Genomic DNA, 56,547 nt, shown 5'->3' on the forward strand with positions numbered 1-56,547 from the left:
CACTCGTATTTGTCTGCTTAGAACGGCAAGAACTCAAGAAGGTGAAAAGAATGAAAATGACACGTTCGACGGATTATGCGATTCGCGTCCTGTTGTATGCGACGTTGAATCCGAACCGGCTTGTTCAAATCCAGGAAGTGGCGGATCATTATGCCATCTCAAAAAATCATTTGATGAAGATTGTCCATGCGTTAAGCAAGTTTGGTTTAATCACGTCTTATCAAGGGCGCAACGCCGGGTTTAAACTGGCCAAGGCACCAAATGAAATTACATTGGGGCAAGTCGTAGCTCTGTTTGAAGAAGTTTCCTATCTAAAAGAAGTATTGCCAACCAATGAAAAAGAGACGCTTAAGAACACACGTCAGGCCTTTGATGAAGCATTCCTTTTGTTTGCGAACGCCTTACAAGCCTACACACTGGAAGACTTGACGAAAGTAAAAGTATGATGCAACAGGAAAGTACGGTTTTCCTTTTTCCTACGGGTGAGAGGAAAACCGTGTTTCGTTGCTTGCAATTCGGCTTGGAAAGTCTCGTTATGTTAAAATAAAAAAGTTAAGTGATGTGAAATGACCACGATTAAAACATACTTATTTTACACATGTTTAAGTGTCAACCACGTCCTAAAAATGAAGGTCTTCGGTGCGTTTGTCGTATCGAAGTGAGAAGAGAGGTTTCTTTATGTCTGAGATAAGTATTGATCGTATCATTCGATTTATTCAGGAATTAGTCAGTCCACCGTATTTTCTGACGACGCGATGGGGACATGGACAGGATATACATCTTGAAGTCCGGTATTTGGATATTTCGGATTGTCTTAAATCATCTCTTCTTCATGAAACGATTCACCTTTTGCACATGCATACGAGTAAAGAAGTAAGAGAACGTTTAAATGAAGAATTACTGGCAGTCGCGGCATATACAAAAATACATTCGGAACTGCTGTTTGCGCTCTGTTTTATCAACGAGACACCGGTACGGATAAAATTGCTTCAAAATGAAGCTGTCGCTTGCCAAGCCGTCATCAGGACAGAAGGCGATTTAATGAACTTGCTTCGCATGGTGGATTCCCGCTGGATGAAATACAATTAAACAGGCGGAAAACATGTATAAAAGTTATATGGATGAATACTTAGAAAAATAAGAAGTGAAAATGCAAGTGTGTTCGATTCATCTGATGTAGGATAGAAGAATAAGGAATCGATCCAATTGTCAGAGGGGGCACAGGAATATGAAACCAATCATCTTATTTGATGGAGAGTGTAATTTATGTGATACCAGTGTACAGTTCATCTTGAAGCGTGATCATGGCTACTATCAGTTTGCCTCGCTTCAAGGCATCAAAGGACAGGAACTTATTCAAAAACATCGTTTGCCTTCCGACCTGAACAGTGTGGTCGTCATTGAAGAGGGAATACCTTACGTTAAATCAGATGCAGCACTTCAGATTACGAAGCATTTGAATGGGGCGTGGCCGCTCGCATCCATCTTCCGTGTTTTACCGCGTGCGGCAAGAGATCTTGCATATGATTTCATTGCAAAACACCGTCACAAATGGTTCGGGCAGAAACAACAATGCCTGTTGCCTTCAAAAGAAACCCGGGCACGGTTCCACGAGTAAGGCCGGGTTCGATTGTCAATAAAAAAACCAGACGATTTTCGAGAATTAGCTTCCCGGAATCGTCTGTTTTTTTAGAGTCGAATCTCAACGAGCTTCCATGAACAGCCAGTGACAACTTGGTAAAGGATCCGCCAAGAAACTGAGTCCTAAATCATGAGTTTGGTGAACCGGTATAAAGGTATTTGACTCCGTTTGCAGGTAAATCTCGTGATGCGGAGAGCGAAGGTGGGTTCCGCTCAAACGCCATCGTTCCCGCTCAAATGCTGTATGGACTGTGTAGTTGATGTCGGGGGCAATGACCAGCGGATTTCCGACAGAATGATACACCGTGAATTGTAGCGAATGCTGTTTTTTTGAGATATTCTCTAAATAAACCTGTTGTGTCGAAGCAACATCCTCACTTCGGAGACGTCCGGTCGAGGTCAAAGAACGTGTTGGATTGGCCTGTTTATCAAGGAGGACGTGAGCATTGTCCGTTAAAGATGTCATGGCGATTTCTGTTAACGTCCGGTATTCCGATGCATGAGGATCATAGGTACGGTCGTCTCCTTCAAAGTAAATATGAGGAGACAGCAGATTCGGATTTTTTAAAATCGGTGGAGCAATGAACGTCAGGATTCGCAGGCGTGCCCGTGTAGTTTCTTTAGCTACAGAATCAATGTCACGTCCAAATGGATGAAGCCGAACATAAAAAATGAAAGATTCAAACTCCCGTTCACGGTCAGGTTCGCGTTTTAGCGTGTTCAACAGTTTAAGTGCGCCTTCCATGACAGAAGAAAGCGGCGTGTTTTCTTGAGAGGCTGGACGTAGGGCACGGATTTCATAGCGGGCAGAGACGTCTTGAGGTGATGCTTCATACCATTCATGTTCTGCCGTCTCCCCAAGCCGCTTCCCGTCTCGAAAGACACTGTATGATTCTACATCCGGGATTGCTCCCCATCTGATTAAGAGTTCTTGGTCAGAGCGAATGATGGTGGTGGATTTTTGATTCCAAAACAACTGTCCTTCATCCAGAACAAGTGCTGTATCAATGGTCAGGAATTCTTCTCCAGTCTCTAGTTCATACTGGACGGGAGCGAGGGGGACGAGATTCGAATCAACATACTGTTGAACTGCTCCGGTTACAAGTGTCGTACCATCGCGAGTCAGTTGGACCGAGTCATTTGTCTGCCAGGAAAGGTGCAAGTCCTGACCAAGCTGTTTAACGGTAATATCTTTAACGGATTGCATAACGTCGTCCTCCTAAAGATCAGGTGATGGGAATTAAAATAAATCTGTGGAAAAGACTTAAAAAGTTACGAAACCCTCTCTTCTCGGTAGAAGAGAGGGCAAATGGTTGCTTACTTGGATTTAATTTGAATTTTGACTGACGTTTACGCTCAGTTTCGAGGATGTTATTCCTTGTCCTTTAAAATGTGTTTTACGGTATCTGTAATTCCTCTTTTTTGTTGCGGCTCGTTTAAATCATGATGCAGATTGTGGGCCGGAATTTCGGGATCCGGTATTTGGCCTTGGGGTGCAGGGTTTTCCAGGTGAACGAATTCTCCGGTCCCATCCTGCGCACTTCCCTGGGACCAGCGACCTTCTTTTGAAGCTGTTCCTTCCGAGAGATCCCAAAATTCATAAGCGTGGGGCTGTGCCTCCAATTCATCCTCCGGAGCAAATGTTGCAGGTACGACGATTCCATTCTTTTCTTCCAATTCTTCAATTGCAGCCAGCCATTGGTATTGGTGATACCGATCACGTGCCAGCATTTTCCGGAGGGTCGCCTTAACTCCTTCATCGTTTGTCATATGATAGAGGCGTGCGACTTGAAGACGCCCTTGTGACTCGGCATGCAGATTGGAACGCATATCTGCTAACAAGTTGCCGCTTGCGACGATGTAAGAACCGTTCCACGGAACACCGTTTGAGTTGGAAGGCAGCCCTCCAAGCCCGCTGACGAGCAGGTGTTGTGGATTCATGCCTCCTAAAATAGCCGCAATCGCCGGATCCTTGGCCGCTTCTGCCTGATCATCAGGTGAGGCTCCATCAAGTAACTGTGAAATCAAGGAACAGAGCATTTCGACATGTCCGATTTCTTCCGTTCCGATGTCCATCAACATATCTTTGTATTTCTCATTTCCACGGCAATTGAATCCTTGGAATAAATACTGCATCATGACGGTCATTTCCCCAAATTGTCCGCCTAATACTTCCTGCACAGACCGTGCCAACTTCGGATCTGGACGGTCGACTTTCACCTCGAACTGTAGTTCCTTTTGATGTCTGAACATGAACGATTCCTCCCTTGGATTAAAAACATGTATAAACTGTACATGATACATATACCTGTTTTGGAAAAACAAAAACCAATCGGGAAGGATTGTCATTGAAATGTAATGTTTTGGAATGCAGAAAAGCCTTTCCATTCTTTTTTAATCGAACGATACCGTCGTACTGTTGGAACAATCGATGGATAACGTGGTGTGCAAAATTTCCAATGCGTGGTTTTTTGCCTCGGTTGTTTCAGCGGCAGTACAGTCTTGTGGTACCCAAATCTCGTATTCCCGCATATAGGCGTCATTTGCTGTAAACAAAATACACATATCGGTCGTGATTCCGGTAATGATTAGACGTGACACGTCGAGGTGTTTTAGCAAAATATCCAATTGTGTGCCAAAAAAACCGGAGTGTTTGGGTTTGATGATGAAATAATCATCCTGTTGCGGATGGAGGGCTTGGACGAACGGATCGCCCAGTCCACCGCGACATTCTTCAACGATTTGATCGACGTTTTCTTGCCACAGACCAAAATTATCATTCACATAAATGACAGGAATATCATACGATTTACATATATGTTTAAGTTCGACTAATGAAGTTAAAATCGGACGAGTTTCGGCAAGTAAATCTTCCGCACCTTCAAAATCCATTTTGTTAATGATATCGACGATCAATAAGGCGGTTCCTGTTTTTTTCATATGTCAATCGACTCCTTATAAAAACGTGACGAGATAATGATAAGGGGAATACAGCTGGGCTTTTGCGATGAAAATCTCCGTCGGATCATCGGACTCCTTGTTTCCCCGGAGATCAATGAGACATCGGAAAATGGTATCCTCAATTTCTGAAATGAATTCAGGATATTGATACAAAGCTTGATCCAGCTGCCGCCGGACATGATCTTCAATTAATATGATGGCCGGCGGGGTTTCTTTTAAAATCATTCCGGAAAAAGAACTGACATGGTCGTGAAAGTTCCGGTTCAGGTAATCAATGATGCGATCTAACTCGTAATCCATACGTATACACTTCCTCTATCTTCAAATCAGCTCAGTTTAGTTCTTTTTCCGTCTGTTGCCGGATGGGCAACCGGACTAGAAAATCGGTACCGGCACCTAATTCGGAAGAAACGGAAATCTGCCCTTGATGGGCTTCGACAATTTCTTTGCAAATCAGCAATCCGAGTCCGGTGCCCTCGATCCGCTTATGCTCTTGACGCTCCACACGGTAAAACGAATCAAACAGGTGGGGCAGGTCTTCTTGTGGAATCCCGAGACCATTATCGCTGATAGTCAGTACAACCTCTTTTTCGCTGCAATCCAGTAGAACGTCGACTCGCGGGTCCGACGGGGAGTACTTGATGGCATTACCTAACAGATTCGTCAGCAATTGTCGAATTTTTTCACGGTCGGCTTCGATTGTGCAGGACGTGTGCGTCGTATCAAACTTGACCTGATGGGACGGGATTGAGACATTCATCCAGTCCGCCACTTCCTGGACTAAAGCTGAGATGTCAAAGGATTCAAACGTATACACTTCCTTTTGGCGACTCAGGCGTTGATAGTCTAAAAAGGCAGTGACGAGTTTACCTAAACGTTGTGCTTCACTGTGGACGGTCTTTAAATATTTTAACTGTTTATCGTTTGATAAATTCCGGTGGATCAACAGTTCGCTGAATCCTTCAATCGAAGCAAGCGGTGTCCGGAGCTCATGCGAAATCATCGAGATGAAGGCATGTTCCTTTTGAATCGCTTCCACTTCAACTGTCCGCTCACTCAAAACAAAAATGATGCCTTTCTTGTCCGGAAGAAATTCCGTATAAAGACGGATATGGCGATTTCCATTGACTTCAAAGTCTTGTGCCTCCATGGCAAAGCCATTTGCCAAATGAAGTTTCAATTGCGTCACATAATCGATCAGTTGTTCTTCGACGATGAATACCCGGCGGAAAATATCCAGGATGGATTCAACCTCATGCAACGAATCCGGCAAATCATGTAACTCAGGAAACATCGTCACAAGTGTTCCGTTGTGAATAAGCCGGGAGTCCGGGAAATTGACGTAGATGACAGCTTCACGCAGACTCTCTAAAATCCGTTGTACGTGCTGTTTGTCTTCGTTTAACGTCCGCATGTGTTCCATGCGTAATATTCCGAGCGAAAGGATATCGCCCAATGCCGACAGTTTCTTATAAGCATCTCCGGCTGAATCATCGAACGTCAACAGGGCAAACGGTTCCGGATCACGGGAATTCAGCAACGGGACGGTCCGGACGATGGAATGCTGTTTTTTCCCGACAGGAGGGGAGGACCGGTAAACGGTTTCCTCCTGACTCGCGATCATCGTTAATCTTAATTCGGATAATCCGAAAGAATGGGCGAGATCTTGCAGTAATCCATTCAGACACGAAAGCGAATCATATTCGAGCAAGCGGCGTGCAAAATCAGTCTGCAATTGTAATTGAGTTTCCGTCCGGTTTTTTTCCTGCAAACTGTTGAAAAGTTCCCGGTTACGGTCTGATAATTGGCGGTTGGCCGCCTGAGTCTCCGATTGCTGAAAAGCAAGCATCGCCATCATATTACGCATGGCTTTTCCTAAAACACCGATCTCATCCTGTCGTTCGATCAACGGGACTGCGGAAAAAGTGTACGGATTTTTTGTTTGTTTGACCAAATGGACGACATCGTGCGTCAATCGTTGCATAAACCGGAACGTCCAACTGTTTAATAGGAAAAAGACTGCGATAAGAATCGTCAATGTACCCCACAGCGTTGTCCGCATCTGATCAGCCAGTGTCTGTTGTGCCTGCTTTTCCAGCGAGTGAATGGAGGAAATGTACTGATCGGCTGCCTGGCGGGTTTTTGAAAAAAAGTACATCGTATCCAGGGAAGAACGCTCTGTTCCGGTTGAAGTCGACTCTAACGGGACGACCAGGGCTGCATCCTTTAGCATCCGTCGCATGGCGGTATCGTCCGTATAGCGAGAAGATTGCGGGTGTTTCGTCAATGGGATCAGGATTTTTTCGTAATAGTCAATCAAGGTCGCCGATGTCTGCAGATAAAAGTCGGTCTCTTCAGACGGATAATTGTGGGCCAATCGTTCAAGCTCACGTTTCGTCCGCGTTAAATCGCTGGACAATCTGGGAGCAGCCGGTGTTTCCTTTAATAAGGCTTCTTGAATTTCAATGTTTCTTTCCTGCAAGTCGTTCCAAATTTGACGGGCTGCTGTTTTTTGATTCGTCAGGCGTAACAGCATGGCATTATTTTGTTCGAGTTGCCGGATGGAATAAAAGTATGCACCGGTCGTGATGCACACTAAAATCAAGAAGTTCAATAAAAGCAGACCCGAAAAGGTTCGGGTGATTTTTCGAGACATCCAGTTCATCATAACCTCTTTCCACAGTGGACCGGAGAGACACGTCATTCGTGTCCCGGATAAAGGTCACTGTTTAAATAACATACTATGATTATACATGTTATAGGGAGGTTGTGACCCGATTCATCAACTGAACGTCATTCAAAATTTTTGAGTGCCGGAACAGGGACACTGCAGGCGGGAGTTTAATTTTTTAACTGACGGATCGGTCCGACTAATTCATCCAGCGGTTCGAAGCTCTTCAAGAAAAACTGAAAATTAGACGGATGGCGGACGCCTCGTATGAAAATTCGTTTCTCAAGTGTCGGTAAAAACAATAAATATTCGATATCCATGATCCGTTCTTCTGAAAAATCGCGTTGGAAAATAGAGAGCTTAGCTGAATTTGCCGTCAAATAGGTCGAATCAATCCGGTACCGATCTTTCGAAAATTGTTTTTCAATAAATAGTAAAAATTCCGTACCGCTTAAAAATTTCATCTGCAAGAGCTCCTTCCAAAAAACGTTCTGCATATATTCAGTGTTTCCTGTACATGTTTTCGGGAAACGTCTTTCGGTAAAAAAATCGGCATATTCCGAAACACTTAAAACTATATCTTGTATCTTTTTTTCGGTACTATAAACGGTATAGAGAGCAAAGTAGGTGAAAATAATGAAAATGACTCGATCGACGGATTATGCGATTCGAGTACTATTGTTTACGACTCTTCACCCGACTCGACTCGTTCAAATTCAAGAAGTCGCCGATTATTACGATATCTCGAAAAATCATTTGATGAAGATTGTTCATGCACTAAGCAGATTCGGACTCATCACGTCCTATCAAGGACGTAATGGCGGTTTTAAGCTGGCGAAAGATCCGTCAGAGATTACATTAGGCGAAATCGTGCAATTGTTTGAAAAGGTCTCATATCTTGAAAGTCTTCCTGAAATCCATGAAGATGAGAATCTGGAAAATATGAAAGAAGCGTTTGATTATGCGTTTCTCCAATTTTCAGAAGCGTTAAAAGCATATTCGTTGCAGGATTTGATTCAGGTGAATTAAAAGAGTAAAAGAAAAGTGGTTTAAAACACGTTGCAGATTGGTAAAATTCTGTAGCGTGTTTTTTAATTTAAAACAGGTGACAAAATCCCATCTTAAAACCGGTAAATGGTATACTTGATTTCGGATGAAAACAGGGAACCAAAGTGGTTTCTTTCGTTCGATGTCCTCATCCGGAATAATCATAACTTGAATTCTGTCAGAAAGGAGTTTCCAGAATGTCTGAAATCACCATTGACACATTCACATCCGTTATCAAGACCATAATCAGACCTCCCTTATTTCTTGTCGAGAAAAAAGAGCAGTCTGAAAACATAACGGTTGAGATTCGATACGCACAGTTGCGGTCTACAACCAAAGCTCAATTGTTAGAACCCCTTGTCCGTTTGTTCGAGGAAGAGGCGACAGATGAAGCAAGGGAAGTGTTAACGAAGGAATTGATTCATTTAGCTGCACATACACTACACCATTCGAATCATCTTTTAACCGCTTGCTTGACGAAAGAGACAAACTCAAATTGTCATCATGCTTATTTGTATATTGAAGGAAAAGAAGTACTACACCGAATTATGACGGATGAGAAAGATATCCTGCCATTTGTTCGCCAGATCGATCAATTGATTCAGAAATTTGAATCAGACTAACGCTGAATAAAAATGGTGCAAGCCATTTTATATATAAAGATCACGTTCGAAAAACTGAAATGTGCAGTAATCATGTAGGATTGCTGGAACAAGTCCGTTGAACATGCCAACAGGCAAGCCTTCCGAAATAACGGAGGACTTGCCTGTTGTTCATTTAACGATTCTCGGACGAGGTATCTTTGAACGCATCGACATATTGTTTTGCTTCCAGTAACGGATAACCAAGCGTTTCCCGGACGAGTTTAACGGCTTCGACTGTCTGATAATCAGCAAGAAGCTGCTTGATTTGTTCATTGAGTAAGGTATGACTGCTTGCTGCATCCGTCATCCCGAGGTGTTCCTGAATCCGGGTCATTTCGCGCAGGAGCTGTTGTTGCATGACCCGTTGCTTTGCCAGTTGTTGAGATACGGATTGCCAGAACATGATCAAGAGGATCAAAGGCAACCAAATCGATAAAAATGAGTCCATATGAAAGAAGCCTCCTTTTGTTTACCGTATCATACTAAAAATGATATAACAATTAGTGGAAATTGAAAAGAATACCGTTTATTCTGAAATAGTGGAAAATTAAGGGTTTGAAAAAGAAAGGAATGAAAAGTGTGGAAGATTTGTTAGCTGCGTTGATTCCGATATTACTTCTTTCAGGGAGTATCCTGTTTGTCGGGTTTGTCGTCACGCTCGGCAGTTTATTTTATTTCCGCCGGCGGTCGTTTGAGAAGAGTACATACAAGCAGGTTACACAAGAACGGTTTCTGAAGGCCGTCCGTGACAAAGGGATCTGGGGAGAATATTTAACGACCCGGCAACTTGAAAAAGTCGGCGGATACGGGAAATTCGTCATGAATACCTATCTGCCAAAAGCACGCGGCAAAGGTCTGACGGAAATCGACGTGACGTTTATCCACGAGAGTGGCATTTACGTGCTCGAGTCGAAAAATTACAGCGGCTGGATTTTTGGAAAAGAAGCGGACCAGCAGTGGACTCAGATGTTTAAAAACCGCTATAAACAAAAGTTTTACAATCCGATCAAACAAAATGAACAACACCTGAAGAGCATGGAACGATTTTTGGAGGCGATGGTCGTAGAAGACGTATTCCAGTCGGTCATCGTCTTCGGTGAACGTTGTGAACTTAAAAAAATTACGGTGGACTCAAGTCACGTCCATGTCATCAAACGGAATGACTTACGGCGGGCCATCAAGAAACTGGCGACTGTCGATCGTTTGACACCAGCACAGGTCGATGCGGTCTATGAGCAACTCAAGCAACAATCCCAAGTTAAACAAGAAGTGAAGGATGCGCATATCGAGTCGATTAAATCGTTTACGTCTTAACTGTTGAACTATGATTCTATAATTGACTTAAAGAAAACGGTTTGACAATCCACAATTTCCGGCATATAGTAAATAAGTTCAATTAATAAGTAGTGCAACTATTATTCCGAAAGTGGGGAGTCTTCATGAAAGAAGCGGATTGGTCACTGGGTATGCAATTGTCACGCAGCTATCTGTCTTTTAAACGGGCGGCCACGAAACGGATGGAACAACATGGTTTGACACCGGAACAATTTTCAGTGTTGAGTGAGCTGCATAAGCAGGAAGGCATCTCGCAAAAACAGTTGGCGTTGACGACCGAGCGGGATCAGACGACAGTGGGAAAAATCCTCGACAAGCTGGTCAAGAAAGGGCTTGTCATTCGTTCGGCGGATCCGAGAGACCGGAGAGCCTTCATTTTGTTGACGACGAAAGAAGGTATCCAAACGATTCAGCTGCTCGAACCGACACTCGATGAACTGCAGCAGCAGGCGTTTTCCGGTCTGTCGAAAAAAGAGATTAAACAATTCATCAAGACACTCGAGACCATTTACAAAAATGTGACGTAAGTGGTTTCTCTTTTTGAACTGATAGTTGCACATGCTATTATAAGTAATGCATATATAAAAGGAGAGCGGATTACATGAAGAGTTTTAAAGAAGTATGGTCGATTACACAAACAAAAGTCGGGTTAATGTTTGCCTTGATTGTTCCGGTCTTGTTCCTTGTCGTCTGGATGACCGGTTACCACGGCGCGACGGACCGGTTGGATCAGTTACGGGTCGCTGTCGTCAAAGATGCGACGACGGAAGGACTATATCAAAACCTCAAAGCGGATAGTCCGTTTACCGTCAAAGCCGTTTCGTCCGAAACGGAAGGTCTGAAACAACTCGATGCCGGAAACGTCGAGATGGTGCTTGCTGCCGATTTGACCGGTCAAAAACAGATGACGTTTCACGTCAATCAGGCAAATGCCGAGTTCGCGAACGGTATTCTGAAACAGGCGACAGCTGAAATCTCGCAAGGGGTAAACGGTCAGCCGGCTATTCGTTCGGACATCATCATCGAGCATGAAGTGTCCGATTTCTCGATGTCGATGTTGCCGTTGTTACTGGGCTTCGTGATTTATATTGCTGTCATGACGATGGGAATTCAATTTAATCTCGTGACACAAATTCTCCAAAAACGTTTTTCAAAATGGTCACTCTTTTGGAGTAAACAACTGTTGCACGGAATCGTCCTGCTGGTTGTTCCGCTCGTCATGGTATCGCTTGCGTTTGCCTTTGCCGAGATCGAGACATCCTTCTTGAAAGTATGGGCGTTCCAACTGTTGCTGACAGCAACGTGTATCAGCGTCACTCAGATGAACTTCACGATTTTTGGTCCGATTGCACCGCTTGTGAACGTTGCTTTGATTCCGTTTCAGTTAATGACGGCGGGAAATATCGTTCCGTCTTCGATGCTGGCCCCGTTTTACCAAACGATTGGTCATTATCTGCCGGTTCCGAATGCCGTCGGCGGTTTGACCCGGTTGCTGTATTTTGACGGTGATATCTCGACCTACCTCTTACGACTGGTGGTTATGCTGCTCGTGACACTTATCGTCACACTGATTTTGACAGCGGTTCGCCGGGAACAGGCACATGTTGTCGAGGTCAAACAGGCTTCCTGAAACAAAAAAACGAGCTAATCCAATCGGATCAGCTCGTTTTTTAGTTAAGCAAACAATTCAGCAATCGCTGTGTCACCCGTTAGCAACGGAATCGTTTGGTGGTACGCCGACTGTTGACCGATCGAGGCGACGACGACGCGGGCGACGTCTTCCCGGGCAATCGTTGTTTCGTCCGTTGAAGTCGGATCTGTTGTGACCGCACCTGTACCCGCCTCATCTTTCAAACCGCCCGGACGCAGAATCGTATAGGCAAGTGAACTTTCACGCAACAGACGATCAGCGTAATGTTTCGCGACGTAATACGGTTTCATGCTGTCGGACCACGTTTCCGGCGAGTCGGCATTTAAGGCGCTGACCATGATGAACTGGCTCGCTTGAATTCCTTCTGCTGCCGCAACTGCTTTTGCCGCTCCGTCAAGATCAATCAAAATGGTTTTATCCGCGCCGGTGTGACCGCCGGATCCGGCTGTAAAGATGACGATGTCACTGCCTTGGATTGCATCTTGAATCGATGCGACACCGTGCTCTAAATCGAGAGCGACCGGTGTTGCCCCGAGAGATTCAAAATCGGCATACTGTTCCTTTGAACGTAATCCGACGCGGACGTCGTGACTCGATCCGCTTAATTGTTTCGCTACCTGACGACCGACTTTTCCGTTTGCTCCAATAATGAATACGTTACTCATCTTCCATTCCTCCCATTCGTTGATTCGTTCTTTGTCAGTATGGAAGAAAGTACGTGTATCCTGCAATCAAGAGGGCTTGGCAAGAGAACATCGCCGCTTTTTGACGAAATAATCAAAAAGTTGTTGGAACCGTTAGAACAATATGATACTGTTTTGAGTATTATACAAAAACACAGCGTCAGACAGAGAGAGGAAGCGGACAGAGTGAATAAACGAGAATTGGCACTTGGAGGAAGTCTGTTGCTTTCCGGTCTCATGATAGCGACACGATTAAAGAATGCGACGGGTTCATTCAGCGTCGGTAAACAAAATGTCTTCACAACAAAAAAGATTGTCGTCGGAACGACCGGAGATTATAAACCGTTTACGTACCTGAACCGTCAGACCAACCAATATGAAGGGTTCGACATTGATGTCATCTGCTCGTTTGCGGAAGTCGCCGGACTCGAAGTCGAATTCGTCCCGACGACATGGGGAACACTGACCCGTGATCTACGTGCCGGGAAATTTCATATGGTCGTCGGCGGCGTCACGAAAAACATCGAACGCGAAATCGTCGGCGACTTTACGAAAAGCTACCTGTCGTTTCAAAAGACGCCGCTTGTCCGGGCGACGGACCTCGATCTGTTAACATCGATTGAAGCCATCAACCAGCCTGATGTGACAATCGGCTTAAATCCGGGCGGAACAAATGAACAGTTCGTCCGGCAGACGTTTGATCAGGCCTGTATCGTCATGTATGCCGATAACCTGACCATCCCGGCAGCAGTTGCGGCCGGAGAAGTTGATGTCATGATCACCGACACGGTCGAAGCGATTTACTATGCGTCGCTCGATCAGCGGCTCGGTGCGCCGAAGATCCATGAAAAGTGGATTCCGGCTGAAAAAAGTTATCTGATCCAGGACCGTCAGACGGAAGTCCTCGACGTGATGAATCTATGGATGAATTCATATGAAGGAAAAGAGCGGATCAAGGAATTAAAAGGAAAATGGTGTGTCGCTTCAGTCGCCCAGGATGTCATATGACTGAAGAAACTGAAGGGCAAATCCAGTTTTGGATTTGTCCTTTTTTGTGCGATCAATAAAAAAGCGGGTAAAGATAAGAAAGTGACGGAACAATTGTCCGACTAGAGGAAGGACGGATGAAGATGATTGAAGTGGACCGGCTGACGAAGGAATACAACGGTAAAAAAGTCGTCGATCAGATTTCCTTTCATGTGGATCAAGGAGAAATTTTTGCCTTTTTGGGACCGAACGGTGCCGGTAAATCCACGACTGTTCAAATGCTGACGACGCTGATTGCGTTCTCGTCCGGCAGTGCAACGATCAACGGATACGATATCAAGCGAAATCAAAAGGGATGTGCGGTTGCAAATGGGTGTCGCCTTGCAGGAAACCGGGATCGACAATGATTTGACGGGGAGGAGCTACTCGTGTTGCAAGGGAAGGAATGCGGGCGGTCGTGTTACGTCCGACGATTGACTGGAGTGTTTATACGCACGGCGTCCTCGTCGCCGCCGTGCTGAGTATTGCGATGGTCGTCTTTGCGGCACTCAATGCGCGCGGAGCCTTGAAGAAATGACAAAAACGCTGTTTCCGACTGAATAAGCCGGAAGCAGCGTTTCTGTTTAAAACGATTTAGGTGTGCGGACGATGTAGTAAATGCCGGATAGAATCAAGAAGACGATTCCGATCAAAATCGAGACACGTGTCTCATCGTTGAACAACATCCCGACGAGAACGATCAGCAGCATGACAATCGTAATGTAGTTCGTGAAGGGTGCGCCCGGCATCTTGAACGGATGATCGGCGATCCGGTCCGCTTCGATTTTCCGGTACTGGATGTGGCTGATCAGGATGGCGAACCAGGGTACCATTCCCGGTAAGACCGAAGCACTGTAAACATAGACAAAGATGTTCGTGTCTTTCCCGAGGAACAGCGGCAGGACGATGTCGAGAATGACACCGACGAAGATTCCGGCTGAGACGGCAAGCACCGTATACAAGGGAATGCCGTTTTTATTGACCTTCAGGAACAGCGACGGCATCTGCCCTTTTTCGGCGAGCGTATAAATCATCCGGCTGGAACTGAAGATACCCGAATTACATCCGGACATCGCGGCCGTGATGACAACGACGTTGATGATGGCAGCCGCCGCCGTGATGCCGACTTTGGCAAAAGTCGCGACAAACGGACTGCCGATATCGGCCAGCTGATCCCACGGATAGACGGTGACGATGATGAAGATGGCCCCGACGTAAAAAATCAGGATCCGCCAGATGACACCGTTGATCGCCCGGGTGATGTTCGTTTCCGGATCCTTCGTTTCCCCGGCTGTCACACCGATCAGTTCGACGCCGATGTAGGAGGCGAAGACGATCGAGAGGGCAAAGAAGAAACCGCTGAAGCCGTTCGTGAAGAAGCCGCCGTGCGACCAGAGGTTAGAGAAGCCGATCGGCGTTCCGTCATTTCCGAAACCGAACAGGATGAGACCGAGACCGGCAATGATCATCAGGATGATTGTAATGACTTTGACGGAGGCGAACCAAAATTCGAGTTCACCAAACATTTTGACCGAGGCGAGGTTCGCAAGCGTCAGGATGACGATGACGACGACACCGGGAATCCAGGTCGGTAAATCCGGCCACCAGAAGCGCATATAGGCACCGACGGCAATGACTTCACTCATTCCGACGATGACCCAGTTGAAGATGTTGCTGCTTGCTGTCATGAAGCCGGCAGCCGGATGAATGTAATCATTGGCAAACTTTGCATATGATCCCGTATGTGGATGGGTGTAGACCATCTCACCTAAGGCCCGCATGATTAAAAAGATAAAGGCACCTGCAAACATATAGGCCAAAATGACGGATGGACCGGTCCAGGCAATCGTACTCGACGATCCTAAAAACAGACCAACGCCAATCGTCCCCCCAAGAGCAATCATTTGTACTTGTCGTGCTGTCAGTTCGCGTTTTAAGTTCGATTCCATAAGTACCCCCATGTAGCAAAAAATTGATGACTATCGAACTTGTAAGACCAGTTCGAAACACTATAACCATGAGTATACTATTTTAAAAAAGAGAATAGAAAGCTTTTTCTGAAAACATTTTTAATTTTGTTGTGAAAATGAAAAGAAATGAAAAAAATCGAACCACCTCCAACGAAGGGATTCGACGATGATTATTCCGGGATGAAATTCGTAAATGTTCCGGCATACAGACGGGTGTCTGTCGAAAGAACGATCCGATTTTGACGCATCTTGATTGTTCCCTGCAACGGCGTTCCTTTTTCCGACTCGAACAGAATCCGGGCCTTCTCCATATAGGCATCACCTTCCTGTTGCAACAGGTACGTATGCTCATTATCGGTCGAAATTAAATATTCGCCCTGAACGACAAAGTCGGAGAAATGACGTGTCGGAACCTGGTAGCTCGTACTGCGTTCCCCCTGCAGATGGACGACGCGGTAATCCGGATGATAGAAAAACCAGGCATCGTCGGAACCGCAGACGTTCAGTGCATAACAATCGTCAATCGGATAATCCTTGTTCTTATAAATGACTTGTCCAACCTCATTAAAAACAGCCAAACCGAATGAACCAATCGAAGTAGTTGCACTATCGGCAAAAACGCCTTCATCAAAGTAACTGACCCAAATCTGATCTTTTTCATCGATGTGGACATTTTGAATCCCATCATCGAGACAATAGCTGTCGAGCAGATGCCCGGCTGGATTATAGATAAAGGCGTTCGGCAACCAGGAGCCGTCGATATCATCGTCGCAACGGGAAGCGACGAGCAGAATCCGTCCGTCGGAAAACGAGTCGACATAACTGAAATCCGTTTCGGCCTGAGCGACGATCGTCGTGGTCCGCCACTGGTCATGCAGACGGTGGACGTGCAGTACATCCCGGTGTCGCTTTGAATCGTAAATTTCTTCAATCATCATGATTTGTCCTGAAATCGTCAGTCCTGTAGCAACATGTTTTCCGGTAACTTGAGACGCTGTCACGCGGTCGAGGTGGATTTTTAATGTGTTGGAAGTATCCAAGATAAGTCGCTCCTTTTTTAAAAACAGTCTGCCGCGGGGACAGACTGCAAAATTTGAATTAGGTTGTACGTTGACGCTTTTTCAGGAAGACATAGACGAGAATCATGACGACAGCAGCAATCAGGACACCATTCGTATAAGGTGCGGCTACTTCCTTGATGGAGCGCCAATTTGTTCCGAGCGTTTCACCGAGGTAGAGGAAAAGAATCGACCAGGGAATGATGGCGAGGATCGTATAAAGTGAAAATTTTGTCTGGTCCATTTTGGCAAGACCGGCAGGAATCGAAATTGCATGGCGGACAACCGGGATGAAACGGGCTCCGAAGATGACGCCTTGTCCGTATTTCAGGAACCAGCGTTCTGCGAGATCGAGATGGTGCTCCGTGATCAACAGGTACTTTCCGTATTTTAAGATCAATGGCCGACCACCGTAACGGGCGAACCAGTATAAAAAGAGTTGCGAGAGCAAACCGCCGATGACGGCAGCGACGACGGCAAGCGGCCAACCGATCGTTCCTTGGGAAATCATGAATCCGCCATACGATAAGACGATTTCACTTGGAATGATTTCAATCATTAATCCTAAAGCGATTCCGAAATACCCTAAGTCAGCAAGATATAATAAAACGTTATTTACAACTTGAGATAACACATATAACACTCCTTCAGCTTCACTTCATTCCTTTATATTAGAGAAGAAAGTCGGAAAATGGAAGAAAAAATCTTTAATCTGGTGAAACAAATATGTAGCAAGCATGTTTATTCGAAGGTGGGAAACGGGAAGGTGGGAAACGGTTAATGAAGTAAAAATTCTTTAAAAAAGAACCAACACCGGTCAAGGCATTGGTTCCTGAATACATCCTTCTTATAACACCATCGCCGCAATCGTTCCGAAAACGAGTAACGGCAGGTTGTAGTGCAAAAACGTCGGAATGACCGTTTCCCGCATGTGATCGTGTTGTCCGTCGGCATTCAGTCCGCTGGTCGGACCGAGTGTCGAGTCGGATGCCGGGCTTCCGGCGTCACCAAGAGCACCGGCCGTTCCGATGATGGCAATCGTCGCCTCCAGGCTGAATCCGTACTGAACACAGAGCGGAACGAAAATCGCAGCGATGACCGGAACGGTCGAGAAGCTTGAACCGATCCCCATTGTGACGAGCAATCCGATCAACAGCATGACGAAAGCGGCAACGAGTTGCGAATCACCCATCAAGGCTTTGGAGTTCTCAACGAGCGGATCAATGTCACCGGTTTTCCGGAGGACGTTTGAAAAGCCGTTCGCTGAAATCATGACGAATCCGATGAACGACATCATCCGCATCCCGCGCGTGATGACATCTTCGGCTTCGCTGAAGCGGACGAGACGGAGAAGAAGGAACAGGACAAGACCTGTCGTTGCGGCGAAAATCATCGACTCGGTCGTCAACTGGACAGCCAGTGTCGCCAGGACAACGAGTCCGCTTAAGAACAATTTCGTTTTCGTGATGACCGGAATCTCATAATCGTCCGGCGCGATGTTGCGCATTTCGTACTCACGCGGTTTCCGGTAGACGTACAGACCGATCAACAGACCGACGAGCATCCCGAGTGCCGGAATCGCCATCGCCTGAATGACGGACGCACCCGCTGTATCCATCCCGTTTTTCGAGATGTTCGGCAGGAGAATCTGGTTCAAGTAGATGTCTCCGAAACCGACCGGCAGGAACATGTACGGCGTAACAAGACCAAATGTCATGACGATCGCGATCAAGCGCCGGTCAATCTTCATTTCATTAAAGAGACCGAGTAGCGGCGGAATGATGATCGGGATGAAGGCGATGTGAATCGGCAAGACGTTTTGCGAGCTGATCGCGAGCAACAGAATCGCAAAGACGATAAAGCCTTTTAACTTCTTGACCGACGCGGCGTCAGCCGATCCTTTTGACCGTTTGATCAAAGCGTGTGCCAAGGCATCCGGAAGTCCGGTTTTCGACAAGGCGACGGCAAACGCTCCGAGCAGGGCATAACTGAGGGCGATTTCTGCACCGGCTCCGAGTCCTTCCGCGAATGTCGCAATCGTTTTGTTGATTCCGAGACCACCGATCAATCCACCGGCGACGGCACTGAGCACCATCGCGAGGACGATATGGACACGGAAGATGGCTAAAATAAATAATAGAGCAACGGCAATAATGACGGCATTAAACATGAACTAAAACCACACTTTCTTTTGGTATCACTGTACTATACTAAAGTATCATACAGACCGTTCTTTTGACTGTCAAGAAAAAAACATGAAAAAGGTATGACCGGCGTCAAGCGGAGACCGGTCATACCTTTCTTCTTCATTAAGACGTGATTCAGCAATCGACTTGGTCGAGTTTACCCGTTCCCGGATCGATGACGAGTCCGTGAACTTCTGTACCCGGCGGCAACAACGGATGATTTTTAATTAATCCGACCGAGTGGCTGACATTTTCCTCGACCGATGTGAAGCCGCGTAACCATTGCTTCAAGTCGACGCCGGAAGCGTCGAGCGTGTGCAAGACCTGTTCATTGATGCCGCGGTCCTGCATTTCGGAAATCATCTTCGCCGGATCGATCGTGCTCATGCCGCAGTCATGATGTCCGATGACAATGACTTCTTCCGCTCCGAGAGCATAGAGGGCGACGAGAATCGACCGCATGACGGATCCGAATGGATGGGACAGGACGGCCCCGGCATTTTTGATGATTTTCGCATCACCGTTTTTGAGACCAAGTGCGTGGGGAAGGAGCTCCGTCAAACGCGCATCCATACAGGTCAGAATCACAACCTTCTTATCCGGGAACTTATCCGAGATGAATGGTTCGTATTGTTTCTCTTCGACGAACTGTTGATTAAACGCAAGCATTTGATTAACGACTGACATGAAACTTCCTCCTTTAAGACAAATGAATGATGGAACTATTCCTAGCGTACACGATGAACGATTGGTCAGACAAGCAGATTCATCGATTGCTGTGACAGTTATCACAGCGAGTGCTTGAAAAGACGGACCGTTATGTCAGAACAGGTCATTTCGATGAAAACGCTCTCATTCATGTGAAATAGTTCACAGGATAGTCATGCACAAATGAAACAAAAGGCGGTATGATTGATTTGTGAAGGAAAGCACAAACTATTTAAAATCAGCTTGGCATTCCTAACATCTAATAGGGAATTGCAGACTCAGATTCGTTCCAAAATAGGGAGGAAACCTAACATGGCTGTCAAAGAAAAAATCAAATCAGAAGTCACACCTGTCGAACAAGCAATCAATCAAATCGTCTCGAAAGGCCAAACGGCACTTCAAGAATTGTTGACATTTGATCAAACGAAAATTGATACGATCGTCCGCGACATGGCGCTCGCCGGTCTCGAACGGCACGTCGAACTTGCCCGTCTTGCGGTCGAAGAGACAGGTCGTGGTGTCTTTGAAGATAAAATGATCAAAAACATGTTTGCGACAGAGTACATCTACAACAGTCTCCGCAACGAAAAAACGGTCGGGATTTTGGAAGAGGATGTCCAAAACGGTCTGACGTATATCGCAGAGCCGGTCGGTGTCGTCTGTGGTGTCACACCGGTGACGAATCCGACATCAACCACGATGTTCAAAGCATTGATTGCGATTAAAACACGGAACCCGATCATCTTCGCGTTCCACCCATCGGCTCAAAACTGTTCCCTCGAAGCAGCGAAAACATTACGGGATGCGGCCGTCAAAGCCGGTGCACCGAAAGAGTGTATCCAGTGGGTCGAACAACCGTCCCTTGAAGCAACAAAAGTTTTGATGAACCACACGGACATCGCGATGGTCCTTGCAACAGGCGGAGCAGGCATGGTCAAATCCGCTTACTCGACCGGAAAACCGGCGCTTGGTGTCGGACCGGGTAACGTACCGTGTTACATCGAAAAAACAGCCAAAATCAAACGTGCCGTCAGTGATTTGGTTCTCTCAAAAACATTTGATAACGGAATGATTTGTGCGTCCGAGCAAGCAGTCATCGTCGATCAAGAGATTTATGCCGAAGTCCGGGCCGAAATGGAAGCCCTCGGTTGCTACTTCTGTACACCGGATGAGAAAAAACGCCTCGAAGCACTTGTCATCAAAACCGATACATGTGCCGTCAATGCGGACATCGTCGGGAAACCTGCGACCTGGATCGCCGAGCAAGCCGGTATCGATGTTCCAGGCAACACGGTCATGCTTGTCGCAGAACTCGAGAAAGTCGGAGCGGAAGAACCGTTGTCACATGAAAAATTAAGTCCGGTTCTTGGTGCATACAGTGTCGCTTCGACAAATGATGCCTTCCATGTCGCAGAACGGATGCTTGAAATCGGCGGACTTGGTCATACGGCCGTCATTCATACGACGGATGATGAGTTGATGACAGCGTTTGGTCTCCGGATGAAAGCCTGCCGGATTCTCGTCAACAGTCCGTCAGCACACGGCGGAATCGGCGATCTCTACAACGAATTGACACCATCGCTGACACTCGGTTGCGGATCATACGGGAAAAACTCGGTTTCTGAAAACGTTACGGCGAAACATCTACTCAATGTCAAGAAGGTGGCGAGACGACGCGTGAACATGCAATGGTTCAAAGTACCAGAAAAGATTTTCTTTGAAAAAAATTCGGTTCAATACTTGAAATCGATTCAAAATGTCTCACGGGCGTTAATCGTCACTGATCAATCAATGGTTGAGTTCGGTTATGCCGACAAAGTCATCCGTAACTTGCCGGCCGGCGTCAGCTACCGGATCTTTGACCAAGTCGAACCAGATCCATCCGTGACGACCGTTCAAGTCGGTGCCCAAGCAATGCGTGATTTTAAACCGGACTTGATTATCGCCCTAGGTGGCGGATCGGCGATGGATGCTGCGAAAGGCATGTGGTTATTCTATGAGCAACCAAACGAAACATTCTCGAACCTGCGTCAAAAATTCATGGATATCCGCAAACGGGCCTATAAGTTCCCGGAACTCGGGAACAAAGCGAAGTTTGTCGCCATTCCGACAACTTCCGGTACGGGATCAGAAGTCACACCGTTCACCGTCATCACCGATAAAGAGAAAAACGTCAAGTATCCGATTGCTGACTATGCGTTGACACCAGACGTTGCAATCGTTGATCCGGAGTTCGTCATGACGGTACCGGCTTCGATCACGGCGGATACCGGAATGGACGTCTTGACCCACGCAACAGAAGCTTTCGTCTCTGTCCTTGCGAACGACTACACGGATGGACTGGCGTTAAAAGCAATCAAGATGATCTTTGAGTACTTGCCACGTGCTTACGATAACGGTTCAGACGCCGAAGCACGCGAAAAAGTCCACAATGCGTCAACGATGGCCGGAATGGCGTTTGCGAATGCCTTCCTCGGCATCAACCACTCAATCGCTCACAAAATCGGTGGGGAGTTCCACACACCACACGGTCGGACAAATGCGATTCTGATGCCGCACGTCATCCGTTACAATGCAACAAAACCAACGAAACTGGCTGCTTTCCCGAAATACGAGTCGTTTATCGCGGATGAACGGTATGCGGAAATCGCCCGTTACCTCGGTCTACCGGCAGCAACGACAGAACAAGGCGTCGAGTCGTTTATTCAAGCCGTCAGTGAGCTCGGACAACGCCTCAACATCAAGATGTCGTTTAAAGCCCAAGGCATCAACAAAGCCGACTTTGAAGCGAAGCTCGATAAGATGGCCGTCGATGCATTTGAAGATCAATGTACAACCGCCAATCCGAAAATGCCGCTTGTGACGGAACTTCGTCAAATCATGGAACTTGCCTACGAAGGTATCTAATAGAGAGAAAAATATCATGGCAATAAAAAAGAGCCTTGCTTCCGGTCAACGGAGGCAAGGCTTTCGTCTGTTCTGAATCATAAAGGGAAACGGATGTATTTTTGATTCAGACGGATTCCTGTAGTTGTTCATTTCAACTCTTTTCAACTCTTTTCAACAATCTTTTTTGATTGCGTCAAGCTCAATCTATATCTAAATCCATTGTTAGATCAATCCACCGCTCTTCAATTAACGGACAAAGCACTTCGTAATCTTTTAGCGCTGTTAACGTCTCGAGTACCTGTTGAACGGCGACTTGTTGCTCTTGATCGTCTACGGGCTCAAGGCGAAGCGCTTTTGACAAACTATAGGCGAGCCATTCGAGCTTACCAGCGTAACCGGCAGACAAAGCCGGTTCAATTGGAAAATGGAGTTTTGCACCTGTTGAAACATATTCCTTTGCAAAAGCCTCGAAATGCAGATCGTGTAGTTGATTATTCTCGTCGAGCGACCAATAGAGAGCCGTTTCCACAAAATCGTGCATCGGATGAATGTAGCCAGCTGATTCCCAGTCGAACAGCACCGGTAGACCGGACTTCCATAAAACGTTTTTTGCATCCAAGTCACGGTGACTGAGGACAACAGTTCCTGTCAATTGTTCCATGGCGACAGAGGAAACGTCGGCCCAACGTTTAATTTGTCTCAGGTTCGTCGTGACAGGATCTAATGCTGTCAGTCCTTGCAACCGGATGTGTTCTACAAACTCGTCCCACGATACGCCGGATTCTGATGATTCGGGCGGTTGTTGAATCTGCAATGAGGACAGGTCGGCGGAGTGAATATGCGCCAACTGTTTACCGATCTTTGCGGCGTGGTCCGCTGTAATTTGATGCGTCGTCAACATGACGGCGTCGACCCAGCGAAAGACGAGATAGTAGTGTGTCTCAATATGTTGCAGGGCGGAACCGTGAAACGAAAGGGCAGGGAGAGCAGAGCTTCGTGCTGTAAAGCCGTGGCAATCCGTTCCGAATCGATGAAGTTTTGCCGGGCCTTCGGTCGGGAGAGGATGGATGGATTTAGTAACTTAATCGCATACGTTCCGCTCGTAGTTTGAAGCTGGAACATTTGGTGCAAAAGACCACCGGACAGTGCAGTCGGCTCCGTTAAAATTAGACCGAGTTCCAGTTGAATGCTGATTTTTTCAAATAATGTCGTATGCTTTTCTGTTAATGACACGTCATTCCTCCTCGTGGAATTGAAATCTCTCTTCCATCCATAATTGGTTATAATTAAAGTATAGCGTACAGAAATGACCAATCGTCGTAAAAATAAGACGACTGGCGTTTCTGAATGAGACAGAACAGGAATAATCAAACAAAGGAAAAGGAGGGATTGGCGATGGAACAACGACAAGAGCGGAGCAACAGGCGTTTCTCGATTTTGGATTTCGTACTAGGGATCGGGTTCGGTCTGATTTTCTTTGCCGTCTTATATGGTCTGATGACACTTGTGACCGGACAAATCGAATCCTCCAGTGATTATCAGTCACTCGTTGCGCAGATGCGAGACGCGGATGTTACCTGGGGCAGTAATGATGTGACGGTGACGTTAATGCTGCTGTTCGTCGGCGGACTCGACGTGACGATGCCGGGTGCCGTCCGGGAAGCAATCATCAATCAGGTGCTCGGTGCCAGTTCGGCCGGAGATGTCCTGTCGATCTTTGGAATTGATTTGAATCAAGTCTTGTCACCGCTGACGTTTGACGTGACATATGGTTCCCTTTTGCTGTCTGTATTCGGTATCGTATTTGTTTTTATCCTCTTTTTACTGATGCGGATCAAAGCGAACCGGCTCGGCTGGACAATCCGGTCCGTCAGTTTTTTAGTGACGGCGTGGATCGGCTGGTTTATCCTCGTACAGCGCAGTGACTCGATTTCCTTTTTATCGTTCCAGGACGGTGTTTTGACGCAAGGATTGCTCGCGCTCGGCATCGTGATTGCGTTAAGTTATCTGGCTCTCTATCCGCAAGGGTTATCCGGTTTGTCAGCGGCCGCCCGGGGGAGCCTGCTTGTCCTGATGTTTGCGAGTTGTCTCCAGCTGTATCTCGTCGTTACCGATGAAACACAGTATGACGGCGATTCGGCCCTTCGGACGGCCTTGACGGTCGCCAGTCTTGATGCCGGCAGCGGCGGCATGTACGACTTGTTGCACGGCGGACAGGTTGCCTACAAAGCAAATCTTCTTGGAGCAGATGTTGATGTACCGGTGACGATGCTGAACGGGGAGACCTCGACCGGAAAGTTAAATCAATCGATTGAGGATGTTCTGGCAGAAGTTGATACCGACCGGGTGACGGAGCAACTGTTGACGATTCTTGGCGGCGAACGGCCCGATTTATCGGATACTCAGCTGAACCTCGATCCGGTCGATTACGGTATCGCAAGGCAAACGATTCAAGCACTTGATGCCGAATCGGCGGGTGTCACGCCGGAGCCGATTGACTCGGAGAGTGCGTACTGGGTCCTGATTCTGATACCGTTCATTCTCTATCTGCTTGTCAGTATCCGGGCGTTCAAGACGATTCTCGATCCGATTGTTTTTGCGCTCCTTGTCGGAGTCACCAGTTTCCTGGTTGCACAAGCGACGACGGCGGACTTTACGGTCGCTTGGCGTAACGAAGCCTTGTTGCAGTTTTCCCAGCAACCGGCCGGACTGACACCGCTTTATGCTGCCGGGATGGCGCTGATTGCCGGATTGATCGGATTTGTCATTAAACGAAAACCGACTGCTTGATTCTAAGAAAACGTCAATCGGATGAAACACAGCCGATTAACGTTTTTTTTGTCATGTAAAGCCATTTTGAAGATTATTAAGCCAGTATTTGGAATTAGTTAAGCAGGTTAAATAAGACGGATGTCCGACCTATACAAAGTCACTATAAGCTACAATGAAAGCGTGTTAAATTAGTTGAGCAGTCATTTATACTTAGGGGGAAATCAGATGAAACAAGTCACAAAAATCGTCATTGCCAGCACGTTGATCGCACCGATGCTTGCACCCGTCATTCAAGTCAAGACACTCGCTGCCGATAACAGCGTCGTCAAACTTCGTTTTTTAGAGACCACTGATTTACATACAAACTCAATGAACTACGATTACTTCAAGGACGCGCAAGATGAGACGATTGGTCTTGTCAAAGCGGCAACCGTCATCAAACAGGAACAAAACGTCGTCGGCGAAGCCAACAGCTTCGTATTCGACAACGGGGATACGTTACAGGGGACACCATTCGGCGATTACGTCAAAAATCAGTACGACAAAGGCAACAAAGGGAAACACCCGATGTACGAGCTGATGGAATACATCGGTTATGACGCCGTCACACTCGGAAACCATGAGTTCAACTTCGGACTCGACTTCCTGAAGTCAGCGATGAAAGCCTCAAGCGGCGAAATCAAATTCGTCAACTCGAACGTGCTCGATGCCGTTACGAAAAAGCCGATCGTGTCTGAGTTCAACACGGACGGCAAGGATTACCAAATCATCGAACGTCAAGTCAAAGACCAGAACGGTCAGATGAAAACGGTCAAAGTCGGTGTCTTCGGAGTCGTTACACCACAAATCATGGCGTGGGACGCCGGCAATCTGACAGGCAAAGTGACAGCGGAAGATATCGTGCCGGTCGCTAAAGCAACGGCGAAGAAATTAAAAGACGCCGGTGCTGACGTTGTCGTCGCACTTGCGCACACAGGAATCGGTGATACACCGGATCAAAAAGACGGCGATGAAAATGTTGGATACGCGTTGACAAAAATCGCAGACATCGATGTCTTGATGACAGGTCACCAGCACGGGAAGTTCCCGGACAAGACATCAGCATTCAACAACTTGCCGAACGTTGACGCAGCAAACGGTCTTATCAACGGGAAACCGGTTGTCATGGCGAACACACAAGGGAAAAACGTCGGTGTCATCGATCTTCAATTGAAGCAAGACGGTGACAAGTGGGTCGTCGATACAGCCGGATCAAAACTGGCAGACGTCACGAAAGATACAGTGGCTGATGCCGGTGCCGTCAAATTGATTGAAAAAGCGCATGAAGGCACACTCGCTTACATCCGCCAGCAAGTCGGAACGATCAATGACGACATCCAAAGCTTCTTTGCGCTTGTTCAGGATGATGATTCCGTCCAGTTCGTCACGAATGCTCAAAAATGGTACGTCGAAAAACAACTCAAAGAAAATGCGGATCTCGCTCAGTACAAAGACTTACCGCTCTTATCTGCCGGCGCACCGTTTAAAACAGGCGGGCGCAATCAAGTCAATGCGTCTGACTATACGTTGATCAAAAAAGGTCCGATCGCGTTGAAAAACGTCGCCGATCTGTATGTCTATCCGAACACACTCGAAGTTGTCAAAGTGACGGGTGCCGACGTCAAAAACTGGCTCGAAATGTCAGCCGGTCAATTCAATGAAGTGACAGATGCGAAAACAGATTTGTTGAACAAAGACTTCCGCAGCTACAACTTCGATATTCTCGATGGTTTGACATACGACATCGATATCACGAAACCGGCGAAGTTTGACTATAACGGGGTGGTCGTCAAGGAAGACGCAAGCCGCGTTCAAAACATTAAGTACCAAGGCAAGGAAATCAAGGACAATCAGGAGTTCCTTGTCGCTACCAACAACTACCGAGCCGGCAGTGCGACTTTCCCGGGCCTTGGTCAAGGAAAGAAAATCGTCTACAAATCGGCTTATGAAACACGCAACGTCATCTCGGACTTCATCAAAGCAAAACAGCCGGTTGATTATCAAGCGGACAACAACTGGTCACTCGTTGCAAGTAAACCGATTACGGTCGACTTCGATTCAGCCGAAGCAGCAGCAGACTACACGAAACGTTATGAAGGCATCACGAACACAGGGGAAAAACGTGCCGGTGAGACAGGAACGTTCCTGAAGTTCAAACTCGACGTGCCGATGAAAGACTTCACGGTCTCAGCAAAAGCAGTCAAACCGGGTGCAAAAGTCGTCACAGGACAAGCCGTTCCAGGTGCGAAAGTTACGGTCAAACTCGGTGACAAAGTCCTTGGAACAGCAACAGCAAACGAAGCTGGTCAATACGAAATCGTGACACGTCCGCTCAAATTGCGCGACAAGTTGACGGTCGTCTCAGAACTCAGCTTCATGAAAACAGAAACAAGCGTTACTGTCGGAACAGGTGTCGTGGCGACGCCGGCCATCGACAAGAAGTCAGCCGTCTACGGTTCGACGGTCTTAACAGGAAAAGCGACAGAAGGACTCGATGTCACGCTTTATAAAGGGTCGACAAAAATCGCGAAAGCGAAAACGACGGCAAGCGGCTTCAAGATTCCGGTCAAAAACGGTCTGATGACGGGTACGTACACAGTCAAGTCGACGGACATCTCAAACAAAATCACGAAAAAAGCGTCATTTACAATCAAAAATACGTATCCGGTCAAAAAATGGGCGGGTAAAAAGACATTGACGGGCAAAGTGGAAAAACGTCAAATTGTCCGCTTGTTCGAAAAAACAAGCAGCGGCTACAAATTGATTGCCCAGGACGTTGCCGACAACCACGGCAACTACGTCCTGAAAATGCGGACAGGTCTTGCGACGGGTTCATACAAAATGAACATCTACACAGCATCGGACCGTCTCGATCAATCGCGTTACTTCATCACGAAAAAATAAGACAACAAACCAAAACGGCTTCTCATGTGAGAAGCCGTTTTGGTTTTGCGGAAAAAACTGGCATACTAGTTAAGAGGGGAGAGGATACCATGCGGCAAGTCATCGTCACACCATATCAGTCGTCCTGGCCGGAGGCGTTTCAACAGGAAAAAGAGCAGTTGGAGACGATTTTCGGCGGCCGTCTGCTTGCGGTCCATCATATCGGCAGTACATCGGTTCCGGGATTATCAGCGAAACCGATTCTCGATATCCTGCCGGTCGTCGATTCACTGGACGGGATCGAAGCTTTTGACACGGCGATGGAACAGATCGGCTATGAAACCAAAGGGGAGTTCGGGATGTCGGGTCGCCGCTATTACCGAAAAGGCGGCGACAACCGGACACACCATATTCATCTCTATGCGGACGGCAATCCGGAAATCATGCGCCACGTCGTCTTCCGGGATTATTTGCGGCAGCACCCGGAGGAAGTCGAAGCCTACAGTACAATCAAAGAACGCCAGGCACACCAGTATCCGGAAGACATCAGCGCCTACATTGCCGGCAAGGACAGCTTCGTCAAAACGATGGAGCAGCGGGCACTGGCCTGGTGGTCACAATGACGGACTGGCAACAGGCACTTGACCGGCATGTTGGTGTCGGGGTCCGGACGACCCGTGCGTTGATTCAACTGATTCAGCCGGAGGACTGGGATAAACGTCCGATTCCCGGCAAACGGTCCGTCTATGAAGTCGCGGTCCATCTCGCAGTCCTACTCGAAGCCGATTTACGGATCGCGACCGGAGCGACGGCGGACGAGATGGCACAGTTTTATGCCGCTCCCGTGCCGTCCGGTCAGCTGATTGACCGGCTGGACCAATCGTGGCGGTATTATCAGGATCGGCTTGAGAACGGCTTTGCGGCGGAGACGACCTACTGGGGCGTCTCTGACAGTTCGACCGGCTGGCTGCTGGAAGCAGCTGTCCACTTGTACCACCACCGGTCACAATTGTTCGATTACTTAAACCTGCTTGGGTATGACATCCAGCTGGATTTGTTTGAATAGGAGAGGATTTTAATGGAACGGATTGTAGATACGGCAGACGGCCGGTTCGATACACGATTGACCGGGAAGGGAAATGTCACGTTCATTCTCGATCACGGGATGATGTCGAGTCATTACCAGTGGGGTTGGCTCCGCGGGGAATTGTTGAAGCAGGGACGAGTCTTTGAATATTCCCGGCTTGGTTACGGCCGATCGACCCGTGGTAAAACGAAACGGTTGTTTACGCAACAAGCGGACGAACTGGAACGAGTTTTGGCGTTGCTTGGGATTAAAGGTCCGTTTGTCTTCATCGGGCATTCGCTCGGCGCCTATATTTCGCTTGAACTCGGACGCCGCCGACCGGACGAGACGGCAGGGATTGTCCTGCTTGATCCGTCGCATCCGGAAGTCGATGCGGAACTGCCGAACTGGTACGAGCGGACGCAAGAAGAGTGGAACCGCTTTTTGTATGTCTTAAGTCATGTCCGGCCACTCGCCTGGCTGATTCCGGATGATCTCGGAGCGCGAATGTTCACGAGTCTGCCGGAAGCCGACCGGATTCCGATGTGGCGGAACATGGCGCGGAAAAATCACTGGCGGGGGACGCTGGATGAGTGGCAGGCGGTCGAAGCGAACAATCAGCACGTCCTGGAAGTCGTCGAGCATATTACGCCGCCGGTTCTGGTATTATCCGCATCGGACTGGGCCGGCGGAATGCCTGAGAACTGGCTGAATCCGGAACTGACGAAGCGGATTAATGCTGCGCATGAACGGTTTGCCGCCAGTTTGCCGGACGCGGCATTCCACGTCATTCCAAATACGAATCATTACACGATTGCCGGTTTTTCAGAAGAGGCTGCGACAACAATCGTCAGCTTGATCCGAAACGCCTTTTTTAAATAAGTTTGACCCAAATACCCCGTTTTCATGACGCGTCGAGAGCCGTCACGGAAGCGGGGATTTTATAATGTTGTGAAACAGCAGTTGACAGTCTAAACCGGAACGATTACTATTTAAAACGTAATGATTCCGATTTAAAAAGGAGACTGTATATGAATCCGATTCCGATTACCGTCTTGTCCGGCTACCTGGGTGCCGGCAAGACCACTGTATTAAACCATCTGTTGAATAACCGCCAAGGACGCAAGCTTGCCATCATCGTCAACGACATGAGTGAAGTGAACATTGATGCCGTGTTGATTGAACAAGGCGGCTTTTCACGGACGGAAGAATCATTCGTGACGCTATCGAACGGTTGCATCTGCTGTACGCTGCGGGACGATTTGTTACTCGAAGTCCGGCGTCTCGTTGATCAAGGCGATATCGATGGCATCGTCATTGAATCGAGCGGGATCTCGGAACCGATTCCGGTCGCCCAGACGTTTACATATCATGACGAAGACAGTCAGATTGATTTGACGGAAACGACGAAAATCAATGCAATGGTGGCGGTCATCGACGGCTATCGTTTTCTGAAAGACTTTGAGTCCGGTGAATCGTTGATTGAGCGGCAACAGGCAGTCGACGAGACGGATGTCCGGGAAGTCGTCGATCTCCTCGTCGATCAGGTCGAGTTCGCGGATATCATTTTGCTGAACAAGATTGATCGGTTAACAGACGAGGAGAAACATGATGTCATCGGCTACTTAAAGGCACTCAATCCGATTGCCAAACTGATCGAGACGACCCACGGGCAAGTCGATCCGGCTGAGATTCTTGACGTCAATCTGTTTGACTTCGAACAGGCGGCAGCAAGCGCCGGCTGGATCCGTGAGCTGAATGCTGAGGAACACGTTCCGGAAACAGAAGAATACGGCATCAGTTCGTTTGTCTACAAGCGGGATATTCCGTTTCATCCCGAACGGTTGCTCGCCTTGATTGAGGCCTGGCCGGAAGAAATCGTCCGTGCCAAAGGCTTTGTCTATCTCGCGACGCGCCCGGAAATCGCCTTGCTGTTCCACCAGGCGGGATACGCCTCGAACATGGAATATGCCGGACGTTTTGAATCGGTTGCGGATCGCCGGACGGAACTCGTCTTGATCGGCATTAGTTTTGATCAGCAGACACTCGAAGCGAAGTTTGACGCCTGCCTCGTTCAAGAGCATGAAACGGATTGGGCCAGCCTGAAGGATCCGATTCCGGGACGCGAGATGTATGACATGAATTTTTCAAAATAGGTCAACTTTTCAAGAAATCACATCCGTGGTTTCTTTTTTTGCTATATTTTTAGAGAAGACAGGGAAATAGAAGAACAGAGTACGTTACAGAGGGGGAAATCTAGTGCGCAATCGGATTTTACAATTCGCGCTCGTGTTTTTGGTTGCCGGTGGAATCATTTGGGGACTATATCAATTAGGTTATTTATTTTATGTCCTGACGATTTCCGCGACCGTCGTACCCTTGGCCGTCATCATGATCATTTTCATCGAAAACCGGACGGCGGAGTCGACGATTGCCTGGTTTTTAGTTTTGATCTTCTTACCGATTCTCGGTGTCATCATATGGATGATGTTCGGGCGCAATCCGCGCCGCCGTCGCCGGAACAGGCGGTCGCACGATGAACGGATGTTGCTCAAACAAGCGATTCGTCCCGTCCGGTCGCTCGCGGTCAGTGAGTTGCCGCCGAATCACCTGAAGCTTGCCAATACGATTCGCAACTTTGGCGGCGGTGGGGTTGATGTCCATACAGCCAGTCAAATCCTGACGAACGGCAATGAGACGTTCCCGGAAATTCTCCGGATGATTCGCTCCGCCAAGCACCATGTCCACATCCAGTACTACATTTACCGGAATGACGAGACCGGACAGGCGATCCGGGAAGCTCTGATTGACCGGTTGAACGCCGGAGTCGAAGTACGGTTCATGTTTGACGGGCTCGGCAGTTACATGCTTGGCGAAGGTTTTTTGAAACCGCTCCGGGAAGCCGGGGCGAAGATTGCCGCTTATGATCCGATTTCGAGTCCGTTGTTCATCTTCACAGCGAACTTCCGCAATCATCGGAAAATCGTTGTCGTCGACGGTAAAATCGGTTTTACCGGTGGTCTGAACGTCGGCGACGAGTACGACGGCAAAAGTAAGAAGTTCGGCTTTTGGCGCGATACGCACTTGCGGCTGGAAGGACGGGCCGTCAAGGAGTTGCAGGCGACATTCCTCGATGATTGGCTTTACGCTCATCTCGAAGGCAGTGATACGTGGGAGACGTTTGCCGGCGAAGGGGCAATCGAACATTACTTCCCGAAACACGATGTCGAGTCGGACGGTGCGGTTCAAGTCGTGACGAGTGGACCGACCTCAAAAGATCCGGCGATCCGGAACGCGTTGATTGCCGCCATCATCTCGGCCCAGCGCTCAATCTGGATTTCGACGCCGTATCTGATTCCGGATAACGAGACGATGACACTGCTCCGTCTTGCGGCCCGTGCCGGACTGGACGTCCGGATTCTGACACCGGGTAAGGGAGACAGTTTTACGTCCTACTACGGAACGCGTTCGTACTTCGGTCCTTTACTGAGTGACGGTGTCAAAATCTATACGTACAACCGTCATTTCGTACATGCGAAGTTGTTTTTGGTCGATGGAAAGATTGCCGTCGTCGGAACGGCGAACATGGACATCCGCAGTTTCGTCCTGAACTATGAATTGATGGCCTTTATGTATGATTCCGAGAGTGCCGCCCGGCTCGAACGCGATTTCATCGATGATTTCGATGTCTCGATTCAGTTGTCGTCGGCGGATTATGTCAAGCGGCCGATGCGGTTCCGAATCTTTGAGTCGTTCTCCCGTTTGATTTCACCATTGTTGTGATCCAAAGCGCACCACCCTTTTTTTCAGGGGTTTGGTGCGTTTTTTGATTAGTTGTGACTTGAAACGGGAACAACAACTCTTATACACTAGTAGTGTAATCGGTTGCACATTCATTTTTGGAAGGAAGTGACAAGGGCGTTCGCGTCCTGATCCCGTATGCGCACAATTGACGAATCCCATTTTTATACCCGAGACATGAAACCATTGGCACGACCGGAAGCGATTGTCCAAGGAGACACTTACCGCTTCACCGTTCTCACCAGTCGTCTGATTCGACTCGAGTACGCAGCAGACGGACGATTTGAAGATCGTCCGACTCAAACCGTCTGGAACCGCGATTTTCCGGTCCCTTCGTATCGAATCGTCGAGGATGAGACGGAACTGCAAATCATTACGGAACACGTCCATTTGCACTATACGAAAGGACCGTTTGCGTCGAATACGCTGTACATCGACGTCCTTGGGAACTTCAGTACGTATTACAGCCGCTACACGTATGGCGGACCGCTCCGGACGCTCAAAGGAACAGCACGGACGCTTGACCATGCCGACGGTGAGATTCCACTCGAAGAAGGAATCATCTCCCGCCAAGGGTACGCCGCGATTGATGACTCGGCGTCGTTCGTCCTGACGGAAGATCATTTCGTCGAACCCCGTCAAGAAGGGGCGCAGGACATCTATTACTTCGGTTACGGTCACGACTATAAACAGGCACTGAAGGATTTTTACCGCCTGACCGGTCCGACACCGATGTTGCCGCGGCAAGTCCTCGGAAACTGGTGGAGCCGGTACTGGCGTTATAACGAAAAAGAGTATAAGGATTTGATGACCCGCTTCAAGACGGAAGACGTCCCGTTTTCGGTCAGTGTCATCGACATGGACTGGCACGTGACGGATATTCCGGAGAAATACGGCAGCGGCTGGACCGGCTATACGTGGAACCGCGATTTGTTCCCGGACCCGAAAGGTTTCCTGCAATGGTTAAAAGATGACGACCGGATGGTGACGCTCAACCTGCACCCGGCCGACGGTGTCCGTGGGTTTGAGGAAGCGTACGAAGCGATGGCAGTCGCGATGGGGGTTGATCCGGAAACGGAAGACCGGATTCCATTTGATTTCTCGGACCGTGAGTTCATTGAAAACTACTTTACGAAACTGCACCATCCGCATGAAGCCGACGGCGTCGATTTCTGGTGGATCGATTGGCAGCAAGGCGCCAATTCGAAGATGAAAGGGCTCGATCCGCTCTGGATGCTCAATCATTATCATGCACTCGATATCGCGCGCGACGGTAACCGTCCGTTGATCTTCTCCCGCTATGCCGGTCCCGGCAGCCACCGTTATCCGGTCGGTTTCTCAGGTGATACGCTGATTTCCTGGGCGTCGCTCAAGTTCCAGCCGTATTTCACGGCGACGGCATCAAACATCGGCTACGGCTGGTGGAGTCATGACATCGGCGGTCACCAGCGTGGGGAAAAGGACGACGAACTGTCGACGCGTTGGTTACAGTACGGGGTATTCAGTCCGATCATGCGTCTGCACAGTACGATGAGTATCTTCAACGGGAAAGAGCCGTGGCGTTATTCCCTGGAATCGGAACACGTCATGAAGAAATACCTCCGTCTGCGTCATCAGCTCGTCCCGTACATCTATACGATGAACGCCCGCAATCACTTTGACGGATTACCGCTCGTTTCGCCGATGTACTATGAACATCCGGAAGACGAACTGGCCTATGCCGTACCGAACCAGTATTACTTCGGGACGGAGCTGATGGTCACACCAATCGTCGAGCCGATGAATCCGAAGCTCCACGTCGCCGCGACGACGGCCTGGCTGCCGGAAGGGGACTGGTTTGACTTCTTCACCGGTCACCGGTACTCGGGCGGCAAACAGATGCGTCTGTTCCGCAAGCTCGAAGATCAAGGCGTCCTTGCGAAAGCCGGAGCCATCGTTCCGCTCGGTCAACACCTCGAACACTCGAACGCACTGAACAATCCGGAGCATCTCGAACTGTTGGTCTTCCCGGGCGCCTCGAACCAGTTTACGTTGTTTGAAGATGATAATGTCGGTGTCGCACACCGCGACGGGGAAAACGTCGAGACGTCATTCGAACTCGACTGGGCGGCCCGGACGTTGACGATTGCCACACCGTTCGGCAAACGCGAGCTGTTGCCTGAGAAACGCGAAGTGACGTTAATTCTCCGTGGAGTCAACGAAGGACACGTCTCCCGGGACGGCGAAGTGTTGCCGAGCCGGTATGACCATAAAACCCAATCATTGTCGGTTGATCTCGGCGAAATCGGGGAGACACAGGTGCTGTCACTCCAGGTCGACATGTCGACGAACGATAACCGGATGGAACGGTTGTATACGTTCCTCGACCAGGCAGAAATCGGGTACGACTTGAAAGACCGCTTGTACCGGTTGCTGTCGCAACGACTCGATCCGGTCAATATGATGCATCAGTTACAGGCGCTTGATCTTGAGAAAGATCTCGTCGACTGTCTGCTTGAGATCATGTTGTTCTAATACAAAGCAAGGTAGTGCAAGCTCTCACTCTCTTTTCATCCGCTTTCCTCAGGAGAGACACAAGCCAGTATTCGCGAGTTTTCCAAAACCGCGAATCCGGGTCTTGTTTGTCTCTGACAGCGCAGGCTTGGCTGCGCTTTTCCCTGCAGGAGTCGGATGACGAGTGAGCTGAAAAAACAGTCGACCAAAAAGGTGTTCTTCCGCAACCTGCGGAAAGAACACCTTTAGTACAATCATTTACGTTTTAATTTCTTCGCCTTCAGCTTCATATCCGGATACGTGATCATCGGACTGTCGTCGACGGTCAGACGAAGGTGGTTCGGTTCCCCTTTTGAGGTGATGCCGGAACAGAACAGGATACCGGCATACTGGTCAAACAGCTTTTCATAAGCCGGCAAATGGTGCATCAGACGGCCGGGCGATCCCCAGCCGCACAAGACGACACCGTTTGTTTCCTTGACCCGGCGTAACGTCTCTTCGATGAACTCATAATTGATTTCGTCGAAACTGGCTTGCGCGAACGGCAGATCTTCACTGACGAGCAGGTCCGGCATCAGGCTGATGATATCGTATTGTTTGATCGGACCTTCGACATGTTTTTTCATCAAGTTGTAGGCACGCTGCGTCGTCGTACCGGATAAAAAAGCATCCGTCGTCCGCGGCGTGTAAATCAGGGCGGCGATGTGTGCGCCGTCCGTGACGTCGTCAAAGATGTAACTCCGTAAATAGCGTTTTGTTTTTGCTTCGTCAAACGTCGTCTGGACGCGGATTGACGATTCCTCAATCGTCAAGGACGAACGATCGGGCTGTGTCATGGTGGTGCCTCCTTTTAGTTGGTCAAACGTAAGCTGATGCGAAGGAGTTGGGCAAGTGTCTGTTTTTTGAGATCGAGATCGTTCGCATCAATCGGCTCGATTTTTTGTTGATAGGCATCGTATTGGTTGAGGACGTCAATGACATACTGTTCACTGCGATTGTATTCAAACAGGGCAGTTTCAAGCGTTCCTCGGTCCGAATTTTTCGTGACGTCGTGCTGATTGAGGTACTTCGCGGCCGTGTGTGCGCTGTCCGTCAAATCCGTCGGATCGGCTTTGCCGTCTCCGTTTGCATCGACACCCAGTCCACCGTATTGTTTGATGGCTTCCGGATCGGTTAAATCAATTCCGTCATGCTCGATGTCGCCAAGTGACGTTCCGCCTTCATATCCCCATCCGACCCATGTCTTCGGCATGAACTGGAAAGGGCCGATTGCACCGACGGAAGACTGCATGGCGGACGATTTCGAGAAGATGGTCTCGACGCGGTGAATCGCGGCAAGTAACTTCCAATCGACCTCGTAGCGGTCACCGGCTTGTTCGTAGATGTCGATATTCTCGGCTGGGACACCGTACTGTCCATAATAGGTGCGATACAGCTCATTTTGGACACGTTCCCGGTTTTGCCAGTAGATGATGCTACTACCGATGAGGACGATCAGTACGAACAAGATGCTTAATCGAAAAACTTTTCGCATATTGTTCTCTCCTCTTTCTGTGATTCCACTGAATGGTATCATATTTCGCTAGCGGCTAATAGTTTTTTTGTAAAGTCCGTTCCAAGGCAACGGTGAGAGCGGTCACATGTGTGAAGAACGAGCCGGACAGCCGGTCGAAATCCTTCGTCCAGTACGGGTGTTTGCGATTAAATTGGCTCGGAACTGGGAAAGAGGTTGTTAATTACTGACATCGTCAAAGCAAGCGAAATTTGATAGACTGAATGTCAGATGAAGTCATCGTTCATTTTTAAGATTTTGACGGTTGCAGGAATCGTCGATTGGCTTGTAAAATGAAGAGGTAAACGCTTACACATCAAAGGAGATGGACGAAACCATGCGAACGATCACTTCCACTGGCGAACGAAAGAAAACAAGTTGGACTCTGGATATCGGGAGTCAACCGAAGTTGATGATGGATGGACTGACGGAGAAAGAAACAGATCAAGAACAACGGATCATCTTCGATCACTTTTACATTCCGACGACGGCTACACTGATTTTTCGGTTCAAGGAGCGTTTCCCGAACCATCTCTGCGAAAACGGGTATGATGTGTATGGAGCAGCAGCATTTGATGAACAGGTCGTCGAACTGATTTCGAACTGGTTCATCGAACTGGTCACCGTCTTGACGGCCATTCAACGCACGAAAGGCATCCAGCACTTTTTGATTGAGGGCGGAGTCGCCAAACGGACGGATTTCCTTCCGACCGTGCGCCGGACCTGCCGGGCACTTGAATCAACGATTGATATCGCATAATTCCTTTTGACCGACGGCATACGCCGTCGGTTTTTTTTGTGAACAGCAAAACGATCCCCTTCATCGCCGAAACAGATGGGGGGACCGTCATTAAAAAATGATTTTAAAACTAACGAGGAAAAGACTTCCCCGTAGTCGAATGCCTTACATAGGGTTCGAGAAGCTTTTTTCAGCCGCCCGACATGCCCGGAGCAAGGCATCTTTGAAGAACCGGTCTTCCTGCGAGGCGAGCAAACGTGTTGCTTCCTCGTCACCGCGTAAAGACTTACCGAGCATCTGGATGACTTTGACCCAGCGCCGGACGTGATCGAGCTGTGGACGACCCATTGCGACGTAGACCGTAAACCAGTCGTTCTGATCACGGCGGATCATCCGTTGGAAGAGTGATTTCGCGAGATCGACTTCTTCCGTTGACGGGACAGTCATCGTCTCGAAGTACTGGCGAAGCGAAGCGATGGCCGTAACATAAGCTTCTTTTACGTCAGCGGACGGTTGGTGTTTTCCGTAGTCGGACGTCGACAGGTGAATCAAGGCCGGTTTCTTTTCGATTCCGGTGATCCAGGCGGACATCGTCTTGCTACTTTTGATGGCTTGACGGTTCGCGACGGGCAGTTTCGCCGTCACTTGGCCGACCTTGCCGATGACGTTGACTTTTCCGTTACGTTCCTGGACTTCCGTCACGGTCATTTCGACCGTGTCGCCCATCTCGAACGGGATGGTTTTCGGTTGCAGTTTTTCACCGGCCGTCAACGGCGCACGTTTGCGGATCATCCGTAACGCTTCCTGCTCCATCCGGTCGTCGAGCGACCAAAGATGTTCCGGAGGGACGTTTCGGAACCGGCGGCGGCGCACTTTGATGTATTGATCGAGGGCGTCGGCAGCCTGATCCCGGGACATCTCGCCGGTAGCGACCGGTCCGATGATGTCGCGCAATGTGATGGATTCGAGTCGTTCCATGATTCCTTCGAATGGAATCAGCTCCATCACGTAGAGGCTGCTGACGACGAGTTCACATTCGCGGGGCGTAAGAGGGCGTTTGGCCATAAATTGACTTCCTTTCCAGTTGCTTGATGTTTCTAGTATACCAAAAAAAAGTCACCATCACCTTTATTGGTGATGATGACGGAAGAAGTTTTTCAGCTTAAATGACGTAAGGTGATTCCGAACTATTTTGCAGCTCGGCTTGGCTCAACTTGACGAGCCCGTCGTGAAACGGATCGTGGTCGACCATCAATTGTCCGAGCGCCTTGATCTCGGCGACCGACGTGTCTGGTTTCGCACCCGTCAGACGTAAGCGGTACGGTTTTTTAAGTAACGTATCGAATGTCAAAACAATCGTGTGTTCCATCCAATTCCTCCTTCATTAGTGTAGTCAGAGTGAATTAAGCGTTAAGTAAAGCGAAGTCACGGCTGATTTCCGTGTGTGTGTACGAACCGGCAAGCATATTGCCTATGGCTTGACCGATGGATGCGACGACTTGCGGTTCGAGATCCGACCGCAGTCCGTTAAAGCGACGACGGGCGAGGACCGCGTCCCCGTTTGGTGTCACCTTGTCGTTTCGTTCGAAGACGACAACTAAACTAGTTTTGATTTCTTCAGCTTGTGTCATGTGTATCACCTCCTTCGCCCTTATTGACAGGACGAAAACAGGAAATGTTCGGAAAGGGTGAAAAAAAGTATGGTCTGGTTACGGTTTTTACGGCGGATGTCGTTTTTGAAGATGCGGACGCTCGCTTATGCATCGTTTTTATTTGTGTTCGGTGTCGCACTGATCATGTATCTGGCAGAACCGGAGACGTTCGGAACGTACTTCCGCGCCGTCTACTGGACGATGACGACGGTCGTGACGGTCGGGTACGGGGACTTTTTCCCGAATACGGATTTCGGACGGTTCATGACGATTTTCGTCTTCATCTTCGGAATCGGGATTGTCGGCGGGTTGATTTCAAAGCTTGTCGACGGAGTCCAGTTGATCCGCAATCAAAAGGAAAGAGGGTTATTACAGGTGAAAGAGACGGGACATACGTTAGTCTTCGGCTACAGCCGGCGGGCGAAACACGTCATCGACGAATTGCTGGAAACGACAGATGTCATCTTGATTGATGATCTTGAACGGGAACCGTTCAGTCATCCGCGGTTCCATTATGTCAGCGGTGATCCGGCGCTCGACGCGACATTACAGCGGGCGAATATTAAAAAGGCGACCCGGGCGATCATTCTCGCCGATCATTCGATTCCACCGGCCCTTGCCGATGGTCGGACGCTGTTGATCGCGGCAAGCATCGAGCGGGCGAATCCGAATATTTATACGATCGTTGAGATGATGCTTGAGGAACACCTCGACAGCTTCGAACAGGTTAAAGTCGATGAAGTGCTGCTCGGCGACGAGACCGTCGCCCGTATGGCGATTCTTGCCGCGTATCATCCCGGCGTCTCGAAAGTCGTGACGAACCTGTTGACGAAGGACGGGGACGGCATGTTTTCGATTCCTGCGAAACCGGAGTGGCAAACGTTTCGGGACGCATTCCACGTCCTGCTCGAAGACGGGGTGACAATTTTGTCGGACGGTAAACGACTCGACTTGAACCGGCGGCTGAACGAACCGATTCCTCCGAATACGACGTTGATTGTCTTATGCAGTGAAGAGACGGCGCAGCGAATCGGGGCTTTATAAGGAAAAGGATTACATTAATTCTTTTTCGGGTATAGTAAATACATTTACTATGCAGAGGAGAAAAGTGTATGACAAACCCACAACCAGAATGGATTCAGGAATTATTTGAGACAGTCGATCAAGGGGAATTAAAAGATGTCCCGAAATTACTCTATATGGCGTTGACATTAGAGCCAAGTTATTTCACAAAAGCAGTTAGTCGGTTAAATCAGCGACTCGAAGTAGAGCAGCTTCAGGAAGTCTCGGAACTGTTGACGGTCTATCGTCAATTCTTCATTTCCGCCAATCCGTCGGAAGAATACTGGTCGATCGCCTGGAACGAATTGATTCAGACGATGCACCATTTCATCGACCGCAATGAAGCGCAACAGTTGTTTAAAGAACATATTGATTTGATCGATTGGTGGTCAAGTGAATCGTTATTGTCGTTACCAAGTTGGTTGACGGTACTTGATCTCGCAGAACGAATTGACGCGCTTGATCAATTTTCCAGTTACTTACCAGACATTTTTGAAAGCTATGCGCTTGAGACAGCGAAGGATGAATCGTTTGCCCGCCTCGCGTGGTACGCGCTCGCGAGCGGTCAGCAGGATTTACTGACACCGTTCCGGTCACGGATTGAGCAGTCGGACGCACCGGTCATCCGTTCGCTCGCAGAAGCGGATTTACTTGATCAAATTGATACGACACGGGTTCGTATGTTAAAGTCAAAGGATAACGAACCGATAGAATTGATGTTTGATCGAAAATGGACATTATAAATTAACCCATAGAAAGTGACATCTAGATACTGCATGAATTTAATTCAAGGGGTGTAGGGATGATACACGTCAATTTGCCGCAAGGTGATTATGTCGTTTTGGTTGAAATCAACCGGGAAGTCTTATTGTGCCACTCACTCGAAGAGGCCGATCAGGCGGAACGGGATCGATATGAACTGGTTGGTCGGATGAGCGAACGTTTGCCGTCTGAAGTAATCGGTCCGTCGATTGCTGATTTTGTTCGGTTTTCCACCGGTTTCATCGGGGAGGCCGTGACGTGGAGCGAGGCAGAGGAAGCATTCTTCTGCCAACAGTTCGAAACGTTTGACGGCTCCCCACTCGGTGAAGATTTGACCGGGATTGATGCCAAGCGTTGGCGTGCCGTTCTCGTCCGTTATTACTCCTATGTCACGATCGGAAAAATCATTCCATTTGAAGTCAGCGAAGAATCCGATGGGACGGTACCATTTTTTTAGTCTGTTTGGATCAGCACATCAATAGAATCGGCGTGTAAAAAGAGAAGGGCAGGGTCCACATTGAAAAAGAAACTTGCGCTACTCACATTTGCTGTCGTTGTAGGGTTACCTACTTCTGCGTTCGCTAATTCTCAATATGTGCAGTATGATCCGACGTTTAATGAACAACAGAAACAAACATGGCTTGCAGAACAAGGTCTGCAGGAAGTCCGGGAATTGAAACAGGACGGGTTCTCACTCGTCGAACCGTTGCCGCATATCGACAAAAAAGATGTCGACGCCGACTTGATTCCGGTCAGTGTCGTCGAAAAGGCGACCGATTCCGCCCAATTGCAACAGACATATCTCGATCAATCGCGTATTCCTACTTACTGGAAGTACAGCCGTGGTAAATCGGACGTTCGTGTTGCGGTCATCGATGATGCGATTGATGTCAATCATTTCGAGTTTAAAAACGTCATCTATAAGACGACGACGATTTCCGGCATCCGGAAACCGGACGATCACGGGACGCATGTCGCGGGAATCGTTGCGGCGGCGGAAGACGGCAAAGGAACGGTCGGTGTCGCATCCGGTGTCAAACTGATCGGCGCAGACGTCTTTGATGGCGACTTCGCCAGTTCAATCGATATCGGGGACGGCGTGTTGTATGCCATTTCCCAAGGCGCCGACGTGATCAATCTGTCGCTCGGCCAATACGAATACGATCCGTACATGGAAGCCGCGATTAAAAAAGCGGAAGCGAAAAATATCGTCGTCGTCAGTGCAGCCGGAAACGACGGCCGCAATAAACTGTTATTCCCTGCTTCGATGAAATCCGTCATTGCCGTCGGTTCAGTCGGAACGCTCGGACGCGCTTCGACGTTCTCGAACTACGGCAGAGGGCTGAACATCATGGCACCCGGTGAAGGGGTTTATTCGACGATGGTCGGCAACAAGTACGGGTATCTCGACGGAACCTCGATGGCGACACCGATCGTCAGCGGTGTTATTGCCCTGGCAAAATCAAAGAATCCGTTCATTACGAACAGTACGCTCCGCAGCAATCTGTATGCGGCAGCGGCGAAAAAGACGGGGGATACGTCCCTCCATTACGGGACAGGCCGTCTGAATGCCGGTATGCTCGCGACGATTCCGTCACCGGTCTCGAAAGTGTCCGTGCCGTCCGTCTTGAAGCCGAACCAGCCTTTTGCACTTTACTTTGACGAGTATTCGAACGCGAAGACGCTGACCCGTCTGTACAAGGACGGCAAAATCGTCAAGACGTTTACGAATGACTATCTGCGGAACGGCACGCATAAGTATACGTACGCCTTAAAAGAAGCAGGGACGTATAAACTCGTCTTTGCGACATCGAGCGGGCGTCATACACGTGTGACGGAGCGGGTCATCACCGTCAAATAACAACAAAAAAGCCGTCTCACCTGAGGAGAGACAGCTCGTTAAGGACTCAAAGTATTTACTTTGGGTCTTTTCCTTTTTTATAGATGGGCGTCGGAACGTCTAGCGTTTCGCCGGTCCACTGAATCGTTGCTTCCATTTTGTAGCCGGTATCGTCTTCATGGATGAACGACAGGCGTCCTGAATCGATTAGCTGATACAAGCCGTATTCGACCTGATTCGCCCACGACCGTAACGTCATCGCTTCATCGTACAGCGGAATCTGTTGCGGGAACCGTTCATTCATCAATAAGATGTCATGCTGGTCAAAATGGTAACTCCGTTTCGAAAATGCATCAGGTTGTTTTACATTAAATGGCTCGAACGCATGGATGAGTTCACCCTTGCGGTAAAAGGCAAAAATGCCGTTCCGGAGATGAAGGGCCTTGATTTCATCAATCTCGATCAAGAACGTCAACTTCCGTACGGTACGCTGGTTCGTACCAGAGCGTCTTTTTTTCATGGTATATGCCCCTTTCTGAACCATTGTACTATACCGTAAATTCAGGAAGAATTGCAACTTTTCCGCCCATCAATCGCGAAATACCTCTTGCTAGAAACGCTTACGTGCGCTACACTGTTAAGCAGTGACTATGTTGGTTCGGACAATTGCGGGGCACTTCGGTGCTTTGAGGAAAGTCCATGCTCGCACAACCTGCGATGGTTGTAGTGATCGTGCTACACGAAAAGATAAGTGTAGGCAGCGTCGTGCTGACGGCAGAAGGAACGCCTAAGTCTTCGGATATGGCCGAAACTTCTTGAAAGTGCCACAGTGACGGAGCCTTACTGGAAACAGTAAGGGTGGAACGAGGTAAACCCCACGAGCGAGAAACCCAAATTTGGTAGGGGAATTTCCGGAGCGGAACTGAACGCGAAGGAGAGCGTATGTAAATACGGAGATAGATGATTGTCGCCCACGTGTGAGGGTCAAACCGTTTGCAACACTAGGGAACAGAACATGGCTTACAGGACCACATAGGCTGTTATTTTTACTTTGAACGAGAGTCCAGGTCCAACTGGGCTCTTTTTTTATTGAAATGATTTTTGGAAATTTTAGAAACAGGTAGGAGCGTGAACAATCATGGCAAAACGTTTAGTCATCGCGACGGCGGCAATGGGAATCGAATCCCTCGTCGCCAAGGAAGTCCGCGATTTAGGATACGAATGTACGGTCGAAGACGGAAAGGTCTACATCGATTGTGAGCTCGAGGACATTCCCCGTCTCAACCTCTGGTTACGGACGGCAGACCGCGTCAAACTCGTCGTTGCGGAATTCAAGGCGACATCATTCGAAAAATTATTTGATCAGGTCAAAGACCTCCCGTGGAGCGAACTGTTGCCGTGGGAAGCGAACTACGTCGTCAACGGCCGCTCGGTCAAATCGAAGTTGTTCTCAATCCGGGACTGTCAGAAGATCACGGAAAAAGCGATCGTCTCGCACATGCAGGAAGCTTACAACATGGGTGACGAGTGGTTACCGAAAACGGGAGCCAGCTTCCCGATCGAAGTGGCGCTTTTAAAAGACATCGCGACGCTGACGATCGATACGTCAGGCGACGCCCTGCATAAACGCGGTTACCGCGAGTTCCACTCGGCAGCACCGCTGAAAGAAACGATGGCAGCGGCGATGCTGATGCTGACGAACTGGAAGCCGGATATGCCGCTCTACGATGTCTTTACGGGATCCGGGACACTGGCGATCGAAGCAGCCATGATCGGCCGCAATATCGCACCCGGCATCAACCGCGAATTTGCGTCGCAGGAATGGGCATGTATCCCGAAAAAAGCCTGGTTCGATGCAATTAAGGAAGCCAACGAAAAAGCCGAGTGGGACAAGCCGCTTAAAATCTATGCCAACGATACGGATCCGGAGATGGTCAAGCTCGCGAAACAAAACGCCGAGCTCGCAGACGTCCGGGACGCGATCAACGTAATGCAACGCGACGCAGCCGACTTCAAGCCGAAGGAAGACTTTGGTGTCATCATCGGCAACCCGCCGTACGGGGAACGTCTCGAGGACGCCCGTGAAGTCCATCAGCTGTACCGGAAAATCGGCAATGCCTTCAAAGAATTCCCGTATTACAGTGTCTATATGATCACGTCATACGTCGAGTTCGAAAAAGCATTCGGCCGCCCGGCGACGAAACGCCGTAAGCTTTACAATGGTAATATCGAAGTACAATTTTATCAATATTATGGTCTTCGTCGGAAAAAGCCGCAGTCTTAAGCCATTTCTAGCACTTACAGAAATCCCAGTGTACACTTATTGCACAGTTGATGTGCCAATCGGGATTTCATTGGGAAACCGCTCAACAGAGCGGTTTTTTTTGTGTTTTAAAAGCTGTTAAAATTGCATGGCCGGATTTGAATTTTAAAGTGTGCAATACGTGAGTGTATGTGTTAATCGTCGTATTATCATTATCATTAGCATTGACGTATCCGAGTCGGTTTTGGATGACTTTTGCATATGTACTGATTTCGAGTAATAGAGTGTCGTGCGAGTGACGTAAAGCGTTCAACTGGAGGAAGTTCTGTAGAAGCGAGCATCCGGAGATAACGTCAACGCAAGTCGGAAGGGCAAAGGTATGAAATGGTCATGCCAAGCACAGACTAGGAGAGTTGAAGTCGTTTCCCCGTCTCGTCAAACCCCGTCGATATCCGGTGTAGGTAAATCTAGTCGCGAAAATTCAGCAGTATCCAAACTGCTGTTTAGCTTTGTAAGCTTTTGAATCGCTTCTTGCCCTCGATAATATCCATCTTGACGTGCCGACATTTCATCACTTTTTAATAGTTTCTCTGAACTAATTAAATTTGCTACGGTAGATTGCATATTGATGACCGTCGCTGATAAGGAGTTGGCAGTATATTTAATGCTGCCGTCAGCTGTTGGTGACTTCTGTATGCTGATAATTTTCTCAGACATACCATTTATCATAATGGAAAGGGCATCACCCGTTGTCATCTCGTCATCTTCTGCTGGATATTCGAGCGACATTTGGTAATATTTTTCACCAGCTTCTTTCAACATAGCTGTAAATTGGAATTGACCGTCTAAAAGCTCTGCAATTAATTCTCCATCGTCTTCACTCATTATTTCAGAAGCATCAGTAGTTCCTTCTAAAGCATTTCCGGAAGAGGCGTCAAGAATTGCTTCGTTCAAAGGAATAGCGAGAAGTGACTCTTTCCGTCTGCTTGGTAGGTAAGCAGAGGATTCTTCCCAAGATTCAAAACTACGAGCCATCCCGTATGTCTCTAAGCTAAACGCCATTGAATTAAAATTGTCTGCTAACTGTTCAAGCTTCACAAAATCAAGATTTTCAGTACCTTCGACTGAAATGTTTTTTTCGTTGTTCAAGAAAACGCCAGTTGCCATGGAATGAGCAGTTTGAGCTGCATCGTTCAACAATAAAATTTGATTATCGAGCTTTTCCACGACATCACCAGTGATGGTTTTCTGGAAATCTTGAATAGCGAGATTTTTAGATTTACGTAAGGCTTCTTGCTTTGTCACGAGATCGTCTACAAATTGATTTGTTGAATCGAGGGCGTCTCGCAAGTCATCTTCTCCCGTATTCACAGCTTGTTGTATTTCATTTAGATTGCTCACATCGCTAGGTGATTTCACTTTAACGGTAGTTTTAATTTTCTTTTCAGACATTCCTTGATTAACTGTTTCTTTTTTATCCTCCGCTTTCGCTTCTTGCTTGGGTTCTTTCACTTCCACCGTTTCATCATTGCTCGCCATACCCCCAACTGCTCCTATGACAATTACGATAAAAATAGCCAGTAGCGTTCCTTTCCCATTAAGCCCTGATGAATAACGATCCGAACGTCTTCGTTCTCTCAAAATATACAGACCACCTTAATTTTCATTTTACTTATGGATACTTTATGCTTTCATCATCGTTGATCTAATTGACGTTTTCTAATGAAGTTCCTAATCACTTTTACAACACCGACAATAAGATAAAGGATTCCATTACCAACGATAACGAATCCAATAAAAGCTGCTGAATAAGCTGCTCCAAAACCGTCTCCGCCCATACTATAGTCGATCTTTAAAAAAATAGAGCCGGTTATCAAAGCGATGATTGGTCCAAGAATTCCGATTATTAACCCGGATCCCCATAAAGGCATTTTTCCTTTTCTGTATAAAAGAATAGCCGATACATTTAATACGATTAAGCTTGATAGTAGAACACTCCAAGTTAGTCCATCACCACTCATTCAAAAACCTCCACTCCGCTTTAAAAGGTAATATATGTAATTTTTATATTGAGTTGATCATACCATAAGCATGAGAAGTTGGTATCTTTATTTCCAATTAAAGGTATAGAATGAAGAGAATACTTGTAAATAGGAGCAGTTCGAAAATTGAGGGGGATATAAGATGAAACCAATTGAAAGAACATTGAATTTGCTCAAACAAATGTTTAAAGATGAGCCAAGATTTATTATGGGAAGATACGGGCGAAACGGATGGGCAACTTGTAGTTTTAATAAACCATTAACTTCTCATGAAATTGAATCCTGCTTGCCTGAAGATAATTTTACTTTGCCGAAAGACTATAAACATTTTTTAACGTTACATAATGGATGCGGTTTATTTGAAACAGAATCCGATTTAATCCTAGAATTGTTTCCTCTTGAGGAAATGCTCGAAATGTCGGAAGAGCACCATTCAGAAGACGGTCTCCTCTCAAAAGGAAACTACTGGATCATAGGTCAAATAGATGAGAAATGGATTTTAATTGATAAAAATCAATGTACAGATGCAGAAGACTCCTTTAAAAAACCATATATCACGGTCGTGCATCCATCAGATGGTCTGGACACTGCTGTTGCGTTAAATTTAAATTTCGAATGTTTTTTAGAACGTGCTATCATCGCGCAGGGCGATTACTTTTGGGAGTGGTCAGAAGACACTGAACTAACTGTAACGTATGATGATGTTTCGACGTATGAAGAAATCGACGAAACATTTTATCTCGAAGATAAGAAATAAAATATTTGATTGATTGCTGAAAGGAATAACAATAGGAAACACAACAAGGAGAGGAGGAATCGTATCATGTGGCTACTGTTCGGGATACTTGCGATTCTAGCAACGGCGGTGAATCTGATTTTGTACTTCATCGGGAAAAACTATAAATTCGCAATGGCTGCCGGTTTATCGCTTACGGCACTCACACTGTGCGCAGAATACAGCCAACTGGTGAGCTGGGTCGAAGCAGAAGACTGGGCGGCGCTTGCAGACGTTGTTCCCGGAATGGAACGCGCTTGGTGGTTCTTAACGATGGTGTCGATTGGACTGAATCTGACACCACTGTTACTCGAATACAGAAAAAATCGATCTTGATTGATACATAAATTCCTTTTGAAAGGAGATCGCTTACAATGACCTATACCTACTTACCACTGACACAACGTCAGGCGGAACAGATTGCGTATGACTGGCAATACGAGGGTGACTTTTCGTTCTACGATATGCCGAATGATCCAAAGGACCTGGCGGAATTTTTGGATCCGGATCAACGGACGGAACATTACTATGCTGTTATGGATAGTACACAACTAATCGGATTTTTTGTGTTCGAACCCGGACAGGGCAGCCTTGAATTGGCGTTAGGGATGCGGCCGGATTTGACGGGGCAGGGAAACGGGACAGCGTTCTTGGAAAGTGGTCTCGCCTTTGCGATTCAAAAGTATCAACCACAGCAAATCGAATTAGCCGTCGCGGCTTTTAACGAACGGGCCATCCGGCTGTATACGAAAAACGGTTTTGAGCCGGTCGAACGGTTTCAACAGGAAACGAACGGCGGAAGTTATGAATTCGTCAAAATGCGTCTGCATACAGAGATCATGAAGTGAATATGGAACAAAAGTTAATGGGGACGTACAACGAGGAAATCGAGTCGAAAGTGAAAGGGTGGAGTCGATGATTTTGTACCGACTATTAGGAGGATTAGACGACACGTTTAAATGGAAAACCACACTTCAAGGAGACACGCAATTCTATGCTTTTTTTGATGATACAGATTATGAGCCTGTATTTCCTGGAGCAGATCAATATCAAGATGGGAAGTTTTCTCTTCTGAAACACTTCGTTTTGGGACTGAAACGGTATCCGCTCTATGTGCATTCTTTTAGTGGTGGTTCAGAGATTTGCCTTCCAAAAGTAGGGGAAACGACCAAGTTATCAAGAGGACGGTATCATCATCTCCTTGAAATACGTTCACTCGAAGAAATCGAACAGCTTCTTCCGCTAGCTTATTTTGATGCGTATAACGGGCAAAATGTTTTGATCACGACGGAAAAAGACGTTTCGATCATCAATGTTCCGGAGGACTGGTTGTTATTTGAATTCGATTTTTCAATTCCATCGAAGGATATCTACTATCTAATGATTTTTCACGATGCAGCTGGTTTTGGTTTTGTTGCGAACTTTACGGAGCATCCCTTTCAAGACCGGGAAATCATCGACGAATGAAAAAACCTGTTTCCGACGGACAGCCGGAAACAGGTGACGTCTGATTATTTCAAATCGGCATTCATCGACGGCCGTTTACTCGACAACCGCTTTCGAAGAGAAGTTCCGATACCTAACGCAACAGCGGCACCGGTACAACTGAACAAGCAACCGAACACTAAGTAAATCGATAAATTTGATTCACCGATCAGGACGGAAGCGACTCCTCCAATTGCCGGAAACAGAGCTACCATGTAGCCGCTTTTGGCACCACCGATGCTCTCGACCAACTTCAGGTAAAAGAACCAGGCGCCAAACGATGCGAGCAGCGTGAGGTAAAGAAGCGCGGACAAGTAAGAAACGGATGGCGGGACACTAACGGTCTGCCCCTGAAACCATAAGACGGATCCGAGCAAAATACCTCCTGCCGTGAAGCCGATGGCATTGGCATACACCGGATTTACTTTCTGCTTCGCATTTCGTGCGGAACTGGCGTCGCCGATTGCTGTAATGCCAGTACCAAGCAGGGCAAGTAAAATTCCTTTCATATCATTCGGATGTATGTCGGATAGAGTCGGATACAGTAAAATCAAAACACCCAGCACACCGAGCAGGCCGCCAAACAGGATGCGGAGATGGAGCTGTTCTTTTAAAAAAATTCGCAAGGCAACGGGTGTCAGGATCACTTTCAGTGAAAAAATCAACGTGACGATTGCGGCTGAACTAAGCATCGTCGCGTAATAGAGACAGAGATAGCTGAGTGCAAAATTACAGATCCCGAACACCAGGATATACGGAATATCCTGTTTCAGAGGTTTTCCGACCGGTTTCATGAACCATGCCAGAAGACTGAACAACACAGCAGTCAGGATTAAACGGTAGGTCAATGATAGCTCCAGGCTGACCGGCGTCCTTTGAATCTTGACGGCAATGAAATTAAGACCCCAGATGAGTAAACAAAAGATGTACATGAAAATCGTCATAAATAGACTCTACTCCTAGATCAAGACAATCAGCGAAAGCCCGATTAAAATGTTAATGAAACTGAGGGTATCCGTTGTTTTTGTAAAGAACGAGCGTCCCGTTTTCTTTGCTCTGTCATTGAAAACCAATAAAATGACAGCGAACAGTGTTGTTAAGCCGAGCGGGGCGTTAAGGAAACTGTCGGAATACGTGAATGAGTTAATTACGAGGTAAACACTGTTCAGTATCGAAAGGTAGAGTAATGTTTTTTGCATCCAATCACATCCTGTTTGATTTATTATATTATTATACATTTTTACGTAAAATTTACAACTGAGTAAGGGGCACCTTAAATGTCTTTGCCTGTAATCCTCTAAAACTACGGATTTTTGTATTATGAATCGAGAAGAGGACGGTGTACCGGTAATAGCTAACTGATAGAAGACAGTTTAGGATAGAAGAAATGGTATGGGAATCTGAACAGCGTAGACTAAGTAACACCTTAAAAGGAGCAAAATTCCTTCTCTGTTAGAGGTGAAGGCACGTTGCTCCTTTTCATCATACGTATAAATAATGTTTAAGTTATGTTTGCAAAAACGGTCGTTAAAAAGAGAAACGAATATGTTTCCTCATTCGTGAGTCTTAACTCCCTTATTTATAGATATCTCGACGATGTCCGATCTCAAGAATCAAGATCAAGACTTTGTCATCTTGGATGTCAGCAATCAGACGATAGTCGCCAATGCGATACCGCCATTCACCCGAACGATTCGAGATAAGTCCCTTTCCATGACGACGCGGATCATCCGTCCCGACCAGGTTCTTCTTGATCCAGGACATGATGATCCGCGATTGTTGAGGATCCATCTTCTTAAGGGACTTTTGAGCTCCACGCTCAAACTCCACTGTATATGTTGTCATTCTAAATCAAGTTCCTTCATCATATCGTCAAACGAAATTGCTTCTGATTTTTTGCGGTGTGCTGCCATGGAATCATGATAGAGTTGTAAATCAATCTCGTCTTCAATTCGATCGAGGACGGCATCGCGAACAAGTGTAGAAATCGTGATGTTTTTTGCTTTCGCATATTCTTTGATCAGTCGCGTATCCTGATCATCGAGTCGAACAGAAATCGTACTCATACTTATCATCTCCTTTGTAATACATTGTAATACATATTCAGATGTTAGTACAGACACGAGGTTTATTTGTTCTTCCTTCAATCTACTTTGATTAAGAAAGCAAACTGACCGTCACCATTCTCGGACCATCTTGCTTGAAGTTCATAGGCATATGTGCCGGCTTCTTTCGGTGTTACGAGTTGATTATTTTTTAATGTAACCCGCTTACCGGTCTCCTTATTAAATCGAAGGATTTTGATCGTATCAGGTTCTGGATCGAAGGAAATCTGGATTTTCTCGTTCGGCATGACGGTGACCGGTTTACTTTTTTCAGTCATGTGCAAACCGTCTACATAGATTTTATCGACGCATTGGCCACTAAACATACCACTCCAGCAAAATGTCCCTTGGACCGTTGGAATACTTTTTCCCTGTATCTCGACACGGGGATCGGGTGGTTCATCACGGAAAGGTTCGAATTGAACGAAAAAAGCAATGATGATCATCACGGAGCCGATTAATAAAAATTTACGCATGTGAAACTGTCCTCCTTCGTAAGTGGTATTCTTCTGTGTCAACAATCTTTTCATTCAAGGAGCTTTTGATATTTATACCCGTTCAAAACAGCGTGATTCTCTTCATACGTCCATTTTTTGATGGAAAGATCAGGATTGATCTTCAAATGATGACTTAAGATATCACGTCCTAAAGAGTATCTGCTCCAAATCGGGATATCTTTTTGTTCGTTCCCGATGGCAACATCCTGATAAGTGGCTTCGCCGTTTCGAATCAGACGCGCCACATGTTTTTTGGTCGTATCATCCATCGGTATATTCCAAGGAGGCGAGACGTCCGTGACGATCTGATCGGCAAAGGCATCTGCTTTTCCTTCGAAGATGACCGAATCAAGGGATGTGTCAATTCTGCTTAACTCGGGTGTATCATTTAAAACCAGATGATGATATTCATGCGCAATCGTATAGGCCAAAACTTCTTTATCGAAGTTTGGATTCAGTTGAATGATAATCGAGTCTTGAAAAGCTGCTCCTGACACTCCGGCCAAAGGATCCGTCATTGACCAAAATTCTGGGTTGGACGGTGCGATGAAAATCGTAGCTTTCTTTTTGGGGAGCGCTTCATAGGAAGCGCTATAGTTTTTCGTAATGATATCTTTGATTTCGTCATGCTGTTTCATCAATTCATTTGTTTGGTTCAGCATATCCTGCTCGTAAGCTGTTGCCTTCAACATGAAGAAAGTTTCTAGGGTGGTCGGATCAAAATTTTCCTTCTCTCCAATCTTATCTATGTAACGAAGGACGTATTCTGCGTAATTTTTTGAATCCGTTTCTGAAGTATCGGCTTTAAGCGATGCTTTCAAATAAGTTTGATAGGGCGCATAAAGCGGCACGATGTTTAATTCACCATCTTCGCCGATCTTCACAGTTTCTAGTTTAAATTCTTTACTTTCAGAGTGCGTCACGGCTTTTTCTGTTTCGTCTGTACAGGCTGCTAACAGCAGAACTGGGATGCAGAGCAAAGGCGCGATTACTTTTTTCAAAGGGAATGACCTCCATTTCGAATTCGTTAGGCTGATGAATGTTCTCGTTGATTGATGAGCATAAATTTCAGAACTTCATATGTAAAATTATACCATGGGAATTAAGGAGTTTAATGATGCTTGAAGCTATTAAAGGAGAATAGTTAATTTCGCTGATTGAATTTTCTCAAGCAATCATCGTATTCATGAAACCTTTGTTCAAAAAAACAGGTAAAAAGAGGAAAGGGGATGATGAGATGCTACGATGCACGAATTGTGGTTATAAGTGGAAGACGAAGGATGTGCTTGCAGTCAGTATTGCAAACCATGACAAGGCCTGTCCGAACTGCGGAAAGAAACAGTATCTATCAAAAGATACCTAACATTATCTGTCACTCGGATACATCAGTCTGTTTTTTCTGTTGATCATGCCGTTTGTCATTAAGCTGAGCGACCGGGATGAACACATCTGGTAAGTAAGTTGACGCGTGTTCAAAAAAGACGGTGCTTTTTCAGCGAGGTATACTGATGACAAAGGGGGAATGAAAATGAATACATCGCTCTATGAAATCGAGGTACAGGACGCAACCGGTCAGACTGTTTCACTCAACGACTACGCCGGAGAGGTGCTTGTCATCGTCAATACTGCAAGTAAGTGCGGGCTCGTCAAGCAACTCGGAGACCTGCAACAGTTGCATGACAAGTATGCCGATCAAGGTGTCAAAGTGCTCGGATTCCCGTGTGACCAATTCAACAATCAGGAGTTTGCCGATCAGCAGGAAACGATGCAGTTTTGTCAGTTGAATTACGGTGTGACATTCCCGATGTTTCAGAAGATTGACGTAAACGGACCGACGGAACATCAGTTGTATACGTATTTGAAGCAACAGCAGGGTGGTCTGTTATCGTCAAAAATCAAATGGAATTTCACGAAGTTTCTTGTCGATCGAAAAGGACGGGTCGTCAAACGGTTTGCGCCGGTCGATTCGATTCAGACGATTGAAAAAACACTGGAGCGCTATGTATAATTGAATTACGTCCCGTCCGGCGCAAGCCGTCGGGCGGGACGAGTCGCATCACCCTACCTTTGGCGAGGTAGGGCTTTTTTTATATTAATTCTCTTTCGGCAGATTAAAAGAATGTCTGACCGTAAAGTCACTCATCTTATGACCAAGATCCGTAAAGACCGGCGGACGCGGGGACAGGACATGAAAATCCTGCTCGAATGCCCGGATGGCATAGTGCGTCCAGTCGCGCGATGGGTCCCGCTTCAAGCCCATCCAGGCCGTCGCAAAGGTCAGAAGTGCCGAGTCCTGATACAGAGTGAGCGGAACCGGACTAAACTCCAGCCCGTCATCCAGTTCATGCAAATCCGACGAGCGAAGCAGGACGCAATCTGCTTCAAACAACAATTCAAAATAATTGCAGGAATAGTCACCGATGAGCACCATGATTTCGTCCGTATGGCCGCGAAAATAAAAGGCCAATCGATCGCCGTTTTTTTCATCTATGACAAAGTGATCGAGCGCAATCTGGTAGTCTTCCCGGTACAACAGCTTTTCGAATGTGAGGTGCATGACGGAATCCCTCCTTAAGAATGTTTTTCCTTGGCGAGTTCGGGAATGTTCGGCTGCCGGATCGAACGCGACGACCAGACGAGCAACCCGATACCGCAAAATAAAAATACAATGCCGACCCACGACAACAGACTGAGCGTCTCCCCGAGGACAAACACACCGAGCAAGGCAGCGGTCAATGGCTCGCCGAGTGACAGTGTAACAGCGGTTGACGATGAGACGTGCGCAAGACCGCGGGCAAACAATAAGTAGGCAAATCCTGTTGCGAGAACGCCAAGATGCAGACTGATGCCGGCACCGCGTAGACTGAAGAGCCATGACAGATCAAACAGGAATAACAGTGGCGATAACAAAAGAGCGCTGAGCGTAAAGACGACCGCAACGATCGATAATGGAGGATGGGTTTTCACTAAGTCACGGCTGACAAACGTGTAGACAGCAAACGATAGTCCGGCACCGAGTGCGAGCAGAATGCCGAGCGGATTGACGAAAACGGATGCCTGATTCATGACGAGCAACAAACAGCCGGTAATCGATAGCGACGTCGACAGCCACCAAATCGTGCCCGGTCGATTTTTTAAGACCAGCCATTCAATCAGTCCGGAAAACATCGGCGCACTGCCGATCGCGACGACCGTTCCGACGGCGACTCCGGTCATAAGAACGGCCGAAAAGAACAACGGCTGATAGGCAGCCATGCTGACGGCAGCGAGAAAAATCGTGGGCAACGGCCAATCTTTTAAGTTCAGCTTTCCAGTCAGTAAGACGAGACTGAGTAAAAAGAAGCCGCCGACCGCCAAGCGGACTGCACCAATCGCAATCGGGTGGGCCGTTTCCGGCGCAAAGGCTTGCGACGTGCCGGTCGTACCCCAAAGCATTGCTGCGAGTAAAATCAGCAGCATCGAAGACTGTTTCTGCATGGTTCACCTCCAGGTTAATAAACATAGATGCTGTATGAGGATCATTTTTGATTAGAAAAAGAATACCACAGAAACAGGAAGTTAGGATCACCCAAATTATTGGTAAAATGGTAGACTAAAGGAAGATGAGGCAGGGCGGCTCATACATAGAGAATTAAGAAGGTGGATTCAATGAATCAAATCGCAGTTGTCCTTGACGGACTCAAACAGAAAATCAGCCATGGATCGACGTTCATCCAGCGCAGTTACAATTCAATCGGTCAAGCCACGTTTCACCTGCCGAAACCGGTCAAACCGAAAACCATTCAAGCATTTGAAGCTTCGTTCAAGCAACCGTTACCGAGCGAATATCAGACATTTCTCGAACTGCATGACGGAGCGAAACTGTTCATGTTGGGCGATGAGGGGCTGGTCTTGTATCCGCTCGAGGAAGTGATCGAAAAGACAATCGAAGCTAAGGAAGACGGACTGATTGATGAAGACTATGATCATTACTGGATCATCGGCGAAATCAACGAAGGGTACCTTTTGATTCACACGGATCATGCAAAAACGGAAGATACCCCTTACATGTACTGGAAGTATCATGAAGGGTCGACTGAAGACACCGATGCCATCGGTCAAAATTTCGGGACGTTTCTGGAACGTTCGATCATCGCCCAAGGCGACATGTACTGGGAGTTCAACAGCTTTGATGTCCGGGAAGATGATTACTATGTTGAAGAAGAAATGGAGGACGTGCAGGCGGGCGTACCAATTGCGTCCGAGGAAC

The 56,547-nt window shown here is 47.5% G+C and carries 63 protein-coding genes and 1 other RNA gene (1 of these 64 running past the window's edge); 33 read left to right on the forward strand and 31 right to left on the reverse strand.

Features of this window, described 5'->3' with window-relative positions; genetic code table 11:
- Positions 1-50: 50 nt before the first annotated feature.
- From ABIC15_RS07085 to ABIC15_RS07095, 3 genes are all read left to right on the forward strand, one after another.
- Positions 51-446, forward strand: a complete 396-nt coding sequence (locus ABIC15_RS07085; protein WP_354020217.1) for an RrF2 family transcriptional regulator — start codon at positions 51-53, stop codon at positions 444-446.
- Positions 447-678: 232 nt separating this feature from the next.
- Positions 679-1,089 (forward strand): hypothetical protein, encoded by a 411-nt coding sequence (locus ABIC15_RS07090; RefSeq protein WP_354020219.1) that lies wholly within the window; start codon positions 679-681, stop codon positions 1,087-1,089.
- A 139-nt stretch (positions 1,090-1,228) separates the two neighbouring features.
- Positions 1,229-1,618 carry a thiol-disulfide oxidoreductase DCC family protein gene (locus tag ABIC15_RS07095; RefSeq protein WP_012370111.1) on the forward strand — a complete coding sequence of 130 codons (390 nt, stop codon included), beginning with the start codon at positions 1,229-1,231 and terminating at the stop codon, positions 1,616-1,618.
- A gap of 84 nt (positions 1,619-1,702) precedes the next feature.
- Here the strand turns inward: ABIC15_RS07095 and ABIC15_RS07100 are convergent, their stop codons facing one another.
- The 6 genes from ABIC15_RS07100 to ABIC15_RS07125 all read right to left on the reverse strand — a co-directional run bounded on the left by ABIC15_RS07100 (position 1,703) and on the right by ABIC15_RS07125 (position 7,737).
- Positions 1,703-2,848, reverse strand: coding sequence for a DUF3238 domain-containing protein (locus ABIC15_RS07100; RefSeq protein WP_354020221.1), 1,146 nt, complete (start codon positions 2,846-2,848; stop codon positions 1,703-1,705).
- 164 nt (positions 2,849-3,012) lie between these two features.
- On the reverse strand, positions 3,013-3,894 hold the full coding sequence (locus ABIC15_RS07105; RefSeq protein ID WP_012370113.1) for a manganese catalase: 882 nt from the start codon (positions 3,892-3,894) through the stop codon (positions 3,013-3,015).
- Between the two features lie 141 nt (positions 3,895-4,035).
- The gene (locus tag ABIC15_RS07110) at positions 4,036-4,581 is read right to left on the reverse strand and encodes a cysteine hydrolase family protein (protein ID WP_354020223.1); all 546 of its coding nucleotides are present in this window, start codon (positions 4,579-4,581) and stop codon (positions 4,036-4,038) included.
- 15 nt (positions 4,582-4,596) lie between these two features.
- Positions 4,597-4,902, reverse strand: a complete 306-nt coding sequence (locus tag ABIC15_RS07115) for a hypothetical protein (protein WP_354020224.1) — start codon at positions 4,900-4,902, stop codon at positions 4,597-4,599.
- Positions 4,903-4,933: 31 nt separating this feature from the next.
- Complete coding sequence (locus tag ABIC15_RS07120; protein WP_354020226.1) at positions 4,934-7,267, reverse strand: sensor histidine kinase; 2,334 nt, start codon at positions 7,265-7,267, stop codon at positions 4,934-4,936.
- Between the two features lie 176 nt (positions 7,268-7,443).
- Complete coding sequence (locus ABIC15_RS07125; RefSeq protein ID WP_354020228.1) at positions 7,444-7,737, reverse strand: hypothetical protein; 294 nt, start codon at positions 7,735-7,737, stop codon at positions 7,444-7,446.
- 172 nt (positions 7,738-7,909) lie between these two features.
- On the opposite strand from ABIC15_RS07125, the gene ABIC15_RS07130 reads away from it, so the two are divergent.
- Both ABIC15_RS07130 and ABIC15_RS07135 read left to right on the forward strand, forming a co-directional pair.
- Positions 7,910-8,302 carry an RrF2 family transcriptional regulator gene (locus tag ABIC15_RS07130; protein ID WP_354020229.1) on the forward strand — a complete coding sequence of 131 codons (393 nt, stop codon included), beginning with the start codon at positions 7,910-7,912 and terminating at the stop codon, positions 8,300-8,302.
- A 215-nt stretch (positions 8,303-8,517) separates the two neighbouring features.
- Complete coding sequence (locus ABIC15_RS07135) at positions 8,518-8,943, forward strand: hypothetical protein (protein WP_012370119.1); 426 nt, start codon at positions 8,518-8,520, stop codon at positions 8,941-8,943.
- Positions 8,944-9,097: 154 nt separating this feature from the next.
- Here ABIC15_RS07135 and ABIC15_RS07140 read toward each other — a convergent pair whose 3' ends face one another.
- Entirely contained in the window at positions 9,098-9,412 is a 315-nt protein-coding gene (locus ABIC15_RS07140) for a hypothetical protein (protein WP_012370120.1), read from the reverse strand.
- A 122-nt stretch (positions 9,413-9,534) separates the two neighbouring features.
- Between ABIC15_RS07140 and ABIC15_RS07145 the strand changes: the two genes are divergently transcribed.
- The 3 genes from ABIC15_RS07145 to ABIC15_RS07155 all read left to right on the forward strand — a co-directional run bounded on the left by ABIC15_RS07145 (position 9,535) and on the right by ABIC15_RS07155 (position 11,929).
- On the forward strand, positions 9,535-10,278 hold the full coding sequence (locus ABIC15_RS07145) for a nuclease-related domain-containing protein (RefSeq protein ID WP_354020232.1): 744 nt from the start codon (positions 9,535-9,537) through the stop codon (positions 10,276-10,278).
- 125 nt (positions 10,279-10,403) lie between these two features.
- The gene (locus ABIC15_RS07150) at positions 10,404-10,826 is read left to right on the forward strand and encodes a MarR family winged helix-turn-helix transcriptional regulator (protein ID WP_012370122.1); all 423 of its coding nucleotides are present in this window, start codon (positions 10,404-10,406) and stop codon (positions 10,824-10,826) included.
- Positions 10,827-10,900: 74 nt separating this feature from the next.
- A complete protein-coding gene (locus ABIC15_RS07155; RefSeq protein WP_012370123.1) occupies positions 10,901-11,929 on the forward strand; it encodes a YhgE/Pip domain-containing protein in 1,029 nt (342 codons plus the stop codon).
- Positions 11,930-11,973: 44 nt separating this feature from the next.
- Here ABIC15_RS07155 and ABIC15_RS07160 read toward each other — a convergent pair whose 3' ends face one another.
- Positions 11,974-12,615: an SDR family oxidoreductase gene (locus ABIC15_RS07160; protein ID WP_214848490.1), complete on the reverse strand. Its 642-nt coding sequence runs from the start codon at positions 12,613-12,615 to the stop codon at positions 11,974-11,976.
- 204 nt (positions 12,616-12,819) lie between these two features.
- Between ABIC15_RS07160 and ABIC15_RS07165 the strand changes: the two genes are divergently transcribed.
- The 3 genes from ABIC15_RS07165 (at position 12,820) to ABIC15_RS07175 (ending at position 14,197) form a co-directional block, all read left to right on the forward strand.
- The gene (locus ABIC15_RS07165) at positions 12,820-13,641 is read left to right on the forward strand and encodes a transporter substrate-binding domain-containing protein (protein ID WP_354020234.1); all 822 of its coding nucleotides are present in this window, start codon (positions 12,820-12,822) and stop codon (positions 13,639-13,641) included.
- Between the two features lie 116 nt (positions 13,642-13,757).
- Positions 13,758-14,027: an ATP-binding cassette domain-containing protein gene (locus tag ABIC15_RS07170; protein ID WP_012370126.1), complete on the forward strand. Its 270-nt coding sequence runs from the start codon at positions 13,758-13,760 to the stop codon at positions 14,025-14,027.
- A 38-nt stretch (positions 14,028-14,065) separates the two neighbouring features.
- Positions 14,066-14,197: a hypothetical protein gene (locus ABIC15_RS07175; protein WP_354020236.1), complete on the forward strand. Its 132-nt coding sequence runs from the start codon at positions 14,066-14,068 to the stop codon at positions 14,195-14,197.
- A 46-nt stretch (positions 14,198-14,243) separates the two neighbouring features.
- On the opposite strand, the gene ABIC15_RS07180 is transcribed toward ABIC15_RS07175, so the two are convergent.
- From ABIC15_RS07180 to ABIC15_RS07200, 5 genes are all read right to left on the reverse strand, one after another.
- On the reverse strand, positions 14,244-15,608 hold the full coding sequence (locus ABIC15_RS07180) for an amino acid permease (protein WP_012370127.1): 1,365 nt from the start codon (positions 15,606-15,608) through the stop codon (positions 14,244-14,246).
- Between the two features lie 191 nt (positions 15,609-15,799).
- The gene (locus ABIC15_RS07185; RefSeq protein ID WP_354020238.1) at positions 15,800-16,669 is read right to left on the reverse strand and encodes a hypothetical protein; all 870 of its coding nucleotides are present in this window, start codon (positions 16,667-16,669) and stop codon (positions 15,800-15,802) included.
- Between the two features lie 58 nt (positions 16,670-16,727).
- Complete coding sequence (gene uptA, locus ABIC15_RS07190) at positions 16,728-17,321, reverse strand: undecaprenyl phosphate transporter UptA (protein ID WP_318930084.1); 594 nt, start codon at positions 17,319-17,321, stop codon at positions 16,728-16,730.
- 213 nt (positions 17,322-17,534) lie between these two features.
- Positions 17,535-18,857 (reverse strand): Na+/H+ antiporter family protein, encoded by a 1,323-nt coding sequence (locus ABIC15_RS07195; RefSeq protein ID WP_354020240.1) that lies wholly within the window; start codon positions 18,855-18,857, stop codon positions 17,535-17,537.
- 151 nt (positions 18,858-19,008) lie between these two features.
- Entirely contained in the window at positions 19,009-19,560 is a 552-nt protein-coding gene (locus ABIC15_RS07200) for a beta-class carbonic anhydrase (RefSeq protein WP_012370131.1), read from the reverse strand.
- A gap of 333 nt (positions 19,561-19,893) precedes the next feature.
- On the opposite strand from ABIC15_RS07200, the gene adhE reads away from it, so the two are divergent.
- The gene (gene adhE, locus ABIC15_RS07205; protein ID WP_354020242.1) at positions 19,894-22,488 is read left to right on the forward strand and encodes a bifunctional acetaldehyde-CoA/alcohol dehydrogenase; all 2,595 of its coding nucleotides are present in this window, start codon (positions 19,894-19,896) and stop codon (positions 22,486-22,488) included.
- A 181-nt stretch (positions 22,489-22,669) separates the two neighbouring features.
- Here the strand turns inward: adhE and ABIC15_RS07210 are convergent, their stop codons facing one another.
- Both ABIC15_RS07210 and ABIC15_RS07215 read right to left on the reverse strand, forming a co-directional pair.
- On the reverse strand, positions 22,670-23,425 hold the full coding sequence (locus ABIC15_RS07210; protein ID WP_354020332.1) for a phosphotransferase: 756 nt from the start codon (positions 23,423-23,425) through the stop codon (positions 22,670-22,672).
- The gene (locus ABIC15_RS07215) at positions 23,365-23,703 is read right to left on the reverse strand and encodes a hypothetical protein (RefSeq protein ID WP_041261562.1); all 339 of its coding nucleotides are present in this window, start codon (positions 23,701-23,703) and stop codon (positions 23,365-23,367) included. Before ABIC15_RS07215 ends, ABIC15_RS07210 begins: the two co-directional genes overlap by 61 nt.
- A 162-nt stretch (positions 23,704-23,865) precedes the next feature.
- On the opposite strand from ABIC15_RS07215, the gene ABIC15_RS07220 reads away from it, so the two are divergent.
- The 8 genes from ABIC15_RS07220 (at position 23,866) to ABIC15_RS07255 (ending at position 35,545) form a co-directional block, all read left to right on the forward strand.
- Complete coding sequence (locus ABIC15_RS07220; RefSeq protein WP_354020244.1) at positions 23,866-25,260, forward strand: hypothetical protein; 1,395 nt, start codon at positions 23,866-23,868, stop codon at positions 25,258-25,260.
- Positions 25,261-25,467: 207 nt separating this feature from the next.
- Positions 25,468-28,185 (forward strand): bifunctional 2',3'-cyclic-nucleotide 2'-phosphodiesterase/3'-nucleotidase, encoded by a 2,718-nt coding sequence (locus ABIC15_RS07225; protein WP_354020246.1) that lies wholly within the window; start codon positions 25,468-25,470, stop codon positions 28,183-28,185.
- Between the two features lie 89 nt (positions 28,186-28,274).
- The gene (locus tag ABIC15_RS07230) at positions 28,275-28,787 is read left to right on the forward strand and encodes a GrpB family protein (RefSeq protein WP_354020247.1); all 513 of its coding nucleotides are present in this window, start codon (positions 28,275-28,277) and stop codon (positions 28,785-28,787) included.
- Entirely contained in the window at positions 28,784-29,230 is a 447-nt protein-coding gene (locus tag ABIC15_RS07235) for a DinB family protein (protein WP_354020333.1), read from the forward strand. Before ABIC15_RS07230 ends, ABIC15_RS07235 begins: the two co-directional genes overlap by 4 nt.
- Positions 29,231-29,242: 12 nt before the next feature.
- The gene (locus ABIC15_RS07240; RefSeq protein WP_354020249.1) at positions 29,243-30,112 is read left to right on the forward strand and encodes an alpha/beta fold hydrolase; all 870 of its coding nucleotides are present in this window, start codon (positions 29,243-29,245) and stop codon (positions 30,110-30,112) included.
- 149 nt (positions 30,113-30,261) lie between these two features.
- A complete protein-coding gene (locus tag ABIC15_RS07245; protein ID WP_354020251.1) occupies positions 30,262-31,386 on the forward strand; it encodes a GTP-binding protein in 1,125 nt (374 codons plus the stop codon).
- Positions 31,387-31,489: 103 nt separating this feature from the next.
- On the forward strand, positions 31,490-33,013 hold the full coding sequence (locus tag ABIC15_RS07250; RefSeq protein ID WP_354020253.1) for a cardiolipin synthase: 1,524 nt from the start codon (positions 31,490-31,492) through the stop codon (positions 33,011-33,013).
- Positions 33,014-33,208: 195 nt separating this feature from the next.
- The gene (locus tag ABIC15_RS07255; RefSeq protein ID WP_354020255.1) at positions 33,209-35,545 is read left to right on the forward strand and encodes a glycoside hydrolase family 31 protein; all 2,337 of its coding nucleotides are present in this window, start codon (positions 33,209-33,211) and stop codon (positions 35,543-35,545) included.
- A gap of 233 nt (positions 35,546-35,778) precedes the next feature.
- On the opposite strand, the gene ABIC15_RS07260 is transcribed toward ABIC15_RS07255, so the two are convergent.
- Both ABIC15_RS07260 and ABIC15_RS07265 read right to left on the reverse strand, forming a co-directional pair.
- Positions 35,779-36,360 (reverse strand): DUF1643 domain-containing protein, encoded by a 582-nt coding sequence (locus tag ABIC15_RS07260; RefSeq protein WP_318930058.1) that lies wholly within the window; start codon positions 36,358-36,360, stop codon positions 35,779-35,781.
- Positions 36,361-36,374: 14 nt separating this feature from the next.
- On the reverse strand, positions 36,375-37,058 hold the full coding sequence (locus tag ABIC15_RS07265; RefSeq protein ID WP_012370142.1) for a lytic transglycosylase domain-containing protein: 684 nt from the start codon (positions 37,056-37,058) through the stop codon (positions 36,375-36,377).
- A 355-nt stretch (positions 37,059-37,413) separates the two neighbouring features.
- Here ABIC15_RS07265 and ABIC15_RS07270 point away from each other — a divergent pair, with 355 nt between their 5' ends.
- Complete coding sequence (locus tag ABIC15_RS07270; protein ID WP_354020258.1) at positions 37,414-37,836, forward strand: hypothetical protein; 423 nt, start codon at positions 37,414-37,416, stop codon at positions 37,834-37,836.
- Between the two features lie 144 nt (positions 37,837-37,980).
- On the opposite strand, the gene ABIC15_RS07275 is transcribed toward ABIC15_RS07270, so the two are convergent.
- The 3 genes from ABIC15_RS07275 to ABIC15_RS07285 all read right to left on the reverse strand — a co-directional run bounded on the left by ABIC15_RS07275 (position 37,981) and on the right by ABIC15_RS07285 (position 39,446).
- On the reverse strand, positions 37,981-38,880 hold the full coding sequence (locus tag ABIC15_RS07275; RefSeq protein ID WP_354020260.1) for a hypothetical protein: 900 nt from the start codon (positions 38,878-38,880) through the stop codon (positions 37,981-37,983).
- 97 nt (positions 38,881-38,977) lie between these two features.
- On the reverse strand, positions 38,978-39,184 hold the full coding sequence (locus ABIC15_RS07280) for a DUF2922 family protein (RefSeq protein WP_131502839.1): 207 nt from the start codon (positions 39,182-39,184) through the stop codon (positions 38,978-38,980).
- 34 nt (positions 39,185-39,218) lie between these two features.
- The gene (locus ABIC15_RS07285; protein WP_114596060.1) at positions 39,219-39,446 is read right to left on the reverse strand and encodes a DUF1659 domain-containing protein; all 228 of its coding nucleotides are present in this window, start codon (positions 39,444-39,446) and stop codon (positions 39,219-39,221) included.
- A gap of 69 nt (positions 39,447-39,515) precedes the next feature.
- On the opposite strand from ABIC15_RS07285, the gene ABIC15_RS07290 reads away from it, so the two are divergent.
- The 4 genes from ABIC15_RS07290 to ABIC15_RS07305 all read left to right on the forward strand — a co-directional run bounded on the left by ABIC15_RS07290 (position 39,516) and on the right by ABIC15_RS07305 (position 43,152).
- A complete protein-coding gene (locus ABIC15_RS07290; protein ID WP_354020262.1) occupies positions 39,516-40,511 on the forward strand; it encodes a potassium channel family protein in 996 nt (331 codons plus the stop codon).
- 68 nt (positions 40,512-40,579) lie between these two features.
- On the forward strand, positions 40,580-41,272 hold the full coding sequence (locus tag ABIC15_RS07295) for a hypothetical protein (RefSeq protein ID WP_354020264.1): 693 nt from the start codon (positions 40,580-40,582) through the stop codon (positions 41,270-41,272).
- A gap of 59 nt (positions 41,273-41,331) precedes the next feature.
- Entirely contained in the window at positions 41,332-41,748 is a 417-nt protein-coding gene (locus ABIC15_RS07300; protein WP_147511357.1) for a hypothetical protein, read from the forward strand.
- A 60-nt stretch (positions 41,749-41,808) separates the two neighbouring features.
- Positions 41,809-43,152 carry a S8 family peptidase gene (locus ABIC15_RS07305; protein WP_354020266.1) on the forward strand — a complete coding sequence of 448 codons (1,344 nt, stop codon included), beginning with the start codon at positions 41,809-41,811 and terminating at the stop codon, positions 43,150-43,152.
- 55 nt (positions 43,153-43,207) lie between these two features.
- Here ABIC15_RS07305 and ABIC15_RS07310 read toward each other — a convergent pair whose 3' ends face one another.
- Positions 43,208-43,651 carry a hypothetical protein gene (locus tag ABIC15_RS07310; RefSeq protein ID WP_233494547.1) on the reverse strand — a complete coding sequence of 148 codons (444 nt, stop codon included), beginning with the start codon at positions 43,649-43,651 and terminating at the stop codon, positions 43,208-43,210.
- A 134-nt stretch (positions 43,652-43,785) separates the two neighbouring features.
- Between ABIC15_RS07310 and rnpB the strand changes: the two genes are divergently transcribed.
- Positions 43,786-44,159, forward strand: an RNA gene (gene rnpB, locus ABIC15_RS07315) — RNase P RNA component class B.
- A 110-nt stretch (positions 44,160-44,269) separates the two neighbouring features.
- Entirely contained in the window at positions 44,270-45,415 is a 1,146-nt protein-coding gene (locus ABIC15_RS07320) for a THUMP domain-containing class I SAM-dependent RNA methyltransferase (protein WP_354020268.1), read from the forward strand.
- Positions 45,416-45,829: 414 nt separating this feature from the next.
- Here the strand turns inward: ABIC15_RS07320 and ABIC15_RS07325 are convergent, their stop codons facing one another.
- Together ABIC15_RS07325 and ABIC15_RS07330 are read right to left on the reverse strand one after the other, a co-directional pair.
- Entirely contained in the window at positions 45,830-47,035 is a 1,206-nt protein-coding gene (locus ABIC15_RS07325) for a hypothetical protein (RefSeq protein ID WP_354020270.1), read from the reverse strand.
- Positions 47,036-47,088: 53 nt separating this feature from the next.
- Positions 47,089-47,415 (reverse strand): ABC transporter permease, encoded by a 327-nt coding sequence (locus ABIC15_RS07330; protein WP_318094300.1) that lies wholly within the window; start codon positions 47,413-47,415, stop codon positions 47,089-47,091.
- A 163-nt stretch (positions 47,416-47,578) separates the two neighbouring features.
- Here ABIC15_RS07330 and ABIC15_RS07335 point away from each other — a divergent pair, with 163 nt between their 5' ends.
- From ABIC15_RS07335 to ABIC15_RS07350, 4 genes are all read left to right on the forward strand, one after another.
- A complete protein-coding gene (locus tag ABIC15_RS07335; protein WP_354020272.1) occupies positions 47,579-48,193 on the forward strand; it encodes an SMI1/KNR4 family protein in 615 nt (204 codons plus the stop codon).
- 66 nt (positions 48,194-48,259) lie between these two features.
- Entirely contained in the window at positions 48,260-48,547 is a 288-nt protein-coding gene (locus ABIC15_RS07340; protein WP_354020274.1) for a hypothetical protein, read from the forward strand.
- A 38-nt stretch (positions 48,548-48,585) separates the two neighbouring features.
- Positions 48,586-49,059 carry a GNAT family N-acetyltransferase gene (locus ABIC15_RS07345; RefSeq protein WP_354020276.1) on the forward strand — a complete coding sequence of 158 codons (474 nt, stop codon included), beginning with the start codon at positions 48,586-48,588 and terminating at the stop codon, positions 49,057-49,059.
- Positions 49,060-49,132: 73 nt separating this feature from the next.
- The gene (locus ABIC15_RS07350) at positions 49,133-49,678 is read left to right on the forward strand and encodes a hypothetical protein (protein WP_354020278.1); all 546 of its coding nucleotides are present in this window, start codon (positions 49,133-49,135) and stop codon (positions 49,676-49,678) included.
- A 44-nt stretch (positions 49,679-49,722) separates the two neighbouring features.
- Here ABIC15_RS07350 and ABIC15_RS07355 read toward each other — a convergent pair whose 3' ends face one another.
- From ABIC15_RS07355 to ABIC15_RS07380, 6 genes are all read right to left on the reverse strand, one after another.
- Positions 49,723-50,640, reverse strand: coding sequence for a DMT family transporter (locus ABIC15_RS07355; RefSeq protein ID WP_354020280.1), 918 nt, complete (start codon positions 50,638-50,640; stop codon positions 49,723-49,725).
- A 15-nt stretch (positions 50,641-50,655) separates the two neighbouring features.
- A complete protein-coding gene (locus ABIC15_RS07360; protein WP_318928794.1) occupies positions 50,656-50,895 on the reverse strand; it encodes a hypothetical protein in 240 nt (79 codons plus the stop codon).
- 376 nt (positions 50,896-51,271) lie between these two features.
- Positions 51,272-51,541, reverse strand: a complete 270-nt coding sequence (locus ABIC15_RS07365) for a type II toxin-antitoxin system RelE family toxin (RefSeq protein ID WP_012370160.1) — start codon at positions 51,539-51,541, stop codon at positions 51,272-51,274.
- Positions 51,538-51,762, reverse strand: a complete 225-nt coding sequence (gene relB, locus ABIC15_RS07370) for a type II toxin-antitoxin system RelB family antitoxin (RefSeq protein ID WP_026829710.1) — start codon at positions 51,760-51,762, stop codon at positions 51,538-51,540. Before relB ends, ABIC15_RS07365 begins: the two co-directional genes overlap by 4 nt.
- A 77-nt stretch (positions 51,763-51,839) precedes the next feature.
- Positions 51,840-52,277, reverse strand: coding sequence for a hypothetical protein (locus ABIC15_RS07375; RefSeq protein WP_214848563.1), 438 nt, complete (start codon positions 52,275-52,277; stop codon positions 51,840-51,842).
- A gap of 50 nt (positions 52,278-52,327) precedes the next feature.
- Positions 52,328-53,299, reverse strand: a complete 972-nt coding sequence (locus ABIC15_RS07380; RefSeq protein ID WP_354020283.1) for a DUF2268 domain-containing putative Zn-dependent protease — start codon at positions 53,297-53,299, stop codon at positions 52,328-52,330.
- A gap of 527 nt (positions 53,300-53,826) precedes the next feature.
- Between ABIC15_RS07380 and ABIC15_RS07385 the strand changes: the two genes are divergently transcribed.
- Entirely contained in the window at positions 53,827-54,306 is a 480-nt protein-coding gene (locus tag ABIC15_RS07385; protein ID WP_131972948.1) for a glutathione peroxidase, read from the forward strand.
- Between the two features lie 84 nt (positions 54,307-54,390).
- Here the strand turns inward: ABIC15_RS07385 and ABIC15_RS07390 are convergent, their stop codons facing one another.
- Positions 54,391-54,855 (reverse strand): hypothetical protein, encoded by a 465-nt coding sequence (locus tag ABIC15_RS07390; protein WP_214853512.1) that lies wholly within the window; start codon positions 54,853-54,855, stop codon positions 54,391-54,393.
- 14 nt (positions 54,856-54,869) lie between these two features.
- Positions 54,870-55,775: a DMT family transporter gene (locus ABIC15_RS07395; RefSeq protein ID WP_354020286.1), complete on the reverse strand. Its 906-nt coding sequence runs from the start codon at positions 55,773-55,775 to the stop codon at positions 54,870-54,872.
- 171 nt (positions 55,776-55,946) lie between these two features.
- Between ABIC15_RS07395 and ABIC15_RS07400 the strand changes: the two genes are divergently transcribed.
- Positions 55,947-56,547: the 5' portion of an SMI1/KNR4 family protein gene (locus tag ABIC15_RS07400; RefSeq protein WP_354020287.1), read on the forward strand. Its footprint extends 344 nt past the window's final position; only the first 601 of its 945 coding nucleotides appear in the window; the start codon lies at positions 55,947-55,949; the stop codon falls past the right edge of the window.

Origin of the sequence: Exiguobacterium sp. PvP048, assembly GCF_040549175.1 — a bacterium.
Classification (GTDB): domain Bacteria; phylum Bacillota; class Bacilli; order Exiguobacteriales; family Exiguobacteriaceae; genus Exiguobacterium_A; species Exiguobacterium_A artemiae.

Coding starts and splice junctions, on each gene's coding strand:
- ABIC15_RS07280 (WP_131502839.1), bottom strand. CDS start 39,184: ATGGAACACACGATTGTTTTGACATTCGATACGTTACTTAAAAAACCG.
- ABIC15_RS07125 (WP_354020228.1), bottom strand. CDS start 7,737: ATGAAATTTTTAAGCGGTACGGAATTTTTACTATTTATTGAAAAACAA.
- ABIC15_RS07260 (WP_318930058.1), bottom strand. CDS start 36,360: ATGACACAGCCCGATCGTTCGTCCTTGACGATTGAGGAATCGTCAATC.
- relB (WP_026829710.1), bottom strand. CDS start 51,762: ATGAGTACGATTTCTGTTCGACTCGATGATCAGGATACGCGACTGATC.
- ABIC15_RS07150 (WP_012370122.1), top strand. CDS start 10,404: ATGAAAGAAGCGGATTGGTCACTGGGTATGCAATTGTCACGCAGCTAT.
- ABIC15_RS07290 (WP_354020262.1), top strand. CDS start 39,516: ATGGTCTGGTTACGGTTTTTACGGCGGATGTCGTTTTTGAAGATGCGG.
- ABIC15_RS07355 (WP_354020280.1), bottom strand. CDS start 50,640: ATGACGATTTTCATGTACATCTTTTGTTTACTCATCTGGGGTCTTAAT.
- ABIC15_RS07265 (WP_012370142.1), bottom strand. CDS start 37,058: ATGCGAAAAGTTTTTCGATTAAGCATCTTGTTCGTACTGATCGTCCTC.
- ABIC15_RS07140 (WP_012370120.1), bottom strand. CDS start 9,412: ATGGACTCATTTTTATCGATTTGGTTGCCTTTGATCCTCTTGATCATG.
- ABIC15_RS07225 (WP_354020246.1), top strand. CDS start 25,468: ATGAAACAAGTCACAAAAATCGTCATTGCCAGCACGTTGATCGCACCG.
- ABIC15_RS07320 (WP_354020268.1), top strand. CDS start 44,270: ATGGCAAAACGTTTAGTCATCGCGACGGCGGCAATGGGAATCGAATCC.
- ABIC15_RS07395 (WP_354020286.1), bottom strand. CDS start 55,775: ATGCAGAAACAGTCTTCGATGCTGCTGATTTTACTCGCAGCAATGCTT.
- ABIC15_RS07335 (WP_354020272.1), top strand. CDS start 47,579: ATGAAACCAATTGAAAGAACATTGAATTTGCTCAAACAAATGTTTAAA.
- ABIC15_RS07235 (WP_354020333.1), top strand. CDS start 28,784: ATGACGGACTGGCAACAGGCACTTGACCGGCATGTTGGTGTCGGGGTC.
- ABIC15_RS07245 (WP_354020251.1), top strand. CDS start 30,262: ATGAATCCGATTCCGATTACCGTCTTGTCCGGCTACCTGGGTGCCGGC.
- ABIC15_RS07175 (WP_354020236.1), top strand. CDS start 14,066: ATGCGGGCGGTCGTGTTACGTCCGACGATTGACTGGAGTGTTTATACG.
- ABIC15_RS07145 (WP_354020232.1), top strand. CDS start 9,535: ATGAAAAGTGTGGAAGATTTGTTAGCTGCGTTGATTCCGATATTACTT.
- ABIC15_RS07375 (WP_214848563.1), bottom strand. CDS start 52,277: ATGCGTAAATTTTTATTAATCGGCTCCGTGATGATCATCATTGCTTTT.
- ABIC15_RS07390 (WP_214853512.1), bottom strand. CDS start 54,855: ATGCACCTCACATTCGAAAAGCTGTTGTACCGGGAAGACTACCAGATT.
- ABIC15_RS07095 (WP_012370111.1), top strand. CDS start 1,229: ATGAAACCAATCATCTTATTTGATGGAGAGTGTAATTTATGTGATACC.
- ABIC15_RS07365 (WP_012370160.1), bottom strand. CDS start 51,541: ATGACAACATATACAGTGGAGTTTGAGCGTGGAGCTCAAAAGTCCCTT.
- ABIC15_RS07105 (WP_012370113.1), bottom strand. CDS start 3,894: ATGTTCAGACATCAAAAGGAACTACAGTTCGAGGTGAAAGTCGACCGT.
- ABIC15_RS07330 (WP_318094300.1), bottom strand. CDS start 47,415: ATGAGTGGTGATGGACTAACTTGGAGTGTTCTACTATCAAGCTTAATC.
- ABIC15_RS07200 (WP_012370131.1), bottom strand. CDS start 19,560: ATGTCAGTCGTTAATCAAATGCTTGCGTTTAATCAACAGTTCGTCGAA.
- ABIC15_RS07180 (WP_012370127.1), bottom strand. CDS start 15,608: ATGGAATCGAACTTAAAACGCGAACTGACAGCACGACAAGTACAAATG.
- ABIC15_RS07110 (WP_354020223.1), bottom strand. CDS start 4,581: ATGAAAAAAACAGGAACCGCCTTATTGATCGTCGATATCATTAACAAA.
- ABIC15_RS07090 (WP_354020219.1), top strand. CDS start 679: ATGTCTGAGATAAGTATTGATCGTATCATTCGATTTATTCAGGAATTA.
- ABIC15_RS07275 (WP_354020260.1), bottom strand. CDS start 38,880: ATGGCCAAACGCCCTCTTACGCCCCGCGAATGTGAACTCGTCGTCAGC.
- ABIC15_RS07345 (WP_354020276.1), top strand. CDS start 48,586: ATGACCTATACCTACTTACCACTGACACAACGTCAGGCGGAACAGATT.
- ABIC15_RS07100 (WP_354020221.1), bottom strand. CDS start 2,848: ATGCAATCCGTTAAAGATATTACCGTTAAACAGCTTGGTCAGGACTTG.
- ABIC15_RS07115 (WP_354020224.1), bottom strand. CDS start 4,902: ATGGATTACGAGTTAGATCGCATCATTGATTACCTGAACCGGAACTTT.
- ABIC15_RS07295 (WP_354020264.1), top strand. CDS start 40,580: ATGACAAACCCACAACCAGAATGGATTCAGGAATTATTTGAGACAGTC.
- ABIC15_RS07285 (WP_114596060.1), bottom strand. CDS start 39,446: ATGACACAAGCTGAAGAAATCAAAACTAGTTTAGTTGTCGTCTTCGAA.
- ABIC15_RS07255 (WP_354020255.1), top strand. CDS start 33,209: ATGAAACCATTGGCACGACCGGAAGCGATTGTCCAAGGAGACACTTAC.
- ABIC15_RS07220 (WP_354020244.1), top strand. CDS start 23,866: ATGGAACAACGACAAGAGCGGAGCAACAGGCGTTTCTCGATTTTGGAT.
- ABIC15_RS07195 (WP_354020240.1), bottom strand. CDS start 18,857: ATGTTTAATGCCGTCATTATTGCCGTTGCTCTATTATTTATTTTAGCC.
- ABIC15_RS07130 (WP_354020229.1), top strand. CDS start 7,910: ATGAAAATGACTCGATCGACGGATTATGCGATTCGAGTACTATTGTTT.
- ABIC15_RS07360 (WP_318928794.1), bottom strand. CDS start 50,895: ATGCAAAAAACATTACTCTACCTTTCGATACTGAACAGTGTTTACCTC.
- ABIC15_RS07160 (WP_214848490.1), bottom strand. CDS start 12,615: ATGAGTAACGTATTCATTATTGGAGCAAACGGAAAAGTCGGTCGTCAG.
- adhE (WP_354020242.1), top strand. CDS start 19,894: ATGGCTGTCAAAGAAAAAATCAAATCAGAAGTCACACCTGTCGAACAA.
- ABIC15_RS07120 (WP_354020226.1), bottom strand. CDS start 7,267: ATGAACTGGATGTCTCGAAAAATCACCCGAACCTTTTCGGGTCTGCTT.
- ABIC15_RS07340 (WP_354020274.1), top strand. CDS start 48,260: ATGTGGCTACTGTTCGGGATACTTGCGATTCTAGCAACGGCGGTGAAT.
- ABIC15_RS07310 (WP_233494547.1), bottom strand. CDS start 43,651: ATGAAAAAAAGACGCTCTGGTACGAACCAGCGTACCGTACGGAAGTTG.
- ABIC15_RS07085 (WP_354020217.1), top strand. CDS start 51: ATGAAAATGACACGTTCGACGGATTATGCGATTCGCGTCCTGTTGTAT.
- ABIC15_RS07230 (WP_354020247.1), top strand. CDS start 28,275: ATGCGGCAAGTCATCGTCACACCATATCAGTCGTCCTGGCCGGAGGCG.
- ABIC15_RS07135 (WP_012370119.1), top strand. CDS start 8,518: ATGTCTGAAATCACCATTGACACATTCACATCCGTTATCAAGACCATA.
- ABIC15_RS07385 (WP_131972948.1), top strand. CDS start 53,827: ATGAATACATCGCTCTATGAAATCGAGGTACAGGACGCAACCGGTCAG.
- ABIC15_RS07240 (WP_354020249.1), top strand. CDS start 29,243: ATGGAACGGATTGTAGATACGGCAGACGGCCGGTTCGATACACGATTG.
- ABIC15_RS07170 (WP_012370126.1), top strand. CDS start 13,758: ATGAAGATGATTGAAGTGGACCGGCTGACGAAGGAATACAACGGTAAA.
- ABIC15_RS07270 (WP_354020258.1), top strand. CDS start 37,414: ATGCGAACGATCACTTCCACTGGCGAACGAAAGAAAACAAGTTGGACT.
- ABIC15_RS07155 (WP_012370123.1), top strand. CDS start 10,901: ATGAAGAGTTTTAAAGAAGTATGGTCGATTACACAAACAAAAGTCGGG.
- ABIC15_RS07300 (WP_147511357.1), top strand. CDS start 41,332: ATGATACACGTCAATTTGCCGCAAGGTGATTATGTCGTTTTGGTTGAA.